52 protein-coding genes and 6 pseudogenes (2 of these 58 cut by a window edge) are annotated in these 57,671 nt (G+C 41.8%); 49 read left to right on the forward strand and 9 right to left on the reverse strand.

What is annotated here, in order from left to right:
- A protein-coding gene (gene deoD / locus OVN21_RS07085; RefSeq protein WP_267247863.1) for a purine-nucleoside phosphorylase crosses the window boundary here: on the forward strand, nt 1-141 show its 3' portion. 570 nt of this gene lie to the left of the window's left edge; only the last 141 of its 711 coding nucleotides appear in the window; its start codon lies off the left edge, out of view; its stop codon occupies nt 139-141.
- A 32-nt stretch (nt 142-173) separates the two neighbouring features.
- Here the strand turns inward: deoD and OVN21_RS07090 are convergent, their stop codons facing one another.
- Nucleotides 174-1,829, reverse strand: coding sequence for an Rqc2 family fibronectin-binding protein (locus tag OVN21_RS07090; RefSeq protein ID WP_267247864.1), 1,656 nt, complete (start codon nt 1,827-1,829; stop codon nt 174-176).
- 104 nt (nt 1,830-1,933) lie between these two features.
- Here OVN21_RS07090 and ybeY point away from each other — a divergent pair, with 104 nt between their 5' ends.
- Nucleotides 1,934-2,431, forward strand: a complete 498-nt coding sequence (gene ybeY / locus OVN21_RS07095; protein WP_267247865.1) for an rRNA maturation RNase YbeY — start codon at nt 1,934-1,936, stop codon at nt 2,429-2,431.
- Nucleotides 2,412-2,807, forward strand: a complete 396-nt coding sequence (locus tag OVN21_RS07100; RefSeq protein ID WP_267247866.1) for a diacylglycerol kinase family protein — start codon at nt 2,412-2,414, stop codon at nt 2,805-2,807. Before ybeY ends, OVN21_RS07100 begins: the two co-directional genes overlap by 20 nt.
- 103 nt (nt 2,808-2,910) lie before the next feature.
- On the opposite strand, the gene OVN21_RS07105 is transcribed toward OVN21_RS07100, so the two are convergent.
- Nucleotides 2,911-4,140: an IS110 family transposase gene (locus tag OVN21_RS07105; RefSeq protein WP_267247867.1), complete on the reverse strand. Its 1,230-nt coding sequence runs from the start codon at nt 4,138-4,140 to the stop codon at nt 2,911-2,913.
- Between the two features lie 299 nt (nt 4,141-4,439).
- On the opposite strand from OVN21_RS07105, the gene OVN21_RS07110 reads away from it, so the two are divergent.
- The 4 genes and pseudogenes from OVN21_RS07110 (at nt 4,440) to OVN21_RS07125 (ending at nt 7,337) form a co-directional block, all read left to right on the forward strand.
- Nucleotides 4,440-4,883: a dUTP diphosphatase gene (locus tag OVN21_RS07110; protein ID WP_267247994.1), complete on the forward strand. Its 444-nt coding sequence runs from the start codon at nt 4,440-4,442 to the stop codon at nt 4,881-4,883.
- A 1-nt stretch (nt 4,884) separates the two neighbouring features.
- Nucleotides 4,885-5,424: pseudogene (locus OVN21_RS07115) on the forward strand (histidine phosphatase family protein).
- A 13-nt stretch (nt 5,425-5,437) separates the two neighbouring features.
- Complete coding sequence (radA, locus tag OVN21_RS07120; protein WP_267247995.1) at nt 5,438-6,799, forward strand: DNA repair protein RadA; 1,362 nt, start codon at nt 5,438-5,440, stop codon at nt 6,797-6,799.
- A 72-nt stretch (nt 6,800-6,871) separates the two neighbouring features.
- Nucleotides 6,872-7,337, forward strand: a pseudogene (locus OVN21_RS07125) (beta-class carbonic anhydrase).
- 355 nt (nt 7,338-7,692) lie between these two features.
- Here the strand turns inward: OVN21_RS07125 and OVN21_RS07130 are convergent.
- Nucleotides 7,693-8,657: pseudogene (locus tag OVN21_RS07130) on the reverse strand (transposase).
- Between the two features lie 292 nt (nt 8,658-8,949).
- Between OVN21_RS07130 and rpsB the strand changes: the two are divergent.
- Together rpsB and tsf are read left to right on the forward strand one after the other, a co-directional pair.
- Nucleotides 8,950-9,729 carry a 30S ribosomal protein S2 gene (rpsB, locus tag OVN21_RS07135; protein WP_267247868.1) on the forward strand — a complete coding sequence of 260 codons (780 nt, stop codon included), beginning with the start codon at nt 8,950-8,952 and terminating at the stop codon, nt 9,727-9,729.
- Between the two features lie 78 nt (nt 9,730-9,807).
- Entirely contained in the window at nt 9,808-10,848 is a 1,041-nt protein-coding gene (tsf, locus tag OVN21_RS07140) for a translation elongation factor Ts (protein WP_267247869.1), read from the forward strand.
- A 103-nt stretch (nt 10,849-10,951) separates the two neighbouring features.
- Here tsf and cysK read toward each other — a convergent pair whose 3' ends face one another.
- On the reverse strand, nt 10,952-11,878 hold the full coding sequence (gene cysK, locus OVN21_RS07145; RefSeq protein WP_267247870.1) for a cysteine synthase A: 927 nt from the start codon (nt 11,876-11,878) through the stop codon (nt 10,952-10,954).
- A gap of 286 nt (nt 11,879-12,164) precedes the next feature.
- Nucleotides 12,165-12,800, reverse strand: a complete 636-nt coding sequence (locus OVN21_RS07150; protein WP_267247871.1) for a YigZ family protein — start codon at nt 12,798-12,800, stop codon at nt 12,165-12,167.
- Nucleotides 12,801-12,856: 56 nt separating this feature from the next.
- Here OVN21_RS07150 and OVN21_RS07155 point away from each other — a divergent pair, with 56 nt between their 5' ends.
- The 6 genes from OVN21_RS07155 (at nt 12,857) to OVN21_RS07180 (ending at nt 18,495) form a co-directional block, all read left to right on the forward strand.
- Complete coding sequence (locus OVN21_RS07155) at nt 12,857-14,155, forward strand: DEAD/DEAH box helicase (RefSeq protein ID WP_267247872.1); 1,299 nt, start codon at nt 12,857-12,859, stop codon at nt 14,153-14,155.
- Nucleotides 14,152-14,814 carry a ComF family protein gene (locus tag OVN21_RS07160; protein ID WP_267247873.1) on the forward strand — a complete coding sequence of 221 codons (663 nt, stop codon included), beginning with the start codon at nt 14,152-14,154 and terminating at the stop codon, nt 14,812-14,814. The genes OVN21_RS07155 and OVN21_RS07160 overlap by 4 nt, the downstream gene beginning before the upstream one ends.
- A gap of 79 nt (nt 14,815-14,893) precedes the next feature.
- Nucleotides 14,894-15,442 carry a ribosome hibernation-promoting factor, HPF/YfiA family gene (hpf, locus tag OVN21_RS07165; protein WP_267247874.1) on the forward strand — a complete coding sequence of 183 codons (549 nt, stop codon included), beginning with the start codon at nt 14,894-14,896 and terminating at the stop codon, nt 15,440-15,442.
- 81 nt (nt 15,443-15,523) lie between these two features.
- Entirely contained in the window at nt 15,524-16,702 is a 1,179-nt protein-coding gene (locus OVN21_RS07170) for an acetyl-CoA C-acetyltransferase (protein WP_267247875.1), read from the forward strand.
- Between the two features lie 267 nt (nt 16,703-16,969).
- Entirely contained in the window at nt 16,970-17,938 is a 969-nt protein-coding gene (locus OVN21_RS07175; protein WP_267247876.1) for a ribose-phosphate diphosphokinase, read from the forward strand.
- A gap of 119 nt (nt 17,939-18,057) precedes the next feature.
- Nucleotides 18,058-18,495 carry a CoA-binding protein gene (locus OVN21_RS07180; protein WP_267247877.1) on the forward strand — a complete coding sequence of 146 codons (438 nt, stop codon included), beginning with the start codon at nt 18,058-18,060 and terminating at the stop codon, nt 18,493-18,495.
- Between the two features lie 317 nt (nt 18,496-18,812).
- On the opposite strand, the gene OVN21_RS07185 is transcribed toward OVN21_RS07180, so the two are convergent.
- Nucleotides 18,813-19,823 carry a YeiH family protein gene (locus OVN21_RS07185; protein ID WP_267247878.1) on the reverse strand — a complete coding sequence of 337 codons (1,011 nt, stop codon included), beginning with the start codon at nt 19,821-19,823 and terminating at the stop codon, nt 18,813-18,815.
- Nucleotides 19,824-20,164: 341 nt separating this feature from the next.
- Between OVN21_RS07185 and OVN21_RS07190 the strand changes: the two genes are divergently transcribed.
- The 27 genes and pseudogenes from OVN21_RS07190 (at nt 20,165) to purB (ending at nt 47,724) form a co-directional block, all read left to right on the forward strand.
- Nucleotides 20,165-21,334: a pyridoxal phosphate-dependent aminotransferase gene (locus OVN21_RS07190; protein ID WP_267247879.1), complete on the forward strand. Its 1,170-nt coding sequence runs from the start codon at nt 20,165-20,167 to the stop codon at nt 21,332-21,334.
- Complete coding sequence (gene recO, locus OVN21_RS07195; protein WP_267247880.1) at nt 21,331-22,101, forward strand: DNA repair protein RecO; 771 nt, start codon at nt 21,331-21,333, stop codon at nt 22,099-22,101. Before OVN21_RS07190 ends, recO begins: the two co-directional genes overlap by 4 nt.
- A complete protein-coding gene (gene plsX / locus OVN21_RS07200; RefSeq protein WP_267247881.1) occupies nt 22,098-23,090 on the forward strand; it encodes a phosphate acyltransferase PlsX in 993 nt (330 codons plus the stop codon). The genes recO and plsX overlap by 4 nt, the downstream gene beginning before the upstream one ends.
- Before the next feature lie 4 nt (nt 23,091-23,094).
- The gene (locus tag OVN21_RS07205; protein WP_267247882.1) at nt 23,095-23,331 is read left to right on the forward strand and encodes an acyl carrier protein; all 237 of its coding nucleotides are present in this window, start codon (nt 23,095-23,097) and stop codon (nt 23,329-23,331) included.
- A gap of 325 nt (nt 23,332-23,656) precedes the next feature.
- The gene (locus OVN21_RS07210) at nt 23,657-23,830 is read left to right on the forward strand and encodes a class IIb bacteriocin, lactobin A/cerein 7B family (protein ID WP_267247883.1); all 174 of its coding nucleotides are present in this window, start codon (nt 23,657-23,659) and stop codon (nt 23,828-23,830) included.
- A 129-nt stretch (nt 23,831-23,959) separates the two neighbouring features.
- Nucleotides 23,960-24,112 carry a class IIb bacteriocin, lactobin A/cerein 7B family gene (locus OVN21_RS07215; protein ID WP_267247884.1) on the forward strand — a complete coding sequence of 51 codons (153 nt, stop codon included), beginning with the start codon at nt 23,960-23,962 and terminating at the stop codon, nt 24,110-24,112.
- Between the two features lie 24 nt (nt 24,113-24,136).
- Nucleotides 24,137-24,292 carry a hypothetical protein gene (locus OVN21_RS07220; RefSeq protein WP_267247885.1) on the forward strand — a complete coding sequence of 52 codons (156 nt, stop codon included), beginning with the start codon at nt 24,137-24,139 and terminating at the stop codon, nt 24,290-24,292.
- A 38-nt stretch (nt 24,293-24,330) separates the two neighbouring features.
- On the forward strand, nt 24,331-24,543 hold the full coding sequence (locus OVN21_RS07225) for a bacteriocin immunity protein (RefSeq protein ID WP_267247886.1): 213 nt from the start codon (nt 24,331-24,333) through the stop codon (nt 24,541-24,543).
- 208 nt (nt 24,544-24,751) lie between these two features.
- A pseudogene (locus OVN21_RS11170) lies at nt 24,752-24,919 on the forward strand (bacteriocin immunity protein).
- A gap of 653 nt (nt 24,920-25,572) precedes the next feature.
- Nucleotides 25,573-27,232 (forward strand): annotated as a pseudogene (ltrA, locus tag OVN21_RS07235) (group II intron reverse transcriptase/maturase).
- Between the two features lie 213 nt (nt 27,233-27,445).
- Nucleotides 27,446-29,599 (forward strand): peptide cleavage/export ABC transporter ComA, encoded by a 2,154-nt coding sequence (comA, locus tag OVN21_RS07240; RefSeq protein ID WP_267247887.1) that lies wholly within the window; start codon nt 27,446-27,448, stop codon nt 29,597-29,599.
- 12 nt (nt 29,600-29,611) lie between these two features.
- Nucleotides 29,612-30,961: a competence pheromone export protein ComB gene (gene comB, locus OVN21_RS07245; RefSeq protein ID WP_267247889.1), complete on the forward strand. Its 1,350-nt coding sequence runs from the start codon at nt 29,612-29,614 to the stop codon at nt 30,959-30,961.
- 168 nt (nt 30,962-31,129) lie between these two features.
- Complete coding sequence (purC, locus tag OVN21_RS07250) at nt 31,130-31,837, forward strand: phosphoribosylaminoimidazolesuccinocarboxamide synthase (RefSeq protein ID WP_267247891.1); 708 nt, start codon at nt 31,130-31,132, stop codon at nt 31,835-31,837.
- A gap of 56 nt (nt 31,838-31,893) precedes the next feature.
- Nucleotides 31,894-35,619 (forward strand): phosphoribosylformylglycinamidine synthase, encoded by a 3,726-nt coding sequence (locus OVN21_RS07255; protein WP_267247892.1) that lies wholly within the window; start codon nt 31,894-31,896, stop codon nt 35,617-35,619.
- Nucleotides 35,620-35,711: 92 nt separating this feature from the next.
- A complete protein-coding gene (gene purF / locus OVN21_RS07260) occupies nt 35,712-37,154 on the forward strand; it encodes an amidophosphoribosyltransferase (protein WP_267247893.1) in 1,443 nt (480 codons plus the stop codon).
- A 39-nt stretch (nt 37,155-37,193) separates the two neighbouring features.
- Nucleotides 37,194-38,216: a phosphoribosylformylglycinamidine cyclo-ligase gene (purM, locus tag OVN21_RS07265; protein ID WP_267247894.1), complete on the forward strand. Its 1,023-nt coding sequence runs from the start codon at nt 37,194-37,196 to the stop codon at nt 38,214-38,216.
- Complete coding sequence (gene purN / locus OVN21_RS07270) at nt 38,213-38,758, forward strand: phosphoribosylglycinamide formyltransferase (RefSeq protein ID WP_267247895.1); 546 nt, start codon at nt 38,213-38,215, stop codon at nt 38,756-38,758. The genes purM and purN overlap by 4 nt, the downstream gene beginning before the upstream one ends.
- An 83-nt stretch (nt 38,759-38,841) precedes the next feature.
- Nucleotides 38,842-39,351 carry a VanZ family protein gene (locus OVN21_RS07275; protein WP_267247896.1) on the forward strand — a complete coding sequence of 170 codons (510 nt, stop codon included), beginning with the start codon at nt 38,842-38,844 and terminating at the stop codon, nt 39,349-39,351.
- Between the two features lie 24 nt (nt 39,352-39,375).
- The gene (gene purH / locus OVN21_RS07280; RefSeq protein WP_267247897.1) at nt 39,376-40,923 is read left to right on the forward strand and encodes a bifunctional phosphoribosylaminoimidazolecarboxamide formyltransferase/IMP cyclohydrolase; all 1,548 of its coding nucleotides are present in this window, start codon (nt 39,376-39,378) and stop codon (nt 40,921-40,923) included.
- 121 nt (nt 40,924-41,044) lie between these two features.
- Complete coding sequence (gene purD, locus OVN21_RS07285; RefSeq protein WP_267247898.1) at nt 41,045-42,310, forward strand: phosphoribosylamine--glycine ligase; 1,266 nt, start codon at nt 41,045-41,047, stop codon at nt 42,308-42,310.
- 191 nt (nt 42,311-42,501) lie between these two features.
- Nucleotides 42,502-42,990 carry a 5-(carboxyamino)imidazole ribonucleotide mutase gene (gene purE, locus OVN21_RS07290; protein WP_267247899.1) on the forward strand — a complete coding sequence of 163 codons (489 nt, stop codon included), beginning with the start codon at nt 42,502-42,504 and terminating at the stop codon, nt 42,988-42,990.
- Entirely contained in the window at nt 42,977-44,068 is a 1,092-nt protein-coding gene (gene purK / locus OVN21_RS07295; protein ID WP_267247900.1) for a 5-(carboxyamino)imidazole ribonucleotide synthase, read from the forward strand. The genes purE and purK overlap by 14 nt, the downstream gene beginning before the upstream one ends.
- Nucleotides 44,069-44,077: 9 nt before the next feature.
- Complete coding sequence (locus OVN21_RS07300) at nt 44,078-44,326, forward strand: phosphoribosylaminoimidazole carboxylase (protein WP_267247901.1); 249 nt, start codon at nt 44,078-44,080, stop codon at nt 44,324-44,326.
- A 15-nt stretch (nt 44,327-44,341) separates the two neighbouring features.
- Nucleotides 44,342-45,001: a ribonuclease H family protein gene (locus OVN21_RS07305; protein ID WP_267247902.1), complete on the forward strand. Its 660-nt coding sequence runs from the start codon at nt 44,342-44,344 to the stop codon at nt 44,999-45,001.
- 82 nt (nt 45,002-45,083) lie between these two features.
- Entirely contained in the window at nt 45,084-46,010 is a 927-nt protein-coding gene (locus OVN21_RS07310; protein ID WP_267247903.1) for a hypothetical protein, read from the forward strand.
- A gap of 26 nt (nt 46,011-46,036) precedes the next feature.
- Nucleotides 46,037-46,327 (forward strand): type II toxin-antitoxin system RnlB family antitoxin, encoded by a 291-nt coding sequence (locus tag OVN21_RS07315; protein ID WP_267247904.1) that lies wholly within the window; start codon nt 46,037-46,039, stop codon nt 46,325-46,327.
- 98 nt (nt 46,328-46,425) lie between these two features.
- Nucleotides 46,426-47,724 carry an adenylosuccinate lyase gene (gene purB / locus OVN21_RS07320; protein ID WP_267247905.1) on the forward strand — a complete coding sequence of 433 codons (1,299 nt, stop codon included), beginning with the start codon at nt 46,426-46,428 and terminating at the stop codon, nt 47,722-47,724.
- Between the two features lie 54 nt (nt 47,725-47,778).
- On the opposite strand, the pseudogene OVN21_RS11175 reads toward purB, so the two are convergent.
- From OVN21_RS11175 to OVN21_RS07340, 3 genes and pseudogenes are all read right to left on the reverse strand, one after another.
- Nucleotides 47,779-49,807, reverse strand: a pseudogene (locus OVN21_RS11175) (G5 domain-containing protein); the annotation flags it as partial.
- Nucleotides 49,777-50,223, reverse strand: a complete 447-nt coding sequence (locus OVN21_RS11180) for a YSIRK-type signal peptide-containing protein (protein WP_416370417.1) — start codon at nt 50,221-50,223, stop codon at nt 49,777-49,779. The gene OVN21_RS11180 and the pseudogene OVN21_RS11175, both read right to left, overlap by 31 nt.
- Nucleotides 50,224-50,485: 262 nt before the next feature.
- Entirely contained in the window at nt 50,486-51,244 is a 759-nt protein-coding gene (locus OVN21_RS07340; protein WP_267247907.1) for a GntR family transcriptional regulator, read from the reverse strand.
- A gap of 285 nt (nt 51,245-51,529) precedes the next feature.
- On the opposite strand from OVN21_RS07340, the gene OVN21_RS07345 reads away from it, so the two are divergent.
- The 7 genes from OVN21_RS07345 to lacD form a co-directional block, all read left to right on the forward strand.
- Nucleotides 51,530-53,317: a glycoside hydrolase family 35 protein gene (locus OVN21_RS07345; RefSeq protein ID WP_267247908.1), complete on the forward strand. Its 1,788-nt coding sequence runs from the start codon at nt 51,530-51,532 to the stop codon at nt 53,315-53,317.
- The gene (locus OVN21_RS07350) at nt 53,314-53,790 is read left to right on the forward strand and encodes a PTS sugar transporter subunit IIB (RefSeq protein WP_267247909.1); all 477 of its coding nucleotides are present in this window, start codon (nt 53,314-53,316) and stop codon (nt 53,788-53,790) included. Before OVN21_RS07345 ends, OVN21_RS07350 begins: the two co-directional genes overlap by 4 nt.
- 26 nt (nt 53,791-53,816) lie before the next feature.
- Nucleotides 53,817-54,722 carry a PTS mannose/fructose/sorbose/N-acetylgalactosamine transporter subunit IIC gene (locus tag OVN21_RS07355; protein WP_267247910.1) on the forward strand — a complete coding sequence of 302 codons (906 nt, stop codon included), beginning with the start codon at nt 53,817-53,819 and terminating at the stop codon, nt 54,720-54,722.
- Nucleotides 54,709-55,530, forward strand: a complete 822-nt coding sequence (locus tag OVN21_RS07360) for a PTS system mannose/fructose/sorbose family transporter subunit IID (RefSeq protein WP_267247911.1) — start codon at nt 54,709-54,711, stop codon at nt 55,528-55,530. The genes OVN21_RS07355 and OVN21_RS07360 overlap by 14 nt, the downstream gene beginning before the upstream one ends.
- Before the next feature lie 3 nt (nt 55,531-55,533).
- Nucleotides 55,534-55,938, forward strand: coding sequence for a PTS sugar transporter subunit IIA (locus tag OVN21_RS07365; protein ID WP_267247912.1), 405 nt, complete (start codon nt 55,534-55,536; stop codon nt 55,936-55,938).
- A gap of 227 nt (nt 55,939-56,165) precedes the next feature.
- The gene (locus OVN21_RS07370) at nt 56,166-57,332 is read left to right on the forward strand and encodes an SIS domain-containing protein (RefSeq protein WP_267247913.1); all 1,167 of its coding nucleotides are present in this window, start codon (nt 56,166-56,168) and stop codon (nt 57,330-57,332) included.
- Between the two features lie 10 nt (nt 57,333-57,342).
- A protein-coding gene (gene lacD, locus OVN21_RS07375; protein WP_267247914.1) for a tagatose-bisphosphate aldolase crosses the window boundary here: on the forward strand, nt 57,343-57,671 show its start. Its footprint extends 667 nt past the window's final position; only the first 329 of its 996 coding nucleotides appear in the window; its start codon is at nt 57,343-57,345; the stop codon falls past the right edge of the window.

A 57,671-nucleotide genomic window follows, 5' to 3' on the forward strand; every position in this document is an offset into this window, starting at 1 on the left:
CAACATCATGTTGATGCGCTTGCTATCATGACCATTTCTGATAGTTTGGTCAACTCAGATGAAGACACTACTGCAGAAGAACGCCAAAATACCTTCACCGATATGATGAAGGTTGGTTTGGAAACCTTGATTGCAGAGTAAAATGTAAAAGGAAATCCTGATTTCAAGCGAAATCAGGATTTTTTCATGGATGCGATTTTTTCTGGCTCTGGTGTAACGCGGAGAGTCTTTTGTCCTGTGTAGGTTACAAAACCGGGTTTGCCACCAGTTGGTTTGTTGAGTTTTTTCACTGCAATCATATCCACTTGCACGAGATTTGACAAACGCCCTTTGGAAAAGTAGGCTGCTAGTTCGGCCGCGTCTGTCTTGACTTCGTCAGAAGGATTGAGATTTTCTGAGATGACGACATGACTTCCAGGAATGTCCTTGGCATGGAACCAAAGTTCCTCCTTGCGGGCCATTTTAAAGGTCAATTCCTCATTTTGAAGATTGTTTCGACCGACATAGATGATGGTTTTCCCATCACTAGCCAGATACTGTTCTGGTTTTTTGCGTTTCTGGATTTTTTCGCGTTGGCGTCTTCTAATAAAGCCTGTTTGGATTAATTCTTCACGGATTTCAGCGATTTCTTTCAGTCCAGCTTGGTTGAGGACGGTCTCGACACTTTCCAGATAGAGAATGGTTGTCTTGGTTTCTTCAATCAACTCAGTCAGGTATTTGACAGCTTCTTTGAGTTTCTGGTAACGTTTAAAATAGCGTTGGGCATTTTGATTGGGAGTCAAGGCCTTATCAAGCGCAATGGTGATAGGTTGGTTAGTATAGTAGTTGTCTAGGATAACCTGATCTTGGTCGTTAGGCACTTGGTAGAGGAAGGTTGTTAGCAGTTCCCCTTTTTGGCGAAATTCCTCAGCATTGTCTGTCGCCAATAACTCTTTTTCTTGTTTTTTCAGCTTATGGCGATTTTTTTGAAGTTCATTTTCAACACGGCGAATCAGATCACTGGCTTGCTGTTTGACGCGGTCGCGCTCAGCCTTGTCCTTATAATAGGTGTCCAAGAGCTCTGAAAGGCTGGCAAAAGGCTCTCCTACACTATTTTCGAAGGGAATTGGACTGAAGGAGGTCTCCGTTAGGTAAGGCTTGGTTTCTTGTCCGAAAAAGTGACGGAAGGTAGAAAGTTTATCACGAACCAAGAGCCTTTCCAATTCGTTTGCCGTATCTCGTCCTAGACCTTGAAAGAGGTTTTGAAGATTTTTTGCTGTTAGCTCTTGGGTTTGAAGGATTTCAAAGAGCTTTTCATCCTTGACAGTAAAAGGATTGAGAGGTTCCGTACTTGGTGGAGCGATATAGGTTGATCCAGGAAGCAAGGTGCGGTAGCTATTTTGTGAAAAGCCGACGTGTTTAATAACTTCGAGGATTTTATGACTACTTTTATCAACCAGTAGAATATTACTGTGTTTACCCATAATCTCGATAATCAAGGTAGCCTGGATATGGTCTCCAATCTCGTTCTTATTGGAAACTGTGATTTCCACGATACGGTCATTTTCCACTTGCTCAATCGACTCAATCAGGGCACCCTGTAAATACTTTCTCAAAACCATGATAAAGGTAGAAGGTTGGGCTGGATTTTCAAAAGTCGTTTGGGTCAGCTGAATGCGTCCAAAAACTGGATGGGCAGAAAGGAGCAGGCGATGACTTTGGCGATTGCTGCGGATTTGCAAGACCAACTCTTGTTCAAAAGGCTGATTGATTTTCTGAATGCGACCATTAACTAACTCTTTTTGCAATTCCTCAACCATGTGGTGTAAAAAAAATCCATCAAATGACATCGTTCTCTCCTTGTGATTGTATTCCATAGTATTATATCAAAAAGGTAGAATAAAATCATGGAAATGTGGTATAATAAAGCCAAGTAAAGAGAAACGAGAAGCACATGTATATTGAAATGGTAGATGAAACTGGTCAAGTTTCAAAAGAAATCTTACAACAAACCCAAGAAATTTTGGAATTTGCAGCCCAAAAATTAGGAAAAGAAGACAAGGAGATGGCAGTCACTTTTGTGACCAATGAACGTAGTCATGAACTCAATCTGGAGTACCGTGACACGAACCGTCCGACAGATGTTATCAGTCTTGAATATAAGCCAGAGTTGGAAATTGCCTTTGACGAGGAAGATTTGCTTGAAAATCCGGAATTGGCAGAGATGATGTCTGAGTTTGATGCCTATATTGGGGAATTGTTCATCTCTATCGATAAGGCTCATGAGCAGGCCGAGGAATATGGCCACAGCTTTGAGCGTGAGATGGGTTTCTTGGCAGTACACGGCTTTTTACATATCAATGGCTATGATCACTATACTCCGGAAGAAGAAGCGGAGATGTTCGGTTTACAAGAAGAAATTTTGACAGCCTATGGACTCACAAGACAATAAACGAAAATGGAAAAATCGTGACCTGATATCCAGTTTAGAATTTGCTCTCACAGGAATTTTTACTGCTATCAAGGAAGAACGCAATATGCGAAAACATGCAGTGACGGCTCTTGTAGGCATTCTTGCAGGTTTTGTTTTTCAGGTGTCACGAATCGAATGGCTCTTTCTCCTATTGAGCATTTTCTTGGTAGTAGCGTTTGAGATTATCAACTCCGCTATCGAAAATGTGGTGGATTTGGCCAGTCACTATCACTTTTCTATGCTGGCTAAAAATGCCAAGGATATGGCAGCTGGCGCGGTATTAGTGGTCTCTCTTTTCGCAGCCTTAACAGGCGCATTGATTTTTCTCCCACGCATTTGGGATATGCTATTTTAAACAGTAAGAGAAAAGTTTGAAAAAAAGATAAAAGCTAATTGATTTATTGTTTCTCCTAATTTTAGGTACACTAAAAAGAGGTCTTGCAAGCTGATTTTTGAAATTAAGCGACATTGAATCCGTGTTGTTGTGCAAAACGAACAGCGTCTTGAACAGACATCGTTTTATCAGGATTTCGTATTTCGGTCAGTCCTTGTAAAGCAGGATTGTAGTCTTCTTGTTTCCGTAGCATTTGGTACACAGAAACCAGTAATCTGCGACAGATAGCGATCATTGCTTTTCGATGACCACGGCGCTTCTTGAGTCTGAGATACTGGTTCTTGAATTCGAGATGTTTATCAGACTTGACAACCGCGTTAGCGATTTGGACGAGAAAAGGTTTGAGGTATCTCCCACCTTTGGAAATGTGAGTAGAGTATTTCTTGCCAGCACTTTCATTGTTAGCTGGAACTAAACCTGCCCACGAGCAGAGTTTTCCTGCATTATCAAAGACAGTCATATTTTCACCAATCTCAGAGATAATTCTGAGAGCAGATAGTTCATCTTTAAAACCAGGTACTGTTTGAATCAGCTTAACTTGTTCTTGATAGTCACGACCAAGTTCACGAATCATCTGTTCCAAGTCCTCTTTACAGATAGCTAAGGCATCGTAGTGAGCCTTGATGACTCTGATTTTCTCGGCTTGTTCTGGTGTTAGCTCGCCCTCTATAGCGATGTCCAAGTCTTGTACTTTATTCTTCATTCTCTTGTGAATGAGCTGCTCAATAGTTGGTTTCTCCTCTGGATTGTCAAAGATACTCTGGATAATCTTTTGAGCACTTTTTCCGAAACCATCGGAAACGACACTTGCAATTTGAAGGTTAGACCAAGTGAGACAATTCTGGTAACGATTTTTCTCGCTAACTTGGAGTTGTGTTAACTTCATACCATAGCGAAAGAGGTCACGGAGTTGTCTGATTTTGAGCGGGGGAATAAAGCTAGGAGCGACTAAATCATGCTTGAAGATGTCGGCAATCCACTGCGCATCTTTCTTGTCGGTTTTCTTTCCACGAATAGCCTCGACATACTTGGGATGAGCCAAGCAGACATTGGTATGTTCTTCTAGGATATTGAAAACAGGAATCCAGTATTTACCAGTAGATTCCATACAGACATCAAAGCAGGAATAGTATCCTAACCAATCACGTAGCTGAATGAGACCATTGGTAAAGGTGGAAAACCGTTTACGATGGTAGGTTGTAATTCCTTGATTATTGGTGATGGCAATAACTGCTACAATAAAGGTTTTATGCACATCAATTCCACAACAATTGGGATAAACAATTTTTAACATGAGGGGTCTCCTTTCACCAAATTTGAGTCTGCCTATCCCTTGACTGTTCTTCCCTTTCACAAACGAGTCGCTTATCCACATATAAGTTTACGTGCTCTTAGTCACCGTTCTTGTGCTTGATGGGAAGAACTACACCTATAATTATTCGAGGTAGTGGCTATACCACTCACTTACTTTCCTTCCCGTGATTTGTAGTAGTGATAGAACTCCTCAACTCTATTGTAAACTAAAATAAAGAGCACAACATCTTTTCATTCGGTGTTGTGCCTTGAGTGAAACGAAAGGAATGAATGATAAGTATGAAAATTCGTGGTTTTGAATTGGTTTCTACTTTTACAGATGAAAATTTATTGCCCAATCGTGAGACAGCGCATGCAGCTGGTTACGACTTAAAGGTTGCTGTGCGCACAGTTATCGCTCCAGGAGAGATTGTATTGGTTCCGACAGGGGTTAAGGCTTATATGCAACCGACTGAGGTTCTCTATCTCTATGATCGCTCTTCAAACCCTCGTAAGAAGGGTTTGGTTTTAATTAACTCGGTTGGGGTCATTGATGGGGATTATTATGGAAATCCTGGGAATGAAGGGCATATTTTTGCTCAGATGAAGAATATCACAGACCAAGAGGTTGTTCTTGAAGTTGGAGAACGTGTTGTCCAAGCTGTCTTTGCTCCTTTCTTAATTGCAGATGGCGATGCGGCTGATGGCGTTCGAACTGGTGGTTTTGGATCGACAGGGCACTAGAATGAAGATTATCTTTGTACGTCACGGGGAGCCAGATTATAGTATGCTTGATAAACTTGAAAATCCGCGACTCTATAGTGGTTTTGGTCGTGATTTAGCACCATTGACAGGAAAAGGTCGCAGTCTGGCAAAAGAAGTTGCTAAAACTGCATGTTTTGGAAAGGCATAGATTATTATTTCATCGTCTGTGACGAGGGCTTTAGAAACAGCCCATTATATAGCGGTTGAAACAGGATTGGACTTATTTATGGAGCCGTTTTTTCATGAGTGGCGTCCAGACTTAGATGGTACTAACTCTGATTTAACTAGTGTATTGGTAGCTCATGAATATTATCTAAAACATCAAGGAAGTTTACCTGAAGATTCTCCTTATCGCTATGAAACTGCTCTGGAGATGCGTCATCGTTTTTTAAGAACTTTGGAAAAATATAAAAATTATAAAACTATTATCATTGTAACTCACGGAATGCTCATGCGCCAGTTTGTGCCAAATGAGAAGATTGATTTTTGCCAAGTAATTGAGTGTGAGTTAGAGATATAGAAAGAGGTTTATCATCGCAAAGAAAAAAGCGACATTTGTATGTCAAAATTGTGGGTATAATTCCCCTAAATATTTGGGACGTTGTCCCAACTGTGGGTCTTGGTCTTCCTTTGTAGAAGAGGTTGAGGTTGCCGAGGTAAAGAATGCGCGTGTGTCCTTGACAGGTGAGAAAACCAAGCCCATGAAACTGGCTGAGGTGACTTCAATCAATGTCAATCGAACCAAGACGGAGATGGACGAATTCAACCGTGTGCTTGGAGGCGGAGTGGTACCAGGAAGTCTCGTCCTCATCGGTGGGGATCCTGGAATCGGAAAATCGACCCTTCTCCTACAAGTCTCAACCCAGTTGTCTCAAGTGGGAACGGTTCTCTATGTCAGTGGGGAGGAGTCTGCCCAGCAAATCAAGTTGCGAGCGGAACGCTTGGGAGATATTGATAGCGAGTTTTATCTCTATGCAGAGACCAATATGCAGAGTGTTCGAGCAGAGGTGGAGCGCATCCAGCCAGATTTTCTCATTATCGACTCCATTCAGACCATTATGTTTCCTGAGATTTCAGGGGTGCAGGGGTCTGTTTCTCAAGTGCGTGAGGTGACGGCTGAACTTATGCAGCTGGCCAAAACCAATAACATTGCTATATTTATCGTAGGTCATGTGACCAAGGAAGGAACCTTGGCTGGTCCTCGTATGTTGGAGCATATGGTGGATACGGTGCTTTACTTTGAAGGGGAACGCCACCATACCTTTCGTATCTTGAGAGCGGTCAAAAACCGTTTTGGTTCCACTAATGAGATTGGTATCTTTGAGATGCAGTCGGGCGGATTGGTTGAGGTGCTCAATCCGAGTCAGGTTTTCCTAGAGGAGCGTTTGGACGGGGCAACTGGTTCGTCAATCGTTGTGACCATGGAAGGGACGCGTCCGATTTTGGCGGAGGTTCAGGCTTTGGTGACACCGACCATGTTTGGAAATGCCAAGCGTACAACGACAGGACTTGATTTTAATCGTGCTAGCTTGATTATGGCTGTTTTGGAAAAGCGGGCAGGTCTTCTCTTGCAAAATCAGGATGCCTATCTCAAATCTGCTGGCGGTGTCAAATTGGATGAACCTGCGATTGACTTAGCCGTTGCTGTTGCCATTGCTTCTAGTTACAAAGATAAGCCAACCAATCCTCAGGAATGTTTTGTAGGAGAATTGGGCTTGACTGGAGAGATTCGGCGTGTGAATCGTATCGAACAACGTATCAATGAAGCGGCAAAACTGGGTTTTACCAAGATTTATGTACCCAAGAATTCCTTGACAGGAATCACTCCGCCTAAGGAAATTCAGGTCATTGGGGTGACAACGATTCAGGAAGTTTTGAAAAAGGTCTTTGCATAATCCGTGACAAATCCTCTTAAAAATGATAAGATAGGAGAAATATTTGACTATCAAATTTTCAAGGAGGGAAGCATGTCGTATTTTGAACAGTTTATGCAAGCCAATCAGGCTTATGTTGCCCTACATGGGCAGTTAAATCTGTCACTTAAATCGAAAACCAGAGTAGCTATCGTGACCTGCATGGACTCGCGTTTACACGTTGCCCATGCTCTTGGTTTGGCACTTGGGGATGCCCATATCTTGCGGAATGCGGGTGGTCGAGTGACTGAAGACATGATTCGTTCGCTAGTTATTTCCCAGCAACAAATGGGGACAAGAGAAATCGTGGTGCTTCACCATACAGACTGTGGAGCTCGTATTTCAAAATGAAAGTTTTCATGAACATTTGAAATACGAGCTCGGAGTTGATGTGTCTGATCAAGATTTTTTACGATTCCAGGATGTTGAAGAGAGTGTGAGAGAGGATATGCAGTTACTTCGAGAATCTCCACTGACTCCTGATGATGTGGATGCAGGAAGTATGAGAGAAGTATACTAACTTTGTCTCGAAAAAATTTCATCCTAGCATAAAATCGATTGTTAAAATGTAGGATTTTTAGTTTCAATATAGCTAATATAAAATAGCAAAAATAAGGGTATAAAAGGCTAAATTCCCAAACTAAGTTCCACCGCTAGTAGAAGTGGAAGTTGATCTGAAAAATTCTAAAAACCAGTGGAAATCCGTGTCAGGCTAAGTTCCACTGGTTTTACTCATGCTTGATTTCATCGCTTTTGTAGCCAAAAGGAATCGAAAAAAGAGGGCACAAAATCCCCTCATCTGAAAGCATTTCAGATTAAGTTCCGCTATGGTGGAAGTTAGAGTGAGACGTTTGAATGGGGTTGAAGGTTCGTTTTTAGAACCTATATTGAAGTAATTTAGAAGATTGACAGCCGTCTTCTGCAGGTATTTTAGAAATACCAAGAAGCTTAGGAATCCCTTCTCCGTAAGTAAAGGCAAAGAGTTCATAGGCTGACTCTCCATTCAAAGCAGCTCGTTTGACACTGTTGACATGCGAACAGACGAGATGGATGTCCTCTTGAATGAAGTTATCAGAGGAAGTTCCTTTAGGTAGAAGGTCGCGAATCAGCGTGTGAATGTTCTCAATTCTCCCTTTCTGGTCAGAGCGATTAGGGTCACAAAAGAAGAGTTTACTTTCTCCTCGAATATCCATTTCGATGTCATCGCCCCTGGCAAACTCTCCACCATTATCGGTAAGAATGACGGGAAAGGGTTGGAAAAAGTCTTTGTTCGCTTGGTGAAGAGTGTTCTTAATATCATGAGGTGTTTGGTAACCGCAAGGGCAGTTTGATTCTCCAGCAGCCTAGCGAAGATAAAGTTACAGAAGGAAAGATTGAAGGTGACTAGGATTTTACCTCCCATTCTGCCCATAACCGTGTCCATTTCCAGCCATGAGTCTAGTTGATTCAGGGCTAAATAGATTTGAAAATCCTCAGAGGAACGGTTTTTTAGCTTCTTTAGGGATGGAAGGTAGCTTATTTTTCCGTCTTTCTTTAAATTTAACGGCTCTGGCTAGGTCAATAGGAGCGATAGATAGGTATCCTTTTCGGAGTCCCAGAAAGTCTGAGAATTGAGAGGAGTTCCTTCACGAGCCTCGACAAGAGTTTGTTCGTATTGTTGAGGACAAGGAAGGTTATCACATGTAGATTCTCTAACTTGTCTGTTTCGTTTGACTTCTTTTGAAACAGTAGTTGGGTCTTTTAGAATGGATTGTCCAATAGCTTTGAAGGTTTCACCGCGCTCTAAGCCTAGTTGGATATCATTACGGTCTGAAAGGGTAAGGTGTTTCTGTTTGGTCAGAGTAGACCTCATTTCTAACTCAAACGTCTCACACTTAATTCCACCATGAAAATCCGTTTTAGACGAATTTCCACTTCGGTCAGGAAAGTGGAAGTTACTTTGAGAAGTTATCTAATCGAAAGCAAGACCAAAATCTACCAAAATAGCTTGAAAATATTGAAAAAGTATGGTAAAATAAAACTTGTCGTGTGAACGATAATACTCATTCTTGATGAATTGTGAAGCAGTTGCCCTTGGGTCGTTTTGCGAGTTGAAGTCAAGAAGAGGAAAAAAACAAAAAGGAGAAATACTCATGGCAGTAATTTCAATGAAACAACTTCTTGAGGCTGGTGTACACTTTGGTCACCAAACTCGTCGCTGGAACCCTAAGATGGCTAAGTACATCTTCACTGAGCGTAACGGAATCCACGTTATCGACTTGCAACAAACTGTAAAATACGCTGACCAAGCATACGACTTCATGCGTGATGCTGCAGCTAACGATGCAGTTGTATTGTTTGTTGGTACTAAGAAACAAGCTGCTGATGCTGTTAAGGAAGAAGCAGAACGTTCAGGTCAATACTACATCAACCACCGTTGGTTGGGTGGAACTCTTACTAACTGGGGAACTATCCAAAAACGTATTGCTCGTTTGAAAGAAATCAAACGCATGGAAGAAGAAGGAATCTTTGATGTTCTTCCTAAGAAAGAAGTTGCACTTCTTAACAAACAACGTGCACGTCTTGAAAAATTCTTGGGTGGTATCGAAGATATGCCTCGTATCCCAGATGTAATGTACGTAGTTGACCCACATAAAGAGCAAATCGCTGTTAAAGAAGCTAAAAAATTGGGTATCCCAGTTGTAGCGATGGTTGACACAAACACTGATCCAGATGACATCGATGTAATCATCCCAGCTAACGATGACGCTATTCGCGCTGTTAAATTGATTACAGCTAAATTGGCTGACGCTATCATCGAAGGTCGTCAAGGTGAAGACGCGATAGCAGTTGAAGCTGAATTTGTAGCTTCAGAAACTCAAGCTGACTCAATCGAAGAAATCGTTGAAGTTGTAGAAGGCGACAACGCTTAATTTATATAAATAGTAATTACCTAGGAGGGCGGGGCTTAGCCCGGCTCTCCTATTTTCAAAAAATATAGGAGAATTAAAATGGCAGAAATTACAGCTAAACTTGTAAAAGAGTTGCGTGAAAAATCTGGTGCTGGTGTTATGGACGCTAAGAAAGCATTGGTTGAAGTTGAAGGTGATATCGAAAAAGCAATCGAATTGCTTCGCGAAAAAGGTATGGCTAAGGCAGCTAAGAAAGCTGACCGTGTTGCAGCTGAAGGTTTGACTGGTGTATTTGTTAACGGTAACGTTGCAGCAGTAGTTGAAGTAAATGCTGAAACTGACTTCGTTGCGAAAAACGCTCAATTCGTTGACTTGGTAAATGCAACAGCTAAAGTAATTGCTGAAGGTAAACCAGCTAATAACGAAGAAGCACTTGCTTTGATAATGCCTTCAGGTGAAACTCTTGAAGCAGCCTATGTATCTGCAACAGCTACAATCGGTGAAAAAATCTCATTCCGTCGTTTTGCTTTGCTTGAAAAAACAGATGCACAACACTTTGGAGCATACCAACACAATGGTGGACGTATCGGTGTTATCTCTGTCATTGAAGGTGGAGATGAAGCACTTGCTAAACAAATCTCAATGCATATCGCTGCGATGAAACCAACAGTTCTTTCTTACAAAGAATTGGATGAGCAGTTCGTTAAAGATGAGTTGGCACAATTGAACCACGTGATTGACCAAGATAATGATAGCCGTGCAATGGTTGGTAAAACAGCTCTTCCACACTTGAAATATGGGTCAAAAGCTCAATTGACTGATGAAGTGATTGCTCAAGCTGAAGAAGATATCAAAGCTGAATTAGTTGCAGAAGGCAAACCCGAAAAAATCTGGGACAAAATCATCCCAGGTAAAATGGATCGCTTCATGCTTGACAACACTAAAGTTGACCAAGCATACACACTTCTTGCACAAGTATACATCATGGATGACAGCAAGACAGTTGAAGCTTACCTTGAATCAGTAAATGCTTCAGTAGTTGAGTTCGCTCGCTTTGAAGTTGGTGAAGGTATCGAAAAAGCTGCAAATGATTTTGAAGCTGAAGTTGCAGCTACAATGGCAGCAGCCTTGAATAACTAATAGAAAAGGAAGCAAATTGCTTCCTTTTTCTTTTGGTCTAGAGGGTAGGCTTTATATGAGTAAACAAAAAGCCCTTTAATAAGGGCTAAGTGCATTTAGGAGACTACACTTCAAATTCATAGAGTGCTGTAGACAAATAACGTTCGCCGTTATCTGGTGCTAAAGCAAGGACTTTCTTACCTGTACCTAATTTCTTGGCAACCTCAATTGCTCCGTAAATCGCTGCAGCTGAAGAAATCCCAACAAGGAAGCCTTCTTTTCCACCAATTTCACGGCCAAGTGCTAGAGCATCATCTGACGTTACGCGGACGATACCATCATAGGCCTTTGTATCAAGTGTTTCAGGAATAAATCCAGCTGAGATGCCTTGAATTTTGTGAGGCCCTGGTTTTTCACCAGACAAGATAGCTGACTCGTCTGCCTCAACTGCATAAACTTGAATGTATGGATTTGCTGCTTTGAGTGCATGAGAAACACCTGAAATCGTCCCACCAGTACCAACACCACCCACAAAAGCATCTAGTCCATCAGAACCGAAAGCAGCCAGTATTTCAGCTCCTGTTGTTCTTTCGTGTACTTCTGGGTTAGCTGGGTTATTAAATTGGAGTGGAAGGAAGCCGTCACGTTCAGCAGCGATTTCCTGAGCTTTGGCAATAGCCCCTTTCATTCCTTCGCTACCAGGAGTGAGGACGAGTTCAGCACTATAAGCTTGGATAATCTTACGTCGTTCCACACTCATCGTTTCTGGCATGACGATAACAACTTTATATCCTTTAGCAGCACCAACCCATGAAAGACCGATTCCAGTATTTCCACTCGTTGCTTCAACAATGGTAGCACCCGGTGTTATAATACCATCTTGTTCCGCTTTTTCAATCATGCTAAGGGCAATACGGTCTTTGACTGAAGATCCTGGGTTAAAGGCTTCTAGTTTAACATAGACATCTGCAGTATCCTCTGGAACAATGTTGTTGAGTTTAACAATCGGTGTTTGTCCGATTAGTTCAGTAATATTATTATAAACAGCCATAGATATACCTCTTTGTATAAGATGATACTAGTATAACGCGCTCAAGGCTATTTGTAAAATATAGAAATCCTATCAAAGTGATAGGATTTTTTTATATCAAAGTTTTGAGATAGTCATTCTGGTTTGATTATGAGAGGCTATTCCTAATAGATATTAATAATTCCATTATTATCCCTATGTTATCTATCTTCATCAAATAGATGGATATAAATAGATATATTATAGTCAGTAGTGCTTTATTGCTTGTAAAGAGAGCTCATATCTGATGAGAGGAGTTCTTTTTTATTTACACTAAGTTTACAGGAACCTCAACTTCTCGTAAACCTTTATCAGTTAAAGTGATTTTTCCATTAAAGAACTCAACAAGTGCAGCTTTGATATTTTCTTTCTCTTCCTTATCAACATAGATCATTGTAGCAACTTGATTTGTAAAATTTGTCTCGAGTTCTATGAGTTTATGCTCTCTAAGGAAATTGCCATATTCTTGATACTGAGCGTAAGACATCTGAATGGCTATGCCAGCCTGTTCTTTGATTTCAATAATGCCAATTTCTTTGACAGTCAAGGCTACGCTACCTGCATAAGCACGAATCAAACCACCAGCACCTAGTTTGATGCCACCAAAGTAGCGGGTAACTACTACACAGACATTGGTAAGATTATGATTTTCTAAGACGCTCAGCATAGGGACTCCAGCAGTACCACTAGGCTCCCCATCATCACTCATACGTTTGATTTCACTTCGTTCCCCTACAATAAAAGCAGAGCAGTTATGGGTGGCTTTGTAGTGTTCTTTTTTGATGTCAGTGATAAAATTACGAGCCTCTTCTTCACTATAAACACGCTTGACATGACAGATAAAGCGGGATTTTTTGATTTCTTCTTGGACCTGCCCATCCTCTTTAATTGTTCTAAATTCCATGATTTAATTGTACTAAAAAAATATCTAAAGTGCTAGATTTTTACGAATATTAAAGTATGAAAGTAAATCCAAATTACCTCGGTCGCTTGTTTACTGAGAAAGAATTAACTGAAGAAGAGCGACAGGTAGCAGTGAAACTGCCGGCAATGAAAAAAGAGAAGGGGAAACTGTTTTGTCAACGTTGTAATAGTACGATTCTAGAAGAATGGTATTTGCCTATTGGCGCCTACTATTGCAGAGAGTGTTTACTGATGAAGCGAGTTAGGAGTGATCAGACATTATACTATTTTCCACAGGAAGATTTCCCTAAGCAAGATGTTCTCAAATGGTGTGGTCAGTTAACCCCTTTTCAGGAAAAGGTATCAGAGGGGTTGATTCGAGCAGTTAAAAAGAAAGAACCGACTTTAGTTCATGCTGTGACAGGTGCTGGAAAGACAGAGATGATTTATCAAGTTGTGGGCAAAGTGATTAATGATGGTGGTGCAGTTTGTTTGGCAAGTCCTCGAATTGATGTATGTTTGGAACTGTATAAGCGACTGCAGAATGACTTTGCTTGCGATGTAGCACTACTACATGGCGAATCAGAGCCCTATTTTCGGACTCCCTTAGTAGTTGCAACAACTCATCAGTTATTAAAATTCTATCATGCCTTTGATTTGTTGATAGTGGATGAGGTAGATGCCTTTCCTTATGTTGATAACTCTATGCTTTACTATGCTGTAAAGAATAGTGTAAAGGAAGAAGGGGTAAGAATATTCCTTACAGCAACTTCTACAGATGAGTTAGATAGGAAGGTTCGCACAGGAGAATTAAAACGATTGAGCTTGCCGAGACGGTTTCATGGAAATCCTTTGATTATTCCTAAGCCAGTCTGGCTATCAGATTTTAATCGCTGTTTAGAGAGAAGTCAGTTGTCAACTAAGTTAAAGACCTATATTGAGAAACAGAGAAGAACAGGTTATCCCTTACTGATTTTTGCATCAGAGATTAAGAAAGGTGAAAACCTAAAAGAAATTTTGGAGGAGCAGTATCCGAATGAGAATATCGGCTTTGTGTCTTCTGTGACAGAAGACCGATTAGAGCAAGTACAAGCTTTTCGAGATGGAGAACTAACAATACTGATCAGTACGACAATATTGGAACGCGGGGTTACCTTCCCTTGTGTGGATGTTTTCGTAGTAGAAGCTAATCATCGTCTCTTTACCAAGTCTAGTTTGATTCAGATTGGTGGTCGAGTTGGGCGTAGTATGGACAGACCAACTGGTGAGTTGCTCTTCTTTCATGACGGATTAAATGCTTCAATCAAGAAGGCAATCAAGGAAATCAAGCAGATGAACAAGGAGGCGGGATTATGAACTGTTTATTATGTGGCCAGACTACAAAGGGTGAGCTGACTTTTAGTAGTCTTTTCCTTTTGAAGAATGACTGCAGTTATCTTTGCTCAGATTGTGCTTCTAGTTTTGAGAAAATTAGTGAGAAATATTGCCCAAACTGTATGAAAGCAGGATTGACAACTAGGTGTCAAGATTGTAAATTTTGGTGTAAAGAAGGAGTTCAGGTTGATCATAAGGCGATTTTTACCTATAATCAAGCTATGAAAGACTTTTTCAGTCGATATAAGTTTGATGGAGATTTTTTGCTTAGAAAAGTTTTTGCTTCCGTTCTTGCTGAGGAGTTGAAAAAGTATAGAGGTTATCAATTTGTGTTGATTCCCCTAAGCCCTGAAAGATTAATTGAGAGGGGGTTTAACCAAGTCGAAGGTTTGGTTGAGGCAGCAGGTTTTTCTTTTAAAGACATATTAGGAAAAAGAGAAGAGAGGGCTAGTTCTTCTAAAAGTCGTTTGGAAAGGTTAGCTACTGAAATTCCATTTTTTATTAAAGATGGAATCTCACTTCCTAAGAAGATTTTGCTGATTGATGACATCTATACAACAGGGGCAACTGTGAATCGTGTAAAACGACTTTTGGAAGAAGCAGGTGCTTTGGAAGTTAAAACTTTTTCCCTTGTAAGATGAGGAAAAAATTTGCAAAACGAAAATGAAAGCGTTATAATATAGTTAGAAAAACAAAAATGTTTAGAAAGAAGGTACTTATATGATTAAATATAGTATCCGTGGTGAAAACCTAGAAGTAACAGAAGCAATTCGTAATTATGTAGTTTCTAAACTCGAAAAGATCGAAAAGTATTTCCAACCTGAGCAAGAGTTGGATGCACGTGTAAACTTGAAAGTTTACCGTGAAAAAACAGCAAAGGTTGAAGTAACAATTCCACTTGGTTCTATTACTCTTCGTGCAGAAGATGTTTCTCAAGATATGTATGGTTCTATCGATCTTGTGACAGATAAAATTGAACGTCAGATTCGTAAAAATAAAACTAAAATCGAACGTAAGAATAAAAATAAAGTTGCAACAAGTCAACTCTTTACAGATGCTCTAGTTGAAGATGCAAATGATGTGCAACCCAAAGTCGTTCGTTCAAAACAAATTGATTTGAAGCCAATGGATTTAGAAGAAGCCCTTCTTCAAATGGATTTATTGGGACATGATTTCTTTATCTATGTAGATGTAGAAGATCAAACAACTAATGTTTTGTATCGCCGTGAAGATGGTGAAGTTGGTTTGTTAGAAGTGAAAGAATCATAAAATAGAATTTTTAAAGTGGTTTACACCAGTGTAAACCACTTTTGTATTGCATCATTATAATAGGTATAGATGGAGGCGGTTATGAAAGATGTGGTGATTGTTTCGGCAGTGCGAACTCCAATAGGCTCCTTTGGAGGAAGCTTGAAGAATGTTTCAGCTGTTGATTTAGGTGCTTTGGTTATTAAGAGTGCTTTGGAAAAAGCCAATGTCAAACCAGAGCTGGTAGACGAAGTGATTATGGGGAATGTCCTAGGCGCTGGTTTAGGGCAAAATGTGGCTCGCCAAATGAGCATTCATGCGGGACTTCCGGAATCTACACCAGCCTTTACCATCAATAAGATTTGTGGTTCCGGTTTGAAGGTAGTGCAGTTGGCTACTCAAGCGATTCGATGTGGTGATGCAGATATTATCGTAGCTGGTGGTGCAGAAAACATGAGTCAGGCGCCATACGTTTTGCCAAGTTTCCGTTGGGGTGGTCGCATGGGAGATTCGGAAGTGGTAGATACCATGATTAAGGACGGTTTGTCTGATGCCTTCAACGAATACCATATGGGAATTACGGCTGAGAATGTGGCTGAAGAATATGGTATCAGTCGAGAAGAGCAAGATGCTCTTGCTTTAGAGTCACAAAAACGAGCAGTGGCAGCTATAGAATCTGGACGCTTTAAAGAAGAGATTGTGCCAGTGGTCATTCCTCAACGCAAAGGTGATTCTATCGTTTTTGATACAGATGAATATCCTAGAAAAGATACTAGCTTGGAGAGCTTGTCTAAGCTAGATCCTGTTTTCAAAAAAGATGGTTCTGTTACAGTGGGAAATGCTTCAGGTATCAATGACGGGGCAGCGGCTGTATTGGTCATGAGTGCTGAAAAAGCTGAAGAATTAGGATTGCCAGTGATTGTCCGTATCCGTTCGTATGCAAGTGCAGGTTTGGATCCTAAGATGATGGGATGTGGGCCGATTTATGCAACTCGCAAGGCGCTTGAAAAAGGTAATTTGACAGTTGATGCTCTCGACTTGATCGAGTCAAATGAAGCCTTTGCTGCCCAGGCTTGTGCAGTCGGTAAAACACTTGGTTTCAACACAGATATTGTCAATGTAAATGGTGGTGCGATTGCTCTTGGTCACCCAATTGGAGCTTCAGGCTGCCGTATATTAGTGACTCTGGTACATGAGATGATGAAACGTAATGCTAAAACTGGGGCAGCAACTCTCTGTATCGGAGGAGGGATGGGAACAGCCCTTATCGTGGAACGTTAGGTGATAGTAATCTGAATATGTGGGTTAGGAGGGTGATAATTCCCTCCTCCTTTTGTGTATGAGGTTAGAAGAAATCAATCGTGAAAAGCTAAATTCCTAAACTAAGTTCCACCGCTAGTAGAAGTGGAAGTTACTTTGAGAAATTACCAAGGGTATAAATGTTTGCTCTTGTTTTATTTTTGATTGAAAAATAAAGGAAAAAGCGCTACAATGGTAGATGGAAAATGTTGTGAAAAAACAAGTAATACATAAATACCGGAGGAAATCATGTCTTTTTCTGATTTAAAGCTGTTTGCTCTTTCTTCTAATAGAGAATTGGCAGAGCGTGTTGCACAAGAAATTGGGATAGAGTTGGGGAAATCGACTGTTCGCCAATTTTCAGATGGGGAGATTCAGGTCAACATCGAAGAATCAATCCGTGGGAAACACGTCTTTATCCTACAATCAACGAGTTCACCTGTAAATGACAATCTACTCGAAATTTTGATTATGGTAGATGCCTTGAAGCGTGCCAGTGCAGAATCTGTCAACGTTGTCATGCCTTACTATGGATATGCACGTCAGGATAGAAAGGCGCGCGCGCGCGAGCCAATCACTTCAAAACTTGTTGCAAATATGCTTGAAGTAGCTGGAGTGGATCGTTTATTGACAATCGACTTGCATGCTGCGCAGATTCAGGGATTCTTTGATATTCCTGTAGATCACTTGATGGGTGCTCCTTTGATTGCGGACTATTTTGAACGTCGTGGCATGGTTGGATCTGACTACGTGGTTGTCAGCCCAGACCATGGTGGGGTGACTCGTGCTCGTAAGTTAGCAGAGTTTTTGAAAACTCCGATTGCGATTATTGACAAACGCCGTAGTGTAGACAAGATGAATACCAGCGAAGTGATGAATATTATCGGTAAGGTAGAAGGTAAGACTTGTATCTTGATTGACGATATGATTGACACAGCTGGAACCATTTGCCATGCAGCGGACGCTCTTGCTGAAGCAGGTGCTGTTGAAGTATATGCAAGCTGTACGCACCCAGTACTTTCTGGTTCTGCTATGGATAATATCCAAAAATCAGCTATTAAGAAATTGGTTGTTTTAGATACCATCTATCTACCAGAAGAGCGTTTGATTGATAAGATTGAACAGATTTCTATTGCCCACCTCTTAGGAGATGCAATCGTTCGTATCCACGAAAAACGTCCTCTTTCGCCCCTATTTTGTATTGAGAAAAAGATTTAATCTTTCAAATGAAATAGATAGTTCTCCTAGCAAGGAAAGAAACTTGTTAGGAGATTTTTATAGTCAAAACCTGCAAGCCTTTTCAAAATGTGCTATACTGATGAAAAAGGAGGATTTCTATGAGCCAAGAATTTATCAATCCAAGTGATGGTGTGATCCGTCAGTATCTGGCGACCAGTAAAACGTTAGCGGTAGTGGGCTTGTCCGATCGTGAGGAAACAACTAGCAATCGAGTGACCAAGGAAATGCAGGCTCGGGGCTATAAAATCATTCCAGTTAATCCCAAGGCTGCAGGTGGGGAAATCTTGGGAGAAAAGGCTTATGCGAGTCTAGCTGAAATTCCTTTTCCTGTGGATATTGTCAATGTATACCGACGGAGCGAGTTTTTGCCAGATGTGGCGCGTGATTTTCTCAAGGCTGATGCCAAGATTTTTTGGGCGCAATTAGGACTTGAAAATCTAGAAGCGGAAGAGATCTTGCGTGCTGGAGGATGCGATGACATCGTGATGAATCACTGTATCAAGAGAGAATATACTCGCTTAATTCTTGGGCAATAAAAGAGACTGGGACAATAACATTCTTAATTGTATTTAACAATATCATGATTATTAAATAAGTTACGATGAGTCTTGAAATCGCTTCCTTTTTTCTGATATAATTACTTTAGAGACAAAGAAATTGCCTTATTCAATTAATATTCCTATAAGAAAGCAGGTGATTCCAGTGTACAAACTATAATTATCAACCCTTGATATCCAACTTAGTTATGGAAGAATGGTAGGTAATCAATATCATGAAAAAATACTAATTACTCTATTATTTAGTTGTTTAGCTTTTTTGTGGTTGAGAACTATTTTGTCCCAGGTTCTTCGTGTTATAAAGTACCAATCAATGCTTGCATGCCAAGACTGGTGAGGATGATGGCAATCCAGCAAAGGGCTCCAAGAAGAATGGATTTACCGCTGGATTTGACCATGGCAATCAGATTGGTTTTGAGACCGATGGCACTCATAGCCATGATGATAAAGAATTTAGAGAGTTGTTTGAGAGGGGTAAAGAAGCTACTGGACACACCGAGAGAGGTAAGGAGAGTCGTTAAGAGAGAGGCCAGGATAAAATAAAGGATAAAAAGTGGGAAAATTTTTTTCAGTTGTACGCCTTGTTTATTTTCTTGCTGGCGACTTTGCCAGTAGGAGAGGAAGAGAGTGATGGGGATGATTGCTAAGGTGCGCGTGAGTTTAACAATGGTTGCTGATTCGAGGGTATTGGTCTGATAAAGACTGTCCCAGGCACTAGCTGTGGCCGTTACAGAAGAAGTATCATTGACCGCAGTTCCTGCAAAGAGGGCAAAGCCGTCATTGGATAGATGAAGCCAGGTTCCTAGAGTTGGAAAGATGAGCGCAGCCAAGATATTGAAGAAAAAGATAACGGAAATGGCTTGGGCAACCTCCTTTTCTTTGGCATGGATAACGGGCGCTGTCGCAGCAATGGCAGATCCACCACAGATAGAAGAACCCACCCCAATCAAGGTAGCCAGTTTTGTGTCTAGTGCAAAGAAACGCTGGAAGAGGTAGGCGAAAATCAAGGAAATTGAAATTGTTGATAGGATGACAGGGAGTGAAGTTTGTCCAACTGCAAAGACTTGCGAGATATTGAGACCAAAACCAAGCAAGATGACGGCATACTGGAGTAATTTTTTAGAACTAAAGGTCAAACCAGCATCTAGTTGTTTGTAGGGCGAGAGCCAGGGGTGTAGGAGCATTCCAGCAAAAATTGCAAAAACAGGTGCACCTACGACGGGGAAAAGTCCTCCTAGAAACCAAGATACGATAGAAATGAGAGGGCAAGCCAAGATGCCTGCTCCATTTTTTGATAGAAATGACATAAAAACCTCCAAATAGAATCTGTTACCATTATAGACCTGTAAATAGGAAAAGTAAAATAGAAAGTGGAGCTAACAATTATTTGACAAGTAGCGCTAATCATGTGATAATAATCTTACAAGAACTGTAACGAGGTCTTGGCGAAAACAAAGGTACTAGAGCTCCACCTCTGGTATTTTTTTGTCGTGCTTATCTAATCCAAACTAAGTCCGTTAGTGGAGTTGCGACAAAATCATTTTAACATACTTCAATTTGTTATGCTAGCGTTATTCTATGATGTATTTTTGCGGTCGGAGGGCTTTTGTAGTATAATAGAGATACGTTTTGAAAGTAGGAGGTATCTATGGACTTAACTAAGCGCTTTAATAAACAGTTAGATAGGATTCAAGTTTCGTTGATTCGTCAGTTTGACCAGGCTATTTCGGAGATTCCTGGGGTCTTGCGTTTGACCTTGGGGGAACCTGATTTTACAACGCCAGATCATGTTAAGGAGGCGGCCAAGCGGGCGATTGACCAGAACCAATCCTACTATACAGGGATGAGTGGTCTGCTGACCTTACGTCAGGCGGCCAGTGATTTTGTTAAGGAAAAGTACCAACTGGACTATGCTCCTGAAAATGAAATCTTGGTTACAATTGGGGCGACAGAGGCTTTATCTGCGACTTTGACGGCTATTTTGGAAGAGGGAGACAAGGTGCTCTTGCCAGCTCCTGCCTATCCAGGCTATGAGCCGATTGTCAATCTAGTTGGGGCAGAGATTGTTGAGATTGATACGACTGAAAATGGTTTTGTCTTGACTCCTGAGATGTTGGAAAAGGCCATTTTGGAGCAAGGAGACAAGCTCAAAGCAGTTATTCTCAACTATCCAGCTAACCCGACAGGAATTACCTATAGTCGGGAGCAGTTGGAAGCCTTGGCAGCTGTTTTACGCAAGTACGAAATTTTCGTTGTCTGTGATGAGGTTTACTCAGAATTGACCTATACAGGCGAAGCCCATGTATCCTTGGGAACTATGTTGAGAGATCAGGCTATTATTATCAATGGTTTGTCTAAGTCTCATGCTATGACAGGTTGGCGTTTGGGTCTGATTTTTGCTCCTGCGGTCTTCACAGCTCAGTTGATAAAGAGTCACCAGTACTTGGTGACTGCCGCAAATACCATGGCTCAACATGCTGCAGTAGAAGCCTTGACGGCTGGTAAAAACGATGCGGAGCCTATGAAGAAGGAATACATCCAGCGTCGGGACTATATTATCGAGAAAATGACTACTCTTGGTTTTGAGATTATCAAACCAGACGGTGCCTTCTATATCTTTGCTAAGATTCCAGCTGGCTACAATCAAGATTCCTTTGCTTTTCTGAAGGATTTTGCTCAGAAGAAGGCTGTTGCCTTTATCCCTGGTGCAGCCTTTGGGCGTTACGGGGAAGGTTATGTTCGCCTATCTTATGCAGCCAGCATGGAGACTATCAAAGAAGCCATGAAACGTCTTGAGGAGTACATGAGAGAAGCATGATTCAGTCTATCACGAGTCAAGGTTTGGTGCTCTACAATCGCAATTTTCGTGAGGATGACAAGCTCGTCAAGATTTTTACAGAGCAGGCTGGCAAACGTATGTTTTTTGTCAAACACGCTGGTCAGTCTAAGCTGGCTCCAGTTATTCAGCCCTTAGTGCTGGCACGATTTCTCTTACGAATCAATGATGATGGGCTTAGCTACATTGAGGATTATCATGAGGTGATGACTTTTCCCAAGATTAATAGCGATCTCTTTGTCATGGCTTATGCGACCTACGTGGCTGCTCTTGCAGATGCTAGTTTGCAGGACAATCAGCAGGATGCTCCCTTGTTTGCTTTTTTGCAAAAGACTTTGGAGTTGATGGAAGAGGGTTTGGATTATCAGGTTTTGACCAATATTTTTGAAATCCAAATCTTGACTCGATTTGGGATCAGTCCCAATTTTAATGAGTGTATCTTCTGCCATCGGGTCGGTCAGGCTTTTGACTTTTCTTTTAAATATGGAGCCTGCCTCTGTCCAGATCATTATCATGAAGATGAGAGACGTTGCCATCTCAATCCCAATATCCCCTATCTGCTCAATCAATTTCAAGCTATTGATTTTGAGACCTTGGAGACCATTTCGCTCAAGCCTGAAATCAAGCAAGAGCTACGCCAATTTATGGATCAACTCTATGAAGAGTACGTAGGGATTCACCTAAAATCAAAGAAATTTATTGATTCCCTGGCAGACTGGGGTCAATTACTAAAAGAGGAAAACAAATGAAAAAAATCGCAGTAGATGCCATGGGGGGCGATTACGCACCTCAGGCCATCGTTGAGGGTGTCAATCAAGCCCTAGCTGACTTTTCAGATATCGAGGTTCAACTCTACGGAGATGAAGCTAAAATCAAGCAATATCTGACAGCGACAGAGCGCGTCAGTATTATCCATACGGATGAGAAGATTGATTCAGACGATGAACCTACGAGAGCTATTCGGAAGAAGAAAAATGCCAGTATGGTATTGGCAGCCAAGGCTGTCAAAGAAGGCGAAGTAGACGCTGTCCTCTCGGCTGGGAATACAGGTGCCTTGTTGGCTGCAGGATTCTTCATTGTAGGTCGTATCAAGAATATCGACCGTCCTGGACTCATGTCGACCTTACCGACCATTGATGGCAAGGGCTTTGACATGCTGGACCTCGGTGCCAATGCAGAAAATACAGCCCAGCACCTCCATCAATACGCTGTCCTCGGTTCCTTCTATGCAAAAAATGTCCGTGGCATTGCGCAACCACGTGTTGGCTTGCTCAACAATGGAACAGAGAGTAGTAAGGGTGACCCGCTTCGTAAGGAAACTTACGAATTACTAGCAGCTGATGAAAGTTTGAACGTTATCGGAAACGTGGAAGCGCGTGATTTGATGAATGGCGTTGCGGATGTTGTTGTGGTAGATGGTTTCACGGGAAACGCTGTGCTCAAATCTATTGAAGGGACAGCCGTGGGTATCATGGGCTTGCTTAAGACAGCTATCACAGGTGGTGGTCTTCGAGCGAAACTAGGTGCTCTTCTTCTCAAGGATAGCCTTAGAGGTTTGAAAAAACAGCTCAACTACTCAGATGTTGGTGGAGCAGTCTTGTTTGGTGTCAAGGCACCTGTTGTCAAGACTCATGGCTCAAGCGATGCCAAGGCTGTTTATAGTACAATTCGCCAGATTCGTACCATGCTAGAAACAGACGTAGTTGCCCAGACTGCGCGTGAATTTTCAGGAGAATAAAAAGATGACAGAAAAAGAAATTTTTGACCGTATTGTAGCCATTATCCAAGAGCGACAGGGAGAGGACTTTGTCGTAACAGAGGCCTTGAGTTTGAAAGATGACCTAGATGCGGACTCAGTGGACTTGATGGAGTTCGTCTTGACACTAGAAGATGAATTCGGAATTGAAATCAGTGATGAGGAAATTGACCAACTTCAAAGTGTAGCGGATGTAGTAGCGATTATTAAAGATAAAAAATAGCCAAAAGCAACATGCAAGTCATGTTGTTTTTTATTTGCAGAAAAAAGAGAAACTTTTAGTAGAAATTGCGATTGAAGAGATGAGAAAGAACAAGGAGGAACATTTATGTATGTGACTGGTTTTTATCCGTGGTTCATTAAGTGGTTTTTAAAATAAAAATGAATGAATTGTTCATTTTCGAAATTTTTTTCGAATAGATAAGTGAGAAGAAGAGGAAAGGAGATTAGAAATGATTATTTCAGCTATTTATCCAACTTGGCTATTTAAGTGGCTTAGAGGCTAAACATTAAAGATATAACAAAATATAAAAATTGAGGAGAAAAAGATGACAAATTTTGACAACATGGAACAGAACTTTGTAGCTCTTACAGAAGAAGAGTTAATGGATGTGGATGGGGGAATTATCCCTGTAGCAGTGGCAGCTAGTATTATTGCTGGTTCGGCGTTTGCAGGTTTAAGTGCAGGTGTTGCAATTGGACTCAGTCGAAACAAGAGATAAATGGTGATATAAATGAATTTTTCAGAAGAATTTGCAGCAATTATTATATCAGCTTCAGGAATAGTAGGACTTTTGTCTGGTGTAGCTATTGGATTGGCTAGTATTATTTAAAAAGGAGAGAATGAAACAATGGAAAACTTAAATCAATTTGAATTAATGGGTCAAACTGAACTAGAACAAGTACAGGGAGGTGTAGGCTTGTTAGTTCTTGTTGGAGGATCTTTATTAGCTGCTGGTGGAGCTGGCATTGCAGGATACTGGTTAGCCCGCACATTTGGATAATAAATTTATAGGAGGGAAAGAAAAATGAAAAAATTGGATGAAAAATTTGATATCATGACAGAAGAAGATTTGACTCTTACTGAAGGAGGCTTCATTGTCACTACTTCCACAGCAATAGCTTGGGGTGTATTAGGAGTAGCTTCTTATATGTATGGGCGTTATCTAGGGAGTAGACATTAATCTAAAAATTTGGGATAAAGTATGTGAGGAAATTAATTATGAATCACAACATTAATCTCAATACATTGTTACCTAAACTAGCCACTATAGTTCCTTTGTTGGCAATAGCTCTTAATCTAGCGCTTCATGCGATTCGTACAGGTTCATTAGTATCCTTTGATTGGAAATGGACTGTAGTTGGTTTACTTGCTTCGGGCTATTTTGGTATTTTTTGCAAAGATTTGAAGAAAAATAATCGAAATTATAAATGATGAATCTGAATGGAAAGGATTTTGTGCATGTAAATGGCGGAGTTTTTCCGCCTTGTTTTATCCAGAGACCTATCCGATTCTGCTTAGTTTGTTTTAGGGAGGATACAAGTACAAAACAACAGATAGTAAGATTGGGAATTGATGGAACATCAGATTGGAGTTTGAGATGAAAGTCGTTCAATTACTACAAAAAGCTTGACCAGAGTTTATTGTATTGTCTAGCTCAATGGCTTATCTAATGATTAGGGTTGTGGCTGATATAAACAAAATAAATCTACCTACATGATTTGAATGTTTTGACATACCTACGATTGCATTATTTTTGATGACCTTTATCTCACTTTATAGAAGTGAAGAGAATATCATTTCAGAATAGTTTATTTGTGGGCATTCATTTTTTAACGGTTACTTTAAGCAGGCAGAACTTTTGTTCTGCCTATTTTCTTTGGGTGCGACATGAAGTCGCTTAATTGAACTGTCTGGCATGATGACCAGACCAACTATTCCGTTAGTTGAGCCAAATATCAACTGCATGTTCGTCATGTGGTAAGCTGATATGTAAGGTAGCCCTACTTTAAGGTCGAACCGTGAGGGGAGACCGATACTGCTAGCAACAAAGCGGTTAGGAAGCTAGGCTTGATAGTATGGCTAACAAATGTGAACCACTGTTAAATGTCGTTAAGTTGAACAGGCTAAAGTTGCTGATAAGCCTGAACCAAAAGGTGTGCAGTCGGATAACCCTTTCCATGGTGGGGTTACACGGACAGATGACTGCCGGCAGAGAGGTGGAGCCTAACCTATCATTTTGTTCATTAAGTGGAACATGGTAAGCCTGTATTGTTGCTTCTAGCAAGGCAAATCGTAAGAAATGCTGATAACAGTGCAGGTATAGGAAAATGGAAAAAGCGAATGCCATCTTGTAATGAGGTGGATAGAGGTTCAAGATTTGCCTCAACTCGAAAGAGTGCAGACTTCCATTCGGTTTCTAATCACAAGAGAACTTGTAGAATTTTTGAAAGGAGAAAGCAAATGAACAGTAAAATGTGTGCTACTACTAACATAGCCAACAGTTGGGAAAGTATTGATTTTGTGAAAGCTGAAATCTATGTTAAAAAACTACAAATGCGTATTGTAAAAGCGTGGAAGTTGGGTAAATTCAACCGAGTGAAATCACTCCAACATTTACTAACAACTTCATTCTATGCAAAAGCCTTGGCAGTGAAACGTGTCACTGAAAATCAAGGTAAAAAGACAAGTGGCGTTGATAAAGAGTTATGGCTAACACCTAACGCTAAATATCAAGCAATCAAGAAATTTAAAGGTCAAGGGCTATCGTCCAAAACCACTAAGACGGGTTTATATTCTTAAGAAAAATGGTAAGAAAAGACCTCTTAGTATTCCAACGATGACAGATAGAGCAATGCAGACATTATTTAAGTTCGCCCTAGAACCTATTGCAGAAACAACAGCAGACCCTAATTCTTATGGCTTTAGACCTAAAAGAAGCACACAGGATGCGATTGAACAATGTTTCTCAGCTTTGAGTAAGCAAACATCTGCTAAATGGATTTTAGAAGGTGACATTAAAGGATGTTTTGATAATATCAATCATGAGTGGATAATGAAACACATTCCAATGAACAAAACAATACTTGGAAAATGGTTGAAAAGTGGTTACATCGAAAACAGGAAGTTATTTTCAACAGAGTTTGGAAGTCCTCAAGGTTCTCCGATTTCACCAATCATTTCAAATATGGTACTAGATGGTATCGAGAGAAAACTCTCTACCACATTTAGAAAGAAAAAGGTTAATGGTAAAGTCTATGCACCAAAAATTAATTTTGTTAGATATGCGGATGACTTTATTGTTACTGGTGTCAGTAAGGGACTATTGGAGAATGAGGTCAAACCAGTTATTATTCAGTTCTTGAAAGAACGTGGTTTGGAGTTATCTGAAGAAAAAACGTTGATAACCCATATCACGGACGGCTTTGATTTTCTGGGTGTAAACATTAGAATGTACGACGGAAAACTACTAACCAAACCCTCCAAAAAGAATTACGAAAGTATTGTTTTGAAAATCAGGGATATTATCAAAAAGAACCCGTCGATGAAGCAGGAGTTGTTAATCCGTAAGTTAAACCCTATTATTATAGGTTGGGTTAACTACCAAAAGCACAATGTTTCAAAAGAAGCATTTCAAAGACTTGATTTTGATATTTATCAGTGTTTATGGCAGTGGTGTATCCGAAGACATCCTAAAAAGGGGAGAAAGTGGATAGCCAATAAATATTTCCATACTTTTGATAGTCGTAGTTGGATTTTTAGTGTTCCAACTGTCGATACAATGGAAAATGGCGAGCCGTTCTATCTTCGCTTGAAATATGCTTCTGATACTGATATTCGCCGACATATTAAAATTAAGGCGGAAGCCAATCCGTTTGATGAACAATGGCAACTGTATTTTGAGGAACGATAAGAAAAGCAAATGCGACAGGAACTAAAAGGAAGACGTGTGATTAACGGACTTTACTATAAACAAAAAGGGCTTTGTCCAGTTTGCGAATTGAAGATTACCAAAGAAACAGATTTCCGAGTTCATCAAACAGTAAAGAACCATAAACCAATAAAGACATTGGTACACCCTACTTGTCATAAAAATGTAAAAGAAAACACGCTGGTTCTCTAACGAGGACTTATAGAAGCTTGAGCCGTGTGAGGGGAAACTCTCATACACGGTTCTTAGAGGGGAAAGAGGTCGTGAGACCTCTGACCTACTCGACCAAAAGTGTTGTTCAGGTGTGGATATTGTTTTTTCAGAAATAATTCTCTTATTTTTTCCTTATTTGGTTAAAATAATCTTACAAATTTTTAAAGAGATTGTTAGAAAAAGGAGAAGGATATGAAATTTGGGAAACGTCATTATCGTCCGCAGGTGGATCAGATGGACTGCGGTGTAGCTTCATTAGCTATGGTCTTTGGCTACTATGGTAGTTATTATTCTTTGGCTCACTTGCGAGAATTAGCCAAGACGACCATGGATGGGACGACGGCTTTAGGCTTGGTCAAGGTGGCAGAGGAGATTGGCTTTGAGACGCGAGCGATCAAGGCGGATATGACGCTCTTTGACTTGCCAGATTTGACCTTTCCTTTTGTTGCCCATGTGCTTAAGGAAGGGAAATTGCTCCACTACTATGTGGTGACTGGGCAGGATAAGGACAGCATTCATATTGCCGATCCAGATCCTGGAGTGAAATTGACCAAATTGCCACGTGAGCGTTTTGCGGAAGAATGGACAGGAGTGACTCTGTTTATGGCACCCAGTCCAGACTACAAGCCTCATAAGGATCAAAAGAATGGTCTTCTTTCTTTTATCCCTATATTAGTGAAGCAGCGTGGTTTGATTGCCAATATCGTTTTGGCAACACTCTTGGTCACCTTGATTAACATTGTGGGTTCTTATTATCTGCAGTCTATCATTGATACCTATGTGCCGGATCAGATGCGTTCGACGCTGGGGATTATTTCTATTGGTTTGGTCATCGTCTATATTCTCCAGCAGATCTTGTCTTACGCTCAGGAGTATCTCTTGCTTGTTTTGGGGCAACGCTTGTCGATTGATGTGATTTTGTCCTATATCAAGCATGTTTTTCACCTGCCTATGTCCTTTTTTGCGACGCGCAGGACAGGGGAAATCGTGTCTCGTTTTACAGATGCCAACAGTATCATTGATGCGCTGGCTTCGACCATTCTTTCGATTTTCTTAGATGTGTCAACGGTTGTCATTATTTCTCTTGTTTTATTTTCACAAAATACCAATCTCTTTTTCATGACCTTATTGGCGCTTCCTATCTACACAGTGATTATCTTTGCTTTTATGAAGCCGTTTGAAAAGATGAATCGGGATACCATGGAAGCCAATGCGGTTCTGTCTTCTTCTATCATTGAGGACATCAACGGTATTGAGACTATTAAGTCTTTGACCAGTGAAAGTCAGCGTTACCAAAAGATTGACAAGGAATTTGTGGATTATCTGAAAAAATCCTTTACCTATAGTCGGGCAGAGAGTCAGCAAAAGGCTCTGAAAAAAGTTGCCCATCTCTTGCTCAATGTCGGCATTCTCTGGATGGGAGCTGTTCTGGTCATGGATGGCAAGATGAGTTTGGGGCAGTTGATTACCTATAATACTTTGCTGGTTTACTTTACCAATCCTTTGGAAAATATCATCAACCTGCAAACCAAGCTTCAGACAGCGCAGGTTGCTAATAACCGTCTAAATGAGGTTTATCTGGTAGCTTCGGAGTTTGAGGAGAAGAAAACGGTTGAGGATTTAAGCTTGATGAAGGGAGAAATGACCTTCAAGCAGGTTTACTACAAGTATGGCTATGGTCGAGACGTCTTGTCGGATATCAATTTGACCATTCCCCAAGGTTCTAAGGTGGCTTTTGTGGGGATTTCAGGATCAGGTAAGACGACTTTGGCCAAGATGATGGTTAATTTTTACGACCCTAGTCAGGGAGAGATTAGTCTGGGTGGTGTCAATCTCAATCAGATTGATAAAAAGGCTCTGCGTCAGTATATCAACTATCTGCCTCAACAGCCCTATGTCTTTAACGGAACGATTTTGGAGAATCTTCTCCTTGGAGCCAAGGAGGGGACGACACAGGAAGATATCTTACGGGCGGTTGAGTTGGCAGAGATTCGGGAAGATATCGAGCGTATGCCACTAAATTACCAGACAGAATTGACTTCGGATGGAGCAGGAATTTCAGGTGGGCAACGTCAGAGAATCGCTCTGGCGCGTGCTCTCTTGACAGATGCCCCTGTCTTGATTTTGGATGAGGCGACCAGCAGTTTGGATATTTTGACAGAGAAGCGAATCGTGGATAATCTCATGGCTTTGGACAAGACCTTGATTTTCATTGCTCACCGCTTGACCATTGCTGAGCGGACAGAGAAGGTTGTTGTCTTGGATCAGGGCAAGATTGTTGAAGAAGGGAAGCATGTTGATTTGCTTGCACAGGGTGGCTTTTATGCCCATTTGGTGAATAGCTAGAAAGAGGAGAGGATGAAACCAGAATTTTTAGAAAGTGCGGAGTTTTATAATCGTCGATACCATAATTTTTCCAGTCGAGTGATTGTGCCCATGTTCCTTCTGCTCGTGTTTTTGCTTGGCTTTGCAACTTTGGCAGAGAAGGAGATGAGTTTGTCAACTAGAGCTACTATTGAGCCTAGTCGTATTCTTGCCAATATCCAGTCAACTAGCAACAATCGCATTCTTGTCAATCATTTGGAAGAAAATAAGCTGGTCAAGAAGGGGGAGCTTCTTGTTCAATATCAGGAAGGGGCAGAGGGTGTCCAAGCAGAGGCTTATGGCAGTCAGTTGGGCATGCTTAAGGATCAAAAAAAGCAGTTGGAGTATTTGCAAAAGAGCCTGCAAGAAGAGACGGATTACTTTCCAGAGGAGGATAAGTTTGGCTACCAAGCCACCTTTCGCGACTACATCAGTCAAGCAGACAGTCTTAGGGCTAGTACATCGCAGCAAAACGATACCATCGCGTCCCAGAATGCAGCAACTAGTCAAACCCAAGTCGAAATCGGTAACCTCATCAGCCAAACAGAGGCTAAAATTCGCGATTACCAGACAGCTAAGTCAGCTATTGAAACAGGTACTTCCTTGACCAGTCAGAACCTAGCCTACTCTCTCTACCAGTCTTACAAGTCTCAGGGTGAGGAAAATCCCCAAGCTAAGGCTCAGGCTGTTGCGCAGGTAGAAGCACAGCTTTCTCAGTTAGAATCCAGTCTTGCTACTTACCGTGTTCAGTATGCAGGTTCAGGTACCCAGCAAGCGTATGCGTCAGGCTTAAGCAGTCAATTGGAGTCCCTTAAATCCCAACACTTAGCAAAGGTTGGTCAGGAATTGACCCTTCTAGACCAGAAAATCTTGGAAGCAGAGTCAGGTAAGAAGATACAGGGAAATCTTTTAGACAAGGGGAAAATTACGGCGAGTGAGGATGGGGTGCTTCATCTTAATCCTGAGATCAGTGATTCTACCATGGTAGCAGAAGGTGCCCTACTAGCCCAACTCTATCCGTCCTTGGAGAAAGAAGGGAAAGCTAAACTCACAGCCTATCTTAGTTCAAAAGATATAGCAAGAATCAAGGTCGGTGATTCTGTTCGCTATACGACGACTCATGATGCCAAGAATCAAATTTTCCTAGATTCTACGATTACCAGCATAGATGCGACAGCTACTAAGACTGAGAAAGGGAATTTCTTTAAAATCGAGGCGGAGACTAATCTAACTTCGGAGCAGACTGAAAAACTTCGGTACGGGGTGGAAGGTCGCCTGCAGATGATTACAGGCAAGAAAAGTTATCTACGTTATTATTTGGATCAATTTTTGAACAAAGACTAATGTTCGTATTTTTAGAGTTAAATGATTTTTAAACTGTGAGAAAGATGATTCTTGCAGTTTTTCTTTACAATTTTTGGTTTACGTCTGTTATTTATTCGGTTAAATTCTTGTGTTTTTTGTTTTTTTGTGGTAGAATGTGCTCAAGTAATACGAAAGGCGAACTTTAAAATGTCAAAACAATTGTTCTATTCGGGAAAAGCCAAGGATATCTATACAACTGAGGATGAAGATCTCATTATTTCAACTTACAAGGACCAGGCAACTGCCTTCAATGGTGTCAAGAAGGAGCAGATTGCAGGTAAGGGAGTGTTGAATAATCAGATTTCATCTTTTATTTTTGAGAAATTAAATGCGGCTGGTGTAGCGACTCACTTTGTGGAGAAAATTTCGGATACGGAACAACTCAATAAAAAGGTTGAGATTATTCCTTTGGAAGTCGTGCTTCGCAATTACACGGCTGGTTCCTTTTCAAAACGTTTTGGCGTTGATGAAGGTATCGCCTTTGAGATTCCAATTGTCGAATTTTACTATAAAAATGATGGCTTGGATGATCCATTTATCAATGACGAGCATGTGAAATTCCTACAGATTGCGGATGACCAGCAGATTGCCTACTTGAAGGAAGAAACGCGTCGTATCAATGAACTCTTGAAGGATTGGTTTGCTGAGATTGGGCTTAAGTTGATTGACTTTAAGCTAGAGTTCGGTTTTGATAAGGATGGCAAGATTATCTTGGCAGACGAATTTTCACCAGATAACTGCCGCTTGTGGGATGCGGATGGCAACCACATGGACAAGGATGTTTTCCGCCGTGGTTTGGGTGAATTGACCGACGTATACGAGATTGTTTGGGAAAAGTTGCAGGGGTTGAAATAACAACCTAGAAGTCGTTTGGGAACATTACAAGAGCTGAAATAAAGGAATAAGAATTGATGGATAAACGTATTTTTGTTGAAAAAAAGCCTGATTTTCAGGTCAAGTCAGAGAGTTTGGTAAGAGAACTCCAGCATAATTTGGGATTGTCAACTTTGAGAAGTATTCGTATTGTGCAAGTGTATGATGTCTTTGATTTGGCAGAGGACTTGTTTGCGCGTGCAGAGAAGCACATCTTCTCTGAACAGGTGACAGACCACGTCTTGGACGAAGCAGCTGTGCAGGCGGATCTGGCTAACTATGCTTTCTTTGCCATTGAAAACCTACCAGGACAGTTTGACCAACGTGCAGCGTCCTCTCAAGAAGCCTTGCTTTTACTGGGAAGTTCGAGTGATGTAACAGTCAATACCGCTCAACTTTACTTGGTTAATAAAGATATTGATGCGACTGAGTTGGAAGCTGTCAAAAACTACCTGCTCAATCCAGTTGATTCTCGTTTCAAGGATATCACGACAGGGATTGCCAAGCAGGAGTTTTCAGAGTCAGACAAGACCATTCCAAAATTGACTTTCTTTGAAAGCTATACAGCAGAAGACTTTGCTCGCTACAAGGCCGAGCAAGGGATGGCCATGGAAGTGGATGATTTGCTCTTTATCCAAGACTACTTTAAGTCAATCGGGCGCGTGCCAACTGAGACAGAGCTCAAGGTTTTGGATACTTACTGGTCTGACCACTGCCGTCACACGACTTTTGAGACAGAGTTGAAACACATCGACTTTTCAGCTTCTAAATTTCAAAAGCAATTGCAGTCAACCTATGACAAGTATATTGCCATGCGCGAGGAATTAGGTCGGTCTGAAAAACCACAAACCTTGATGGATATGGCGACTATTTTCGGTCGTTATGAGCGTGCTAATGGACGATTGGATGATATGGAAGTCTCTGACGAAATCAATGCCTGCTCAGTTGAAATTGAAGCGGACGTTGATGGTGTCAAGGAACCTTGGCTCCTCATGTTTAAAAACGAAACCCACAATCATCCAACAGAAATTGAGCCATTTGGTGGAGCGGCTACCTGTATCGGTGGAGCTATTCGTGATCCGTTGTCAGGCCGTTCCTATGTTTACCAAGCCATGCGTATTTCAGGTGCTGGTGATATTACAGCACCGATTTCGGAAACTCGCGCTGGGAAATTGCCACAACAAGTCATTTCTAAAACAGCAGCTCATGGTTATTCTTCATATGGTAACCAGATTGGGCTTGCAACAACCTACGTTCGTGAATACTTCCACCCAGGCTTTGTAGCTAAACGTATGGAACTTGGTGCCGTTGTTGGTGCGGCTCCCAAGGGCAATGTTGTCCGTGAAAAACCTGAAGCAGGTGATGTGATCATCCTTCTCGGAGGCAAAACGGGTCGTGATGGTGTCGGTGGTGCGACGGGCTCTTCTAAGGTTCAAACAGTTGAGTCTGTAGAGACTGCTGGTGCTGAGGTTCAAAAAGGAAATGCCATCGAAGAACGCAAGATTCAGCGCCTCTTCCGTAATGGCAATGTCACTCGTCTGATCAAGAAGTCCAATGACTTTGGGGCAGGCGGTGTCTGTGTGGCTATCGGTGAATTGGCAGACGGTCTTGAAATCGACCTCAACAAGGTGCCTCTTAAATACCAGGGCTTGAATGGTACAGAAATTGCCATCTCTGAATCACAAGAACGGATGGCGGTCGTGGTTCGTCCTGAAGATGTGGATGCCTTCGTTGCCGAATGTAACAAAGAAAATATTGATGCTGTTGTGGTGGCGACAGTAACTAAAAAACCAAATCTTGTCATGCACTGGAATGGTGAGACAATTGTTGACTTGGAGCGTCGTTTCCTTGACACCAATGGTGTGCGCGTGGTTGTCGATGCCAAAGTTGTGGACAAGGATGTCAAACTCCCAGAAGAGCGTCAAACATCTGCTGAAACACTGGAAGCAGATACCCTTACGGTTCTATCTGACCTCAACCATGCGAGTCAAAAAGGATTACAGACTATCTTTGACTGCTCTGTTGGACGCTCAACGGTTAATCACCCACTTGGTGGTCGTTACCAACTCACACCAACTGAGGCATCTGTGCAGAAATTGCCAGTTCAACACGGTGTGACTCATACTGCGTCGGTCATTGCTCAAGGTTTCAATCCATATGTAGCTGAATGGTCTCCATACCACGGTGCTGCTTATGCGGTTATCGAAGCAACTGCTCGTTTGGTGGCTGCTGGTGCCAACTGGTCCAAGGCTCGTTTCTCTTACCAAGAGTATTTCGAGCGTATGGATAAACAAGCAGAGCGTTTCGGTCAGCCAGTAGCTGCTCTTCTAGGTTCTATTGAAGCACAAATTCAGCTTGGCTTGCCATCTATCGGTGGTAAGGACTCCATGTCTGGTACCTTTGAAGAATTAACCGTACCACCAACCTTGGTTGCATTTGGAGTGACGACGGCAGATAGTCGTAAGGTGCTTTCTCCTGAGTTCAAAGCTGCTGGTGAAAATATCTACTACATTCCAGGTCAAGCCCTCTCTGCAGAGATTGATTTTGAATTGATTAAGAAAAATTTTGCTCAATTTGAAGCTATCCAAGCTGGTCACAAAGTGATATCTGCATTAGCTGTCAAATACGGCGGTGTCGTTGAAAGCTTGGCTCTTGCTACCTTTGGGAACCATATCGGTGCAGAGGTGACCCTGCCTGAACTTGAAACAGCTTTGACAGCTCAATTAGGCGGCTTTGTCTTCACGTCTCCAGAAGAAATCACTGGAGTAGAGAAAATCGGGCAAACGAGCACAGACTTTACACTGACTGTCAACGGTGTGAAGCTAGATGGACAGAAACTTGACAGTGCCTTCCAAGGCAAATTGGAAGAAGTTTATCCAACAGAATTTGCACAAGCCAAAGAACTAGCAGAAGTTCCAGCTGTCGCTACTAACACAGTCATCCAAGCTAAAGAAAAAGTTGAAAAACCGGTGGTCTATATCCCAGTCTTCCCAGGAACTAACTCAGAATATGACTCAGCCAAGGCCTTCGAAAAAGAAGGTGCAGAGGTTAACTTGGTGCCATTTGTGACCTTGAATGAAGAAGCTATTGTCAAGTCAGTTGAAACTATGGTTGACAACATCGGCAAGGCTAACATTCTCTTCTTTGCAGGTGGATTCTCAGCTGCGGACGAGCCAGATGGTTCAGCTAAGTTTATCGTCAACATCCTGCTCAATGAAAAAGTGCGTGCAGCCATTGATAGCTTTATCACTCGTGGTGGCTTGGTTATCGGTATCTGTAATGGATTCCAGGCATTGGTCAAATCAGGTCTTCTTCCATACGGAAACTTCGAGGATGCCAGCAGTACGAGCCCAACCCTCTTCTACAATGATGCCAACCAACACGTAGCCAAGATGGTGGAAACTCGGATTGCCAATACCAATTCACCATGGTTGGCTGGGGTGCAGGTGGGGGATATCCACGCTATTCCTGTTTCACACGGTGAAGGGAAGTTTGTTGTAACGGCCGAGGAATTTGCGGAACTCCGTGACAATGGACAAATTTTCAGCCAATACGTTGACTTTGACGGCAAACCAAGTATGGATTCTAAGTACAATCCAAATGGTTCTATCCATGCCATTGAAGGAATTACCAGCAAGAACGGCCAAATCATTGGTAAGATGGGACATTCAGAACGTTATGAGGACGGTCTTTTCCAAAACATCCCAGGGAATAAAGACCAGCACTTGTTTGCGTCGGCTGTTAAATACTTTACTGGAAAATAAGACTTGCAGATTTTCTAATAGATAGTATCAGTAATGTAAAAGTTATGTAAAGCTAGCTCTTGATGATTGCAAATGAAAATTAGGTATAAAAAATGACATACGAAGTAAAATCTCTTAATGAAGAATGTGGTGTTTTCGGTATCTGGGGACATCCAGATGCTGCTAAATTGACCTATTTTGGTCTCCACAGTCTTCAACACCGTGGTCAGGAGGGGGCCGGAATCCTCTCCAATGATCAAGGGCAATTGAAGCGCCATCGTGATATGGGGCTTTTATCAGAAGTCTTCAAAAATCCAGCTAATTTGGATAAATTGACTGGCACGAGCGCGATTGGGCATGTGCGTTATGCGACGGCTGGAGAAGCTTCTGTAGATAACATCCAGCCCTTCCTCTTTCGCTTTCATGATATGCAGTTCGGGCTAGCTCACAACGGAAACCTGACCAATGCTGCCTCCCTCAAGAAAGAATTGGAAGAACGAGGAGCGATTTTCAGCGCTACTTCGGACTCGGAAATCTTGGCTCATCTCATTCGTCGCAGCCACAATCCTAGCCTGATGGGTAAAATCAAGGAGGCGCTCAGTATAGTTAAAGGTGGTTTTGCCTATATCTTGTTGTTTGAAGACAAGTTGATTGCGGCTCTTGACCCAAATGGTTTCCGCCCTCTTTCTATCGGGAAAATGAGCAATGGAGCGGTAGTTGTTTCCTCTGAAACTTGTGCTTTTGAAGTCATTGGTGCTGAGTGGATTCGTGATGTGAAACCAGGAGAGATTGTAATTGTGGATGACAATGGGATTCAGTACGATAGCTATACGAATGATACCCAGTTGGCGATTTGCTCTATGGAGTATATCTACTTTGCCCGTCCTGACTCTAATATCCATGGTGTCAACGTCCATACAGCTCGCAAACGTATGGGGGCCCAATTGGCGCGTGAGTTCAAGCACGAAGCGGATATCGTGGTCGGTGTGCCAAATTCTTCCCTCAGCGCAGCTATGGGATTTGCAGAAGAATCAGGCTTGCCAAATGAAATGGGGCTGATCAAAAACCAATACACGCAACGTACCTTTATTCAACCGACTCAAGAATTGCGGGAGCAAGGGGTGCGGATGAAACTGTCTGCGGTTTCGGGCGTTGTCAAAGGCAAACGTGTGGTGATGGTGGATGATTCCATTGTTCGTGGGACAACCTCTCGCCGCATCGTTCAGCTCTTGAAAGAAGCAGGTGCGACTGAGGTTCACGTTGCTATTGGCAGTCCAGCGCTAGCTTATCCATGTTTCTACGGGATTGATATCCAGACGCGTCAGGAGCTAATTGCGGCTAATCATACGGTCGAAGAAACGCGTCAAATCATTGGTGCTGATAGCCTGACCTATCTTTCGATTGATGGCTTGATTAATTCTATCGGCATCGAAACAGATGCGCCAAATGGTGGTCTCTGTGTCGCTTACTTTGACGGGGACTACCCAACGCCTCTCTACGACTATGAAGAAGACTACCGTAGAAGTTTGGAAGAAAAGACCAGTTTTTGCAAGTAGCCGACTGAAGATTCTCCATAAAAGAAAAGGAATAAACAAATGACAAATAAAAATGCTTATGCCCAGTCGGGTGTGGATGTTGAAGCGGGTTATGAAGTTGTTGAACGGATTAAAAAGCACGTGGCTCGTACGGAGCGTGCAGGTGTCATGGGAGCTCTTGGTGGCTTTGGTGGCATGTTTGACCTTTCAAAAACAGGTGTCAAAGAGCCCGTCTTGATCTCAGGGACTGACGGTGTTGGAACCAAGCTCATGCTGGCTATCAAGTACGACAAGCACGATACCATCGGGCAGGACTGTGTGGCTATGTGTGTTAATGATATCATCGCTGCAGGTGCGGAGCCTCTTTACTTCCTTGACTACGTAGCGACAGGGAAGAATGAACCAGCTAAACTAGAACAAGTGGTTGCTGGTGTGGCAGAAGGTTGTGTGCAGGCAGGCGCTGCTCTCATAGGTGGGGAAACGGCTGAAATGCCTGGTATGTATAGCGCAGATGACTACGATCTGGCTGGTTTTGCAGTCGGTGTGGCTGAAAAATCTCAAATCATCGATGGTTCAAAAGTAGCTGAAGGTGATGTTCTTCTCGGACTTGCTTCAAGTGGGATTCACTCAAATGGTTACTCACTCGTTCGTCGCGTCTTTGCCGACTATACAGGTGAAGAAGTCTTGCCAGAATTGGAAGGCAAGAAACTCAAGGAAGTCCTTCTTGAGCCAACTCGTATCTATGTCAAGGCTGTTTTGCCCCTCATCAAGGAAGAGTTGGTCAACGGTATTGCCCATATCACAGGTGGTGGCTTTATCGAGAATGTTCCTCGTATGTTTGCGGCTGACCTAGCTGCTGAGATTGAGGAAAGCAAAGTTCCAGTGCTTCCGATTTTCAAAGCTCTTGAAAAATATGGTGAAATCAAACACGAAGAAATGTTTGAAATCTTTAATATGGGTGTGGGACTTATGCTAGCAGTTAGCCCTGAAAATGTAGGTCGTGTTAAGAAATTGTTGGATGAACCAGTCTATGAGATTGGTCGCATCGTCAAGAAAGAAAACGAAAGTATCATCATCAAATGAAAAAAATAGCAGTTTTTGCTTCTGGTAATGGCTCAAACTTTCAGGTGATTGCCGAAGAATTTCCGGTGGAGTTTGTTTTTTCAGACCATCGTGACGCCTATGTGCTCGAGCGGGCAAACAAGCTCGGCGTTCTGTCCTATGCTTTTGAACTCAAGGAGTTTGAGAACAAGGCAGACTATGAAGCAGCCCTTGCCGAACTCTTGGAAGTACACCAGATTGACTTGGTTTGTCTAGCAGGCTACATGAAAATCGTTGGGCCAACTTTATTAGCAGCTTATGAAGGTCGGATTATCAATATTCATCCAGCCTACCTGCCAGAATTTCCAGGAGCTCATGGGATTGAGGATGCTTGGAATGCTGGCGTTGCTGAGAGCGGCGTGACCATTCACTGGGTGGATTCAGGTGTGGATACAGGCAAGGTTATCAAACAAGTTCGTGTGCCACGACTAGCTGATGATACCATTGATAGCTTTGAAGATCGGATTCATGAGGCAGAGTACAGGTTGTATCCGGAAGTAGTGAAGGCTCTATTTACAGATTGACTTTTTGATGATTCATATGATATCTTTGACTTTAAATTGGAGTCAGCGATTGTTGAAGACGGCTTCAAACGGAGGTATTTGTAATGTTAGAATCTAAAAAAACAACTCGATATGTATTTTATGTCTATCTGATGTTATTAACTTGGGGAATCTTGTTTAAGTTTGAAACAAATCCTGAATTTATAGCATTTTTCTTAGCTCCAAGGTATATCAATTGGATTCCATTTTCAGAACCACTAATAGTAGATGGAAAAATTGTTTTTGCTGAAATGTTATTTAATCTGATTTCCTTTATTCCATTAGGTGTTTGTTTCCCTCTGATAAAAACTAATTTATCTAGTTTAAGAATAGTCGGGACAGGTTTCTTGATTAGTCTATTGTTTGAGTGCTTACAGTATATTTTAGCAATAGGTATAACAGATATAACGGATTTGACTTTAAATACGCTAGGTGTTTGTGTAGGCTTACTGATTTATCAAATTTTTATAAGAGTGTTCAAATCACAGATTAGAAAATGGGTCAATATCTTAGGTATGCTTAGCCTTGGCTTTGCTTATTTTGTTTTACTGTTACTGCATTTAATTGGTGTTTAACTAATGATTAAAAAGGAGAATAGAATGACTAAACGCGCCTTAATCAGCGTCTCAGACAAAGCGGGCATTGTTGAATTTGCCCAAGAACTTAAAAAACTTGGTTGGGATATTATCTCGACAGGTGGGACAAAGGTTGCCCTTGACAATGCTGGGGTGGAGACCATTTCGATTGATGATGTGACTGGTTTTCCGGAGATGATGGACGGTCGTGTTAAGACCCTCCATCCAAACATTCACGGAGGTCTCCTCGCTCGTCGTGACTTGGATAGCCACTTGGAAGCAGCTAAAGATAATAGTATCGAATTGATTGATCTTGTGGTGGTAAATCTCTACCCATTTAAGAAAACCATTCTCAAACCAGATGTGACTTATGCTGACGCAGTTGAAAACATCGATATTGGTGGTCCATCTATGCTTCGTTCAGCAGCTAAAAATCATGCCAGCGTAACAGTTGTGGTAGACCCTGCTGACTATGCTGTGGTTTTGGGCGAATTGGCAGCAAATGGTGAAACTACTTATGAAACTCGACAACGTTTAGCAGCCAAGGTTTTCCGTCACACAGCGGCTTATGATGCCTTGATTGCGGAATACTTCACAGCACAAGTCGGAGAAAGCAAACCAGAAAAGCTCACTTTGACCTATGACCTCAAACAAGCCATGCGTTACGGGGAAAATCCTCAACAGGATGCAGACTTCTACCAAAAAGCCTTGCCGACTGACTACTCAATTGCTTCAGCAAAACAGCTCAACGGGAAAGAATTATCCTTTAACAATATCCGTGACGCCGATGCGGCTATTCGTATTATCCGTGACTTCAAAGACCGTCCAACCGTTGTGGCTCTCAAACACATGAATCCATGCGGTATCGGTCAGGCTGATGACATTGAGACTGCTTGGGACTACGCTTATGAGTCTGACCCAGTGTCTATCTTTGGCGGAATTGTTGTTCTCAACCGTGAGGTGGGTGCTGCGACAGCTGAGAAGATGCATGGTGTATTCCTTGAAATCATCATTGCACCAAGCTATACAGATGAAGCGCTAACCATTTTGATCAATAAAAAGAAAAACTTGCGTATCCTTGCCTTGCCATTTAATGCTCAAGAGGCTAGCGAAGTGGAAGCAGAATACACAGGTGTTGTCGGTGGACTTCTGGTGCAAAACCAAGACGTTATCAAAGAAAGTCCAGCTGACTGGCAAGTGGTTACCAAACGCCAACCAACGGAGACAGAGGCGACTGCCCTTGAGTTTGCATGGAAGGCTATCAAGTATGTTAAATCAAACGGCATCATCGTGACCAACGACCACATGACACTTGGTGTTGGCTCAGGTCAAACTAACCGTGTGGCTTCTGTTCGTATTGCCATTGACCAAGCCAAAGACCGCCTTGACGGCGCTGTTCTTGCTTCAGATGCCTTCTTCCCATTTGCGGATAACGTAGAAGAAATCGCTAAAGCAGGCATCAAGGCGATAATCCAACCTGGAGGATCAGTCCGTGACCAAGAATCCATCGAAGCGGCGGACAAATATGGCTTGACCATGGTCTTCACAGGAGTGAGACATTTTAGACATTAAGAAAACGAAAGGGAAGAAAACAGTTTCTTTCCTTTTTTGACTTAAAATGCTAAGTGAAACAAGATTAAAACGAACGTTTGTGATATAATGTTAGTAAATAATTCGAAAAAGAGGTTGAGAGATGAAGCTGTTAGTTGTCGGTTCTGGTGGTCGTGAACATGTCATTGCTAAGAAGTTGCTTGAGTCAAAAGACGTTGAAAAAGTCTTTGTAGCTCCTGGGAATGACGGGATGACTCTGGATGGTCTGGAATTGGTAAATATCTCTATTTCCGAACATTCTAAATTGATTGAGTTTGCAAAAGTCAACGATATTGCTTGGACCTTCATTGGGCCAGATGATGCCCTTGCTGCTGGTATTGTGGATGATTTCCATGCAGCTGGTATCAAAGCCTTTGGTCCGACAAGATTGGCAGCGGAGCTGGAGTGGTCTAAGGATTTCGCTAAGGAACTCATGGTCAAATGCGACGTTCCGACAGCAGTCTATGGGACATTTTCAGATTTCGAGGAAGCCAAGGCCTACATCGAAGAAAAAGGCGCTCCAATCGTAGTTAAAGCGGATGGCTTGGCGCTTGGGAAGGGCGTCGTTGTAGCTGAAACGGTTGAGCAAGCAGTCGAAGCCGCTTTCGAGATGCTCTTGGATAATAAATTCGGTGACTCAGGTGCGCGTGTAGTTATCGAGGAATTCCTTGAAGGAGAAGAGTTCTCTCTCTTTGCCTTTGTCAATGGGGACAAGTTCTACATGATGCCAACGGCTCAGGATCACAAACGTGCTTACGATGACGATAAGGGTCCTAACACTGGTGGGATGGGTGCCTATGCGCCAGTTCCTCACTTGCCACAGAGCGTGGTTGACACAGCGGTTGACACTATTGTCACGCCAGTCCTTGAAGGCATGATTAAAGAAGGTCGTCCGTATCTCGGTGTCCTTTATGCTGGTCTTATCTTAACAGCTGATGGACCGAAAGTCATCGAGTTCAACTCACGCTTCGGAGATCCAGAAACGCAAATCATCTTACCTCGTTTGACATCTGATTTTGCACAAAATATCACGGGTATCCTCGATGGCAAGGAGCCGAACATCACGTGGACGGAAAAGGGTGTGACTCTGGGTGTGGTTGTCGCATCCAAGGGATACCCGCTAGATTATGCAAAGGGTGTCGAGTTGCCAGCCAAAACCGATGGCAATATCATCACCTACTATGCAGGGGCTAAGTTTGCGGAAAATAGCAGAGTACTGCTATCCAACGGTGGACGTGTCTATATGCTCGTCACCACAGCAGACACCGTCAAAGAAGCCCAAGAAACCATCTACCAAGAACTCGCTCAACAAAAAACAGAAGGTCTCTTCTACCGAACAGATATCGGAAGCAAGGCCATAAAAGATTAACAGATACTAAAATTGTCATGGTGAGCGAAAGCGAGCCACTATAGGATGATCGTCGCAGTAGTGGAACTCCTAGTAGTAAAGCTATTAGGAGCGGGAAACTGGAGACCTATGCTCCAGTTTTAGTAATGGAACGCCATAGGCGGTCGCTTACGTCCGTACTACAATAGACGATTATTAAAAAAGGAGAATAAATGAAACCAGTAATTTCCATCATCATGGGCTCCAAATCCGACTGGACAACCATGCAAAAAACAGCAGAAGTCCTCGACCGCTTCGGTGTAGCCTACGAAAAGAAGGTTGTCTCTGCCCACCGTACTCCAGACCTTATGTTTAGACATGCCGAAGAAGCCCGTAGCCGCGGCATCAAGGTCATTATCGCTGGTGCAGGTGGCGCAGCCCATTTGCCAGGTATGGTCGCAGCGAAAACAACCCTTCCTGTCATTGGTGTACCGGTCAAATCGCGCGCTCTTAGTGGCGTGGATTCACTCTACTCTATCGCTCAGATGCCAGGTGGTGTGCCAGTCGCAACCATGGCTATCGGTGAAGCGGGTGCGACTAATGCGGCTCTCTTTGCCCTCCGTCTCCTTTCAGTAGAGGAGCAGGCTATCGCGATAGCATTGGCAGATTTCGCAGAAGAGCAAGAAAAAATCGCAGAGGAGTCTACAAATGAGCTCATCTAAAACAATCGGAATTATCGGTGGTGGTCAGCTGGGACAGATGATGGCCATTTCTGCTATCTACATGGGACACAAGGTCATCGCGCTGGATCCTGCGGTGGATTGCTCGGCCTCTCGCGTGGCGGAAATCATCGTGGCTCCTTATAACGATGTGGATGCCCTCCGTCAGTTGGCAGAACGTTGCGATGTCCTGACCTATGAGTTTGAAAATGTCGATGCTGACGGTCTTGACGCTGTTATCAAAGACGGTCAGCTTCCACAAGGGACTGACTTGCTCCGCATTTCTCAAAATCGCATTTTTGAAAAGGACTTTCTTTCCAACAAGACCCAAGTTACCGTAGCACCTTATAAGGTTGTAACTTCTAGCCAAGACTTGGCAGATATCGACCTCTCTAAAAACTATGTTCTCAAGACGGCGACCGGTGGTTACGATGGTCATGGTCAAAAGGTTATTCGTTCAGAAGCAGATTTGGTAGAAGCATATGCACTAGCAGACTCAGCAGATTGCGTTTTGGAAGAATTCGTCAACTTTGACCTTGAAATTTCTGTCATCGTGTCTGGTAATGGCAAGGATGTGACGATTTTCCCAGTTCAAGAAAATATCCATCGCAATAACATCCTGTCTAAGACTATTGTGCCTGCTCGCATTTCAGAAAGTCTGGCTGGAAAAGCCAAAGCTATGGCAGTACGAATCGCAGAACAACTCAAGCTATCTGGAACCCTTTGCGTGGAAATGTTTGCCACCGCTGATGATATTATCGTCAATGAGATTGCCCCGCGTCCACACAATTCAGGCCATTACTCAATCGAAGCCTGTGACTTTTCACAATTTGACACTCATATTTTAGGAGTTCTCGCAGCACCATTGCCAGCCATCAAATTGCATGCGCCTGCAGTCATGCTCAATGTTCTCGGCCAACACGTCGATGCTGCTGAAAAATATGTCACAGAAAATCCAAGCGCCCACCTCCACATGTATGGTAAAATAGAAGCGAAACACAACCGCAAGATGGGGCATGTGACTTTGTTTAGTGATATGCCGGATAGCGTGATTGAGTTTGGAGAAGGGATTGATTTTTAGGAGAAACCTATGATTCAAATCATCGTTAATGCATTTATTGAAAAGAGTGAGACTGGAGCAATTGTCGAAGTCTTGTATGCCAGTGCTGACCAGGATAAGGTACAAGCTAAATATGAAAAACTAGTTGCACAATATCCTGAACACTATTTGGTGATTTATGATTTGCCATTGGATACAAATCTCAACGAATTACCCCACTATTCATCTGTGCTTATTGGAAAAGAGGAATTTGAGGAGTTCTCTAACTTGAGTCCTTAAGAAAATGAAAGATAGGTGAAAGAAAATATGAAATACTATGCTGTAAAGTTAGGTAGACAAACTGGAATTTTTGAGACATGGGGAGAAGCGGAAGCACAAGTTAAAGGATTTCCTAATGCAAAGTTTAAATCTTTCTCTTCGTTTGAGGAGGCTAAATCTTATCTTGAAGATTCTAATCAGAGCCAATCTAGTAATCTAGTTGAGTATGAAGCTTATGTAGATGGTTCTTTTGATAAAAATAAAAATATATATGGTTCGGGTGTAGTTATAATTAAGAATAATGAAGTGATAGAAAAAATTTCATTTTCGGGTTCTGATGAAAAATATATTGAGAGTTATCAGATTGCAGGAGAGGTAAAAGCAGTCCTTCGGGCGATGGAATGGGCTGTTAACCATAATATTTCTTCAATTGCCATCTATTACGACTATGAGGGAATAAGATCATGGGCTTTAGGAGAATGGAAGACAAATAAAGCTGTCTCTAAAGACTATAAATATAAATTTGATGTACTTTCTAGGAAAATCGATGTATATTTTAAAAAGGTAAAGGCTCATAGCGGGGTATACTTCAATGAACTTGCTGATGAATTGGCAAAAAGTGCCGCATTAGGAAGAGTATTTATTTCTGAAACTAATGAGGAAAAAATTCGGAAAATGGTCAAAATAGATGTATAGTGAATACAAATCAAGGTGAATTTTTTCTTGATGTCTTTTTCAAAAAAGATGGAGTAATGGAGGAGACAGCAAGTTTCTGACATTGAAAGAAAAGTTGTGTGATTATATTGTCGAGAATTGTAAAAATAATGAAAATCAGGCAAGTTCACAGGTTCCATGGTTTACGGCTAAAAATCTGATTAATGAAGATGTTGAGACCGTAATTGGCCTAATTAAGGATTCTGAGTATTGTAAAGAAGAATTGTCTCATTCTAAAAGCAATGGACATCCAACATGGAAGTTTAGAGGAGTTCAAGGTGAAAGTCTAACAATTACCTATTATAATAAAAATAATGATGGAAATGGTAAGCTTCTCTTACAAGGTAAACCAGAATTATTATTTTTAGAATCAATTGAAATACTTACTCAGTTGTTTGATACGGATGAGATTGAAACAAAATTCAATGATAGTGGTTTTTTTGAAAGTCAAATTGACGAGTCAATTATTCAAAATGATATTTTAAGCATAATGCCCAATGCTTTTGATAAATTACCTAGTGATCAGTTGAAGAAAACTGTAAAACAGGCGCTAATCTTTAAAAATTTCAAATCTAATTTTGAAGATTATACAGTGTATACTTTTCTAGCATACCGAGCTTTAGAGGGACATTTAAGATGGATTTTAAGTGAGCTTGATATTGATTGGCATTCTAAAGGGAAGCCAATGTCAACATCATTCTATATGTTTGATAAGGTATCAAGTGAGGGAGCATATAGCTATATCTTACAATCCTGCTACCATGTGAATGTTGAAAGTAAATACCTAACTAAAAAAGAACAGTTTCTAACATATATAGGCGAATTGTATCAAATATTGGGTGACGAGAGAAATAGTTATTTTCATTGGAAAAAGTTTGAACCTGGACTTTCTTTAGATGAAACTGCGCTGATTGAAGATGAGGCAACTGCTCGATATATCATTGTAAAATGTTTGACTAAAATCGAAGAATATTATAAACTATTCCATTAGTATTAAAAATTTAAAGGAGGTAGAAAATGTTTCGCATAGTAGAACTTGGATTGGATAAGTATATGGCAATTGTTTATTCATGTTCTTGTGATTCTCCGCTTTCTTACCTCCTTGATATTGAGAAACAGATAAGGGAGTTAGGTATTGGAGATGGCTATATTCTATTTGATACCTTACTAAGTAAAGGAAATATATCTACAAGATTTTTTGAAGCAAAATTTGAAGATGGTAAATTTGTTAAGTCATCTTTTCAAAATATTGAAATTACAAAAAAGTCCGAAATCAGAAAAAAGCTAGTGAATTTTATAGAGGATTAGGGATAAATTTAAACAATTCCTTACTAACAGAAGTACAGAAAAGAATAATTAACAAGGGCTTAGCTCTGTAACTTTGCAATATTATATAGGAGAAAAACATGATCAACCGTTACTCTCGCCCTGAGATGGCGAACATTTGGAGTGAAGAAAATAAATACCGTGCTTGGCTTGAGGTGGAAATCCTCGCTGACGAGGCATGGGCTGAGTTGGGGGAAATCCCTAAGGAAGATGTAGCTTTGATTCGCGAAAAAGCGGACTTTGACATTGACCGTATTCTTGAAATCGAGCAGGAGACTCGCCATGACGTAGTGGCCTTCACACGTGCGGTTTCTGAAACTCTTGGTGAGGAGCGTAAGTGGGTCCACTATGGTTTGACTTCTACCGATGTGGTGGATACGGCCTACGGTTACCTCTACAAGCAGGCCAATGATATCATTCGTCGTGACCTTGAAAACTTCACCAACATCATCGCTGATAAGGCTAAGGAGCACAAGTTCACCATCATGATGGGGCGTACCCACGGTGTGCATGCGGAGCCGACAACTTTTGGCCTTAAATTGGCGACTTGGTATAGCGAAATGAAGCGCAACATGGAGCGTTTCGAGCATGCGGCTGCTGGAGTAGAAGCTGGTAAGATTTCGGGTGCGGTTGGAAACTTCGCCAACATCCCACCATTTGTTGAGCAATATGTCTGCGACAAACTGGGTATCCGTGCCCAAGAAATCTCTACACAGGTCCTTCCTCGTGACCTTCACGCTGAGTACTTTGCGGTTCTTGCCAGCATTGCGACTTCAATTGAGCGCATGGCGACTGAGATCCGTGGTCTGCAAAAGTCTGAGCAACGTGAAGTAGAAGAGTTCTTTGCCAAAGGTCAAAAAGGCTCTTCAGCAATGCCTCACAAACGCAACCCAATCGGTTCTGAGAACATGACAGGTCTTGCACGTGTCATCCGTGGTCACATGGTGACGGCCTATGAGAATGTCGCTCTCTGGCATGAACGCGATATCTCTCACTCATCAGCTGAGCGTATCATCACACCTGATACGACCATCTTGATTGACTACATGCTCAACCGTTTTGGAAATATCGTCAAGAACTTGACAGTCTTCCCAGAAAATATGATACGAAACATGAACTCGACTTTCGGTCTTATCTTTAGCCAACGTGCTATGTTGACCTTAATTGAGAAAGGCATGACCCGTGAGCAAGCCTATGACTTGGTGCAACCAAAAACAGCTTACTCTTGGGACAATAAAGTAGACTTTAAACCACTTCTTAAAGCAGATCCAGAAGTGACTTCGCGTTTGACTCAAGAGGAACTCGACGAAATCTTCAATCCTGCATACTACACCAAACGTGTGGATGATATCTTTAAACGTCTTGGACTTGGTGATTAATCATAACAAAAAGCGAGATTCAATCTCGCTTTTTTGTATGCTTATCGAAGGGTGTTAATCTTCTTTTTTCTTAGAGAGTCCATAGGCTGCTAGTGTCGCCATGAGTCCTACTGCGACCAAGCCTGCAGAGTCTGGACTTTCTGTTGCAGGGAGTTGTTTTTCTTCTGCTTTGGCTATAGTTGGTTTAGCTTGCTCAGCTTTCTCAACAGCAGTTCCGACTTCAACGACTTGAGCGACCCCTTCCTGCGATACCGCACCATTGACAAGGGTTCTTTCTTCCTTGCTGTCAGCAGTAGTGCTGACAGAGTAGAAAATCGTATGACGACCATTTACACCAACAACGACGATTTGACTTGGTCCTTTTGGCAATTGCGGATTTTCACGTGTCACGGTAGTGAACGGAATCTCTTCCTCTTGGATGTCCGGTCTTGGTTTTGACTCTGCGGCTGGAGCAAGACCATGTTCATCCCTTTGTGAGTAATAGGGGCGCCGATTTCAACTACTTGTGTCACAGGTTCTTTGGTTACTTGGCTATCTAGGATAGTTTCTGTTTGTTTTTCATTTTCAGTAAGGACAGAGATGTAATGAGTGCGTTTGCCCTCTACACCTGGTGTGATGATCTTTTCCTGACCGGCTGGGAGATTCGGATTTTTCTTCTTGATAACTTCAAATGGAATCTTTTCTGCTCTTGTGATGAGTTCCGGTTTGGTTTCAACATTGGCAGCTAGTTCGTTTTCATCGAGGCTTCCTGAGTGGGTTACTCCTGGTTTGAGGCCTAGGCGGGCTGCTTTGAGCTTGGCTACGAGAGCGTCTAACTCAGCTTGTTTGTTACGGTTGAGGTTGTAGTTGAGAGTTTCTTTAGCTGCATTTAGAGCCTCCAAGCTTTCCTTGCTGTATCCATCCAAGTTTGCAGGGATTTGAGCAAGTTCCTCACGGAGTGCATTGTAGTTAGCGCGGAAGTAGTCTTTGTTATTGTCTGTAAAGGCAGTCATGAGTTCAAAGATTTCTTCTTCCTTGTACTCAGCACTTGGTTTGTCTGCCCAGATAGCGAGCATGCTTCCTACGGTTGGAAGGTCTACTTCAGGATATTTGGTAGATGCAAGCTGGTTAAATGGTGTTTTTTAGTGTTTTCAATTGCTTTTTTGAGGAAACCACCACCATCTTCAGGTTTTTGGCCGAGAATGTAGTACCAGTCTCCGTTGGTGTTAAGGAATTTGTAGCCTTTGCTTGCTAGGTACTGAGGCGTTGCAAGGTTATAGCCCCACCATCCCTTAGACCAGTAAGAGATGATGACATCCTTGTCAAACTCAACATCATCCTTGTCTTCATAGTAGAAACCATCGTTGAAGGCCATTGGTTGAAGGCCTCTTTCTTTGGCCATGGTAGCAAGAGTGTTAGAGTACTCAGCAAATTTGCCATAGAGTCTATACCATTTGAGGTAGTACCAGCCTTGATCGTTGGTGGCATCATTGGCATATTCATCTGTACCGTAGTTGAAGATTTTAGTTTTGCCGGCGAAGTAAGCGGCATACTTGTCAATCAGATCTTTGGTAAATGCAAGAGCCTCCTCGTTATCAAGGTCAACGGTACGAGCAGATTCCTTGCCAAAGTAGTTGAAGTTCGGTTTTTGGATGCCTAGTTCTTTCATGGCATGCAAAATCGCATCCATGTGACCAGGGCTGTTTACAGTTGGGATTAGTCCGATACCTTTATCTTTGGCATAGTTGATCAAGTCCGTCATCTGACTCTCTGTCAAATGATTGCCGTTTGGATCCTTGTAGTAGGCATCGGTTCCGTTTTCGAGTGCACGTTTGATATCGTCGCTTGCATATGTTTTACCATTGGCTTTGATCGTCATGGCGTCCAACATAAAACGCATGCCTACATTTCCAACTAGTAGATGAAGATCAGTATAACCGTAGTGTTTGGCTTTGTCGATGATTTCTTTGAGTTGGTTTGGAGAGAAGTACTTGCGTCCAGCGTCGATTGAGATCGTTTTTCGTTTTGCCAGTTTTTCATTTGCCTGAGCTGCTCGTTCCGTGCTAGGAGTGGTTACTGCTGGTGTAACGACTTCATTTTTCTTTTCTGAAGAAGTACTTTCGGCAGGAGTTTCAGCTGGGCAGGACCTTCTTTCTCGGCAGTAGGAGTTGGAGCAGTATTTTCTGTCACAACTGGTGCGCTTGACTCTTCTGTTGTTGGAGCAACTGTTCGAGGAGTCTCCTGGTCTTCTTTGATCTCCTCTTTTACAGCCTTGTCAGCCTTTCCTTCCAGTTTTTCTGGAACCTTGGAGCCTACAGCTTCTTTGACTGCTTGAGGACTCTCCTGGACGGTTTGAACAGTTTCTTCAGCTGTTGGAGCTGGAGTAATCCCGTCAGCAGATACGACTTGTGCGCTAAAAGTAAATCCTATCAGTACAGAAGCTGCCCCAACCGCGTATTTACGAATGGAGAAGCGCTGTTCTTTTCTAATTTTATGACAAAACCTCCTTGTTATTATCACATATGATAGCGCTTACATAAATCAATTTTATTTTATTATCTAAGGAGTAAAATGTTAAGTGAGTTTATATAATCACTATAATAAATAGAGGAAATCATAAGATTTAGAAGAAAATTATTCCCAGAAATGAGAAAGACAATACTTAACTTATTTTTAGTACAAACGCTACTAATTAAATAAGAGTCCTCCATAGCGTTCTCACAACTTCTTTCTCGTGCTATAATGAATATAGAAAAAGCCTGAGCTGGGCTCAAGCTTTCTCTTAATGACCTCGATTACATGAGAGGAATTTAATTTTGTAGTAGTCTGCTCGCTTATACGTTTCACTATAGGCGAGGACTTGGTCAGTGACCTCAAGTTTTGTAGTCTTCGTTTGGAAGACAGTTGGGAATTGTGTATCGATTCCGAGTACAGAAGCAGCATGCTCTGGTGTTGGGAATGCGATTTCATTGATTTCCTCAAAATGTTCATCGTTCATGTGAATGCGGTAATCCAATTTGAAACGTGTATAGATAGAGCTATAATAATCAAGATTTGGATAGTTGGCATTGATGTATTGCTCAGGAATATAGGATGTGTGGTAGATGTATGTTACGTCGTTTGTCTGACGAATACGTTCAATCTTATAGTAGAATTGATCTCCACGCAGTCCAAGTTTATCTAAATATTCAAGTTTGTTTCCGCGCTCGATAGAAAGGACAGTCACTTTATCATCTTTTGTTTCAAAGATTTCGACATCTGAAAATTCAACGAGTTTGTGCTTGCGGGCACGTGAAACGAAAGTCCCTTTCCCTTGTTGGCGGACAATATAGCCGTCTTTCGCAAGGTCATTTAAAGCACGCACAACAGTGATTGAACTAACATCATACATCGCGATCAATTCTGCTTCTGTATAAAATTTATCTCCACTTGCAAATTGGCCAGAGATGATTTTGTTTTTTAATTCATCTTTAATATATTGGTATTTTGGAATAGCCATAATTACACCTCGATTCTCCTTCTCCAGTCTTGATTCTACCATATTCTACCATAAATACAGACAAATTAGTAGTATTTAGGTAAAAAAAATTAAAATAATAGACTAAAAATGTTATATTACATGTAAAAAATTCTATTTTATAACCTTGTGAATTATCATACATTAAAATATCGCTTTCATGCTATTTTTAGATAATGTTGGTAAATGGTAAGTAAAAAATAGAAAAATTTTAAAAGATTTTCTAAAACGTATTGACAAATACAAAATATTTAATTATACTTATTATGATAAATGGAAGCGCGAACTTAATTCGTTAGAGGTGGTAACATGACAAGATTTAAAATTGAAGACGATTTCTATTTAGATGGGGAACCGTTCAAGATTTTGTCCGGCGCCATTCATTATTTTAGGATTCCTCCAGAAGATTGGTATCATTCGCTCTACAACTTAAAGGCGCTTGGCTTTAATACGGTCGAGACCTATGTGGCTTGGAATTTACATGAACCCGTTGAAGGAGAATTTGATTTTGAAGGTGCCAGAAATTTGGAGAGGTTTCTTCAAATAGCACAAGATTTGGGTCTCTATGCCATTGTACGCCCGTCTCCATTTATCTGTGCGGAATGGGAATTTGGTGGCTTGCCGGCTTGGCTCTTGACCAAGGACATGCGAATCCGCTCGTCCGACCCGGCCTACATCGAGGCGGTTGCTCGCTATTATGACCAATTATTGCCGAGGCTTGTGCCTCGTCTGTTGGATAATGGCGGAAACATTCTCATGATGCAAGTCGAAAATGAATATGGCTCTTATGGAGAAGATAAGTCTTATCTACGAGCAATTCGGAAATTGATGGAAGAGCGAGGGATTGATTGCCCACTCTTTACTTCAGATGGTCCATGGAGGGCTACTTTGAAAGCCGGAACCTTGATCGAAGATGATCTCTTTGTGACAGGGAACTTCGGTTCTAAAGCTCCGTACAACTTTTCACAGATGCAGGAATTCTTTGATGAGTATGGCAAGAAATGGCCTCTCATGTGTATGGAATTCTGGGATGGCTGGTTCAATCGTTGGAAAGAACCCATCATCACACGGGATCCTAAAGAATTGGCGGAAGCTGTTCGAGAGGTATTGGAGCAAGGTTCTATCAACCTTTACATGTTCCATGGTGGTACAAACTTTGGTTTCATGAATGGTTGCTCAGCTCGAGGAACTCTGGATTTGCCACAAGTCACATCTTACGACTATGATGCCCTTCTGGATGAAGAAGGAAATCCAACTGCTAAATACCTAGCAGTCAAGAAGATGATGGTAACCCACTTCCCAGAGTATCCACAGTTGGAACCACTCTATAAGGAAAGCATGGAGATAGGGTCCATTCCATTGGTCGAAAAAGTTTCCCTGTTTGAAACCCTGGATAGCCTCTCTAGTCCAACTGAAAGCCTCTATCCAAAAACGATGGAAGAACTTGGTCAAAGTTATGGCTACCTTCTCTATCGTACTGAGGCAAGTTGGGATGCAGAAGAGGAACGTCTTCGTATCATTGATGGTCGAGATAGAGCTCAGCTTTATGTCGATGGTCAATGGGTCGAAACCCAATATCAGACAGAGATTGGGGAAGATATTTTTTATAAAGGTAAAAAGAAAGCGCTGTCTAGGATTGACATTTTGATTGAGAATATGGGGCGTGTCAACTATGGACATAAGCTCTTAGCAGATACGCAACGTAAGGGAATTCGTACAGGTGTCTGCAAAGATCTACATTTTTTACTGAATTGGAAACAATATCCACTACCACTGGACAATCCTGAGAAAATTGATTTTTCAAAAGGATGGACAGAAGGACAACCAGCCTTTTACGCTTTCGACTTTACTGTCGAAGAGCCAAAAGATACCTACTTAGACTTGTCTGAGTTTGGTAAGGGAGTTGGCTTTGTCAATGGGCAGAATCTAGGACGTTTCTGGAACGTCGGCCCGACTCTCTCGCTTTATATCCCTCATAGCTATCTCAAGGAAGGTACTAATCGCATCATCATCTTCGAAACAGAGGGCCAATATAAAGAAGAGATTCATTTAACTCGTAAACCTACACTAAAACACATAAAGGGGGAAAACTTATGACAATTGTAGGATGCCGTATCGATGGACGTTTGATCCACGGTCAAGTAGCCAATCTTTGGGCTGGAAAACTAAATGTTTCACGCATTATGGTTGTAGATGATGAAGTCGTCAACAACGATGTTGAAAAAAGTGGTTTGAAACTTGCGACACCACCAGGTGTGAAACTCAGTATCTTGCCAGTTGAGAAAGCAGCAGCAAATATCCTTGCTGGTAAATACGATAGCCAACGTCTCTTTATCGTGGCTCGTAAACCAGACCGTTTCCTTGGTTTGGTCGAAGCAGGTGTACTGCTTGAAACACTCAACGTTGGAAATATGTCTCAAACACCAGAAACTCGCCCTATCACACGTTCTATCAACGTGGTAGATAAGGATGTGGAAGATTTCCACAAACTAGCAGAAAAAGGTGTGAAACTCACTGCTCAAATGGTTCCAAATGATCCAGTTTCAGACTTTTTGAGCTTATTAAAATAGGAAAAATTTTTTAGGAGGTCATTGTTATGATACAATGGTGGCAAATTTTACTTCTCACTTTGTACTCAGCTTATCAAATCTGTGATGAGTTGACGATTGTTTCCTCTGCAGGTTCTCCTGTATTTGCTGGTTTCATTACTGGTTTAATCATGGGAGATGTAACTACTGGTCTACTTATCGGTGGTAACTTGCAACTGTTCGTTCTTGGGGTTGGTACCTTTGGTGGTGCTTCTCGTATCGACGCAACTTCTGGTGCAGTTCTTGCGACAGCCTTCTCTGTTTCACAAGGAATTGATGCACCGCTTGCAATTACTACAATCGCTGTACCAGTAGCAGCTCTCTTGACTTACTTCGACGTTCTTGGTCGTATGACTACTACTTTCTTTGCTCACCGTGTGGATGCTGCAATCGAACGCTTTGATTACAAGGGTATTGAACGCAACTACTTGCTTGGTGCGATTCCTTGGGCTTTATCTCGTGCCCTTCCAGTCTTCTTCGCCCTTACTTTTGGTGGTGCTTTCGTACAATCAGTCGTAGACTTCGTTGAAGCATACAAATGGGTTGCAGATGGTTTGACACTTGCAGGACGTATGCTTCCAGGTCTTGGATTTGCAATCTTGCTTCGTTACCTTCCAGTTAAACGTAACCTTCACTACCTTGCTATGGGATTTGGTTTGACAGCTATGTTGACTGTTCTTTACTCATATGTAACAGGTCTTGGTGGCGCTGTTGCTGGTATCGTAGGTACTCTTCCTGCTGAAGTTGCTGAAAAAATTGGTTTCGTGAACAACTTCAAAGGTTTGTCTATGATCGGTATTTCTATCGTAGGTATCTTCCTTGCAGTGCTTCACTTCAAAAATAGCCAAAAAGTAGCTGTGGCAGCACCTTCTACACCATCAGAAAGTGGGGAAATCGAAGATGACGAATTCTAATTACAAACTAACAAAAGAAGATTTTAATCAAATCAACAAACGTAGCTTGTTTACTTTCCAATTAGGTTGGAACTACGAACGTATGCAAGCCTCTGGTTACCTTTACATGCTCTTGCCTCAATTGCGTAAAATGTATGGGGATGGAACTCCTGAATTGAAGGAAATGATGAAGGTTCATACTCAATTCTTTAATACTTCACCATTCTTCCACACTATTATCGCTGGTTTTGACCTTGCCATGGAAGAAAAGGATGGTGTGGCTTCAAAAGATGCCGTTAACGGTATCAAGACAGGTTTGATGGGTCCATTCGCTCCTCTTGGGGACACAATCTTTGGTTCACTTGTACCTGCTATCATGGGATCTATCGCAGCAACTATGGCTATCGCTGGCCAACCATGGGGTATCTTCCTTTGGATCGCAGTTGCAGTTGCTTACGACATCTTCCGTTGGAAACAATTGGAATTTGCCTACAAAGAAGGGGTTAACCTTATCAATAACATGCAAAGTACCTTGACAGCTTTGATTGATGCTGCATCTGTACTTGGTGTCTTCATGATGGGTGCTCTTGTAGCAACAATGATCAACTTTGACATTTCTTACAAATTGCCAATCGGTGAAAAGATGATTGACTTCCAAGACATCTTGAACTCAATCTTCCCACGCTTGCTTCCAGCAATCTTTACTGCCTTTATCTTCTGGTTGCTTGGTAAGAAAGGTATGAACTCTACTAAAGCGATCGGTATCATTATCGTTCTTGCAGTAGGTCTTTCATTCATCGGTAAATTCTTACTTGGAATGGGCGTATAATTTATGACGAAATCATTAATTTTGGTGAGTCATGGTCGCTTCTGTGAAGAACTGAAAGGTAGCACGGAAATGATTATGGGCCCACAAGACAACATTCATGCAGTGGCTCTTCTTCCAGAAGATGGCCCAGAAGACTTTACTGCAAAATTTGAAGCTGCTATTGAAGGATTGGATGATTTCCTAGTTTTTGCGGATCTTCTTGGCGGTACACCATGTAACGTGGTAAGCCGTTTGATCATGGAAGGTCGCGACATCGAACTTTACGCAGGGATGAATCTTCCAATGGTGATTGAATTTATCAATGCAAGCCTTACAGGTGCAGATGCGGACTATAAGATCCGTGCTGCAGAAAGCATTGTAAAAGTCAACGATCTGTTAGCAGGCTTCGATGATGACGAAGACGAATAAGATGTGACAACGTAAAAATCACAGGGGAAATAGGCGATAGGAGGATGGAGCGATGCACCGACGATAATTGGTCTTTTTCCCCAAGATTTTAGTTGGAACTCAATTCAATTCATGTGACAACGTGAAAATCGTTAGCACAGTTTGTATAGAATATCCATGGGAATGGGAGTAAATCTCATTCCCGTATTTTCAATAGGAATGAAACAACAATAGATTAGAGGAACTCTATGCTAAATTACACAAAAAAAGAATTACTTGAACTGGGTGCAGAAATCACGACTCGTGAGATCTACCAACAGCCTGATGTATGGAAAGAGGCTTTTGAAGCTTATCAAGCGAAGCGAGAAGAAATTGCAGCCTTTCTGCAAGGGATTGCGGATAAACATGACTATATCAAGGTTATCTTGACAGGTGCCGGTACTTCCGCTTATGTGGGAGATACCTTGGTGCCTTACTTTAAGGAAGTCTATGACGAACGCAAATGGAATTTCAATGCTATTGCGACCACAGATATTGTTGCCAATCCAGAAACTTATTTGAAAAAAGATGTGGCGACTGTTCTTGTTTCCTTTGCTCGTAGTGGGAATTCACCTGAAAGTGTGGCGACTGTTGATTTGGCTAAAGCCTTGGTTGATGATCTCTATCAAGTGACCATTACATGTGCTGCAGAAGGGAAATTGGCTCTTCAAGCCCATGGCGATGACCGCAATCTCTTGCTCTTGCAACCAGCTGCTTCTAATGACGCTGGATTTGCCATGACTTCTAGCTTTACGTCTATGATGTTGACAGCTCTCTTAGTCTTTGATCCTACAGAATTTGCTGTAAAAGCTGAACGTTTTGAAGTTGTGACTAGCCTTGCGCGTAAAGTTCTAGACAATACAGCAGATGTCAAAGAGCTTGTTGACTTCGACTTTAACCGTGTCATCTATCTAGGAGCTGGTCCTTTCTTCGGTCTTGCTCATGAAGCTCAGTTGAAGATTTTGGAATTAACAGCTGGTCAAGTGGTGACCATGTATGAAAGTCCAGTTGGCTTCCGTCACGGTCCAAAATCATTGATTAATGAAGATACAGTTGTTTTGGTCTTTGGTACAACGACAGACTACACTCGCAAGTACGACTTGGACTTGGTTCGTGAAGTTGCTGGTGACCAGATTGCTCGCCGTGTTGTGCTTTTGAGTGATCAAGCCTTTGGTCTTGAAAATGTCAAAGAAGTGGCTCTTGGTTGTGGCGGTGTCTTGAATGATATTTACCGTGTCTTCCCTTACATCGTTTATGCCCAACTCTTTGCCCTATTGACTTCACTCAAGGTAGAAAACAAACCAGATACACCGTCTCCTACAGGTACAGTAAATCGTGTGGTACAAGGTGTTATCATTCATGACTATCAAAAATAAGGAAGTGTCTATGAGTAAATTACAATTAAGTCCCAATAAAGTAGCCTGCTTAGAAAAACTCTCTGACGAGAATGGCATCATCTCAGCTCTTGCCTTTGACCAACGTGGCGCTTTGAAACGCCTCATGGCTCAACACCAAACAGAAGAGCCAACAGTAGCTCAAATGGAAGAACTGAAAGTTTTGGTAGCAGATGAATTGACTAAATACGCTTCATCAATGCTTCTTGACCCTGAGTATGGACTTCCAGCAACTAAAGCTCTTGATGAAAAAGCAGGTCTTCTCCTTGCTTATGAAAAAACAGGTTACGACACAACAAGCACAAAACGCTTGCCAGACTG

It is taken from the genome of Streptococcus sp. Marseille-Q5986 (assembly GCF_946902915.1).
Lineage (GTDB): Bacteria > Bacillota > Bacilli > Lactobacillales > Streptococcaceae > Streptococcus.

Bases quoted from the DNA above. Each gene is read 5' to 3' on its own strand.
- purB (WP_267247905.1), top strand. From the start codon at position 46,426: ATGATCAACCGTTACTCTCGCCCTGAGATGGCGAACATTTGGAGTGAA.
- OVN21_RS07105 (WP_267247867.1), bottom strand. From the start codon at position 4,140: ATGTTAAAAATTGTTTATCCCAATTGTTGTGGAATTGATGTGCATAAA.
- hpf (WP_267247874.1), top strand. From the start codon at position 14,894: ATGATTAAATATAGTATCCGTGGTGAAAACCTAGAAGTAACAGAAGCA.
- OVN21_RS07315 (WP_267247904.1), top strand. From the start codon at position 46,037: ATGTTTCGCATAGTAGAACTTGGATTGGATAAGTATATGGCAATTGTT.
- OVN21_RS07175 (WP_267247876.1), top strand. From the start codon at position 16,970: ATGTCTTTTTCTGATTTAAAGCTGTTTGCTCTTTCTTCTAATAGAGAA.
- OVN21_RS07340 (WP_267247907.1), bottom strand. From the start codon at position 51,244: ATGGTAGAATCAAGACTGGAGAAGGAGAATCGAGGTGTAATTATGGCT.
- plsX (WP_267247881.1), top strand. From the start codon at position 22,098: ATGAAAAAAATCGCAGTAGATGCCATGGGGGGCGATTACGCACCTCAG.
- ybeY (WP_267247865.1), top strand. From the start codon at position 1,934: ATGTATATTGAAATGGTAGATGAAACTGGTCAAGTTTCAAAAGAAATC.
- OVN21_RS07150 (WP_267247871.1), bottom strand. From the start codon at position 12,800: ATGGAATTTAGAACAATTAAAGAGGATGGGCAGGTCCAAGAAGAAATC.
- purC (WP_267247891.1), top strand. From the start codon at position 31,130: ATGTCAAAACAATTGTTCTATTCGGGAAAAGCCAAGGATATCTATACA.
- OVN21_RS07215 (WP_267247884.1), top strand. From the start codon at position 23,960: ATGGAAAACTTAAATCAATTTGAATTAATGGGTCAAACTGAACTAGAA.
- OVN21_RS07100 (WP_267247866.1), top strand. From the start codon at position 2,412: ATGGACTCACAAGACAATAAACGAAAATGGAAAAATCGTGACCTGATA.
- OVN21_RS07365 (WP_267247912.1), top strand. From the start codon at position 55,534: ATGACGAAATCATTAATTTTGGTGAGTCATGGTCGCTTCTGTGAAGAA.
- OVN21_RS07370 (WP_267247913.1), top strand. From the start codon at position 56,166: ATGCTAAATTACACAAAAAAAGAATTACTTGAACTGGGTGCAGAAATC.
- tsf (WP_267247869.1), top strand. From the start codon at position 9,808: ATGGCAGAAATTACAGCTAAACTTGTAAAAGAGTTGCGTGAAAAATCT.
- purN (WP_267247895.1), top strand. From the start codon at position 38,213: ATGAAAAAAATAGCAGTTTTTGCTTCTGGTAATGGCTCAAACTTTCAG.
- OVN21_RS07185 (WP_267247878.1), bottom strand. From the start codon at position 19,823: ATGTCATTTCTATCAAAAAATGGAGCAGGCATCTTGGCTTGCCCTCTC.
- rpsB (WP_267247868.1), top strand. From the start codon at position 8,950: ATGGCAGTAATTTCAATGAAACAACTTCTTGAGGCTGGTGTACACTTT.
- OVN21_RS07300 (WP_267247901.1), top strand. From the start codon at position 44,078: ATGATTCAAATCATCGTTAATGCATTTATTGAAAAGAGTGAGACTGGA.
- comA (WP_267247887.1), top strand. From the start codon at position 27,446: ATGAAATTTGGGAAACGTCATTATCGTCCGCAGGTGGATCAGATGGAC.
- purK (WP_267247900.1), top strand. From the start codon at position 42,977: ATGAGCTCATCTAAAACAATCGGAATTATCGGTGGTGGTCAGCTGGGA.
- OVN21_RS07205 (WP_267247882.1), top strand. From the start codon at position 23,095: ATGACAGAAAAAGAAATTTTTGACCGTATTGTAGCCATTATCCAAGAG.
- cysK (WP_267247870.1), bottom strand. From the start codon at position 11,878: ATGGCTGTTTATAATAATATTACTGAACTAATCGGACAAACACCGATT.
- OVN21_RS07220 (WP_267247885.1), top strand. From the start codon at position 24,137: ATGAAAAAATTGGATGAAAAATTTGATATCATGACAGAAGAAGATTTG.
- OVN21_RS07110 (WP_267247994.1), top strand. From the start codon at position 4,440: ATGAAAATTCGTGGTTTTGAATTGGTTTCTACTTTTACAGATGAAAAT.
- purM (WP_267247894.1), top strand. From the start codon at position 37,194: ATGACAAATAAAAATGCTTATGCCCAGTCGGGTGTGGATGTTGAAGCG.
- OVN21_RS07090 (WP_267247864.1), bottom strand. From the start codon at position 1,829: ATGTCATTTGATGGATTTTTTTTACACCACATGGTTGAGGAATTGCAA.
- purD (WP_267247898.1), top strand. From the start codon at position 41,045: ATGAAGCTGTTAGTTGTCGGTTCTGGTGGTCGTGAACATGTCATTGCT.
- comB (WP_267247889.1), top strand. From the start codon at position 29,612: ATGAAACCAGAATTTTTAGAAAGTGCGGAGTTTTATAATCGTCGATAC.
- OVN21_RS07355 (WP_267247910.1), top strand. From the start codon at position 53,817: ATGATACAATGGTGGCAAATTTTACTTCTCACTTTGTACTCAGCTTAT.
- OVN21_RS07360 (WP_267247911.1), top strand. From the start codon at position 54,709: ATGACGAATTCTAATTACAAACTAACAAAAGAAGATTTTAATCAAATC.
- OVN21_RS07345 (WP_267247908.1), top strand. From the start codon at position 51,530: ATGACAAGATTTAAAATTGAAGACGATTTCTATTTAGATGGGGAACCG.
- OVN21_RS07210 (WP_267247883.1), top strand. From the start codon at position 23,657: ATGACAAATTTTGACAACATGGAACAGAACTTTGTAGCTCTTACAGAA.
- OVN21_RS07255 (WP_267247892.1), top strand. From the start codon at position 31,894: ATGGATAAACGTATTTTTGTTGAAAAAAAGCCTGATTTTCAGGTCAAG.
- OVN21_RS07155 (WP_267247872.1), top strand. From the start codon at position 12,857: ATGAAAGTAAATCCAAATTACCTCGGTCGCTTGTTTACTGAGAAAGAA.
- OVN21_RS07225 (WP_267247886.1), top strand. From the start codon at position 24,331: ATGAATCACAACATTAATCTCAATACATTGTTACCTAAACTAGCCACT.
- purH (WP_267247897.1), top strand. From the start codon at position 39,376: ATGACTAAACGCGCCTTAATCAGCGTCTCAGACAAAGCGGGCATTGTT.
- OVN21_RS07160 (WP_267247873.1), top strand. From the start codon at position 14,152: ATGAACTGTTTATTATGTGGCCAGACTACAAAGGGTGAGCTGACTTTT.
- OVN21_RS07190 (WP_267247879.1), top strand. From the start codon at position 20,165: ATGGACTTAACTAAGCGCTTTAATAAACAGTTAGATAGGATTCAAGTT.
- OVN21_RS07350 (WP_267247909.1), top strand. From the start codon at position 53,314: ATGACAATTGTAGGATGCCGTATCGATGGACGTTTGATCCACGGTCAA.
- purF (WP_267247893.1), top strand. From the start codon at position 35,712: ATGACATACGAAGTAAAATCTCTTAATGAAGAATGTGGTGTTTTCGGT.
- purE (WP_267247899.1), top strand. From the start codon at position 42,502: ATGAAACCAGTAATTTCCATCATCATGGGCTCCAAATCCGACTGGACA.
- OVN21_RS07170 (WP_267247875.1), top strand. From the start codon at position 15,524: ATGAAAGATGTGGTGATTGTTTCGGCAGTGCGAACTCCAATAGGCTCC.
- recO (WP_267247880.1), top strand. From the start codon at position 21,331: ATGATTCAGTCTATCACGAGTCAAGGTTTGGTGCTCTACAATCGCAAT.
- OVN21_RS07275 (WP_267247896.1), top strand. From the start codon at position 38,842: ATGTTAGAATCTAAAAAAACAACTCGATATGTATTTTATGTCTATCTG.
- OVN21_RS07180 (WP_267247877.1), top strand. From the start codon at position 18,058: ATGAGCCAAGAATTTATCAATCCAAGTGATGGTGTGATCCGTCAGTAT.